The organism is Leptolyngbya sp. FACHB-8 (assembly GCF_014695575.1).
GTDB lineage: Bacteria > Cyanobacteriota > Cyanobacteriia > Elainellales > Elainellaceae > Vacuolonema.
Window position 1 is genome coordinate 1 of sequence record NZ_JACJOO010000084.1, and the last position, 57,671, is coordinate 57,671.

At 51.4% G+C, this 57,671-nt stretch carries 48 protein-coding genes (1 of these 48 running past the window's edge); 27 read left to right on the plus strand and 21 right to left on the minus strand.

The features are described from left to right. Window positions 1-209: 209 nt before the first annotated feature. Window positions 210-1,277: an undecaprenyldiphospho-muramoylpentapeptide beta-N-acetylglucosaminyltransferase gene (gene murG / locus H6F91_RS23430; RefSeq protein ID WP_190770164.1), complete on the minus strand. Its 1,068-nt coding sequence runs from the start codon at window positions 1,275-1,277 to the stop codon at window positions 210-212. A gap of 44 nt (window positions 1,278-1,321) precedes the next feature. Here murG and H6F91_RS23435 point away from each other — a divergent pair, with 44 nt between their 5' ends. From H6F91_RS23435 to trpA, 4 genes are all read left to right on the plus strand, one after another. Continuing rightward, window positions 1,322-2,224 (plus strand): nuclear transport factor 2 family protein, encoded by a 903-nt coding sequence (locus tag H6F91_RS23435; RefSeq protein WP_190770163.1) that lies wholly within the window; start codon window positions 1,322-1,324, stop codon window positions 2,222-2,224. A gap of 415 nt (window positions 2,225-2,639) precedes the next feature. Then, window positions 2,640-2,873: an NAD(P)H-quinone oxidoreductase subunit L gene (gene ndhL, locus H6F91_RS23440; RefSeq protein ID WP_190770162.1), complete on the plus strand. Its 234-nt coding sequence runs from the start codon at window positions 2,640-2,642 to the stop codon at window positions 2,871-2,873. A 15-nt stretch (window positions 2,874-2,888) separates the two neighbouring features. After that, window positions 2,889-3,218 carry a DUF3007 family protein gene (locus H6F91_RS23445; RefSeq protein ID WP_190770161.1) on the plus strand — a complete coding sequence of 110 codons (330 nt, stop codon included), beginning with the start codon at window positions 2,889-2,891 and terminating at the stop codon, window positions 3,216-3,218. A gap of 2 nt (window positions 3,219-3,220) precedes the next feature. Further along, window positions 3,221-4,018, plus strand: coding sequence for a tryptophan synthase subunit alpha (gene trpA, locus H6F91_RS23450; protein ID WP_190770160.1), 798 nt, complete (start codon window positions 3,221-3,223; stop codon window positions 4,016-4,018). 137 nt (window positions 4,019-4,155) lie between these two features. Here the strand turns inward: trpA and mraY are convergent, their stop codons facing one another. Together mraY and H6F91_RS23460 are read right to left on the minus strand one after the other, a co-directional pair. After that, complete coding sequence (gene mraY, locus H6F91_RS23455) at window positions 4,156-5,214, minus strand: phospho-N-acetylmuramoyl-pentapeptide-transferase (RefSeq protein ID WP_347280082.1); 1,059 nt, start codon at window positions 5,212-5,214, stop codon at window positions 4,156-4,158. A gap of 302 nt (window positions 5,215-5,516) precedes the next feature. Next, window positions 5,517-5,747: a DUF3134 domain-containing protein gene (locus H6F91_RS23460; RefSeq protein ID WP_190770158.1), complete on the minus strand. Its 231-nt coding sequence runs from the start codon at window positions 5,745-5,747 to the stop codon at window positions 5,517-5,519. Between the two features lie 356 nt (window positions 5,748-6,103). On the opposite strand from H6F91_RS23460, the gene H6F91_RS23465 reads away from it, so the two are divergent. Then, window positions 6,104-6,700 carry a PAP/fibrillin family protein gene (locus H6F91_RS23465; RefSeq protein ID WP_190770157.1) on the plus strand — a complete coding sequence of 199 codons (597 nt, stop codon included), beginning with the start codon at window positions 6,104-6,106 and terminating at the stop codon, window positions 6,698-6,700. Window positions 6,701-6,783: 83 nt separating this feature from the next. Here the strand turns inward: H6F91_RS23465 and H6F91_RS23470 are convergent, their stop codons facing one another. The 4 genes from H6F91_RS23470 to H6F91_RS23485 all read right to left on the minus strand — a co-directional run bounded on the left by H6F91_RS23470 (window position 6,784) and on the right by H6F91_RS23485 (window position 14,970). Next, window positions 6,784-10,434, minus strand: a complete 3,651-nt coding sequence (locus H6F91_RS23470; RefSeq protein WP_190770156.1) for a PAS domain S-box protein — start codon at window positions 10,432-10,434, stop codon at window positions 6,784-6,786. Window positions 10,435-11,371: 937 nt separating this feature from the next. Then, a complete protein-coding gene (locus H6F91_RS23475) occupies window positions 11,372-12,064 on the minus strand; it encodes a PHP domain-containing protein (RefSeq protein ID WP_190770155.1) in 693 nt (230 codons plus the stop codon). Window positions 12,065-12,225: 161 nt separating this feature from the next. Next, on the minus strand, window positions 12,226-13,443 hold the full coding sequence (locus tag H6F91_RS23480; protein ID WP_190770154.1) for an acetate kinase: 1,218 nt from the start codon (window positions 13,441-13,443) through the stop codon (window positions 12,226-12,228). 126 nt (window positions 13,444-13,569) lie between these two features. Further along, on the minus strand, window positions 13,570-14,970 hold the full coding sequence (locus H6F91_RS23485) for a cytochrome c biogenesis protein (protein ID WP_190770153.1): 1,401 nt from the start codon (window positions 14,968-14,970) through the stop codon (window positions 13,570-13,572). 783 nt (window positions 14,971-15,753) lie between these two features. Here H6F91_RS23485 and H6F91_RS23490 point away from each other — a divergent pair. The 6 genes from H6F91_RS23490 to H6F91_RS23515 all read left to right on the plus strand — a co-directional run bounded on the left by H6F91_RS23490 (window position 15,754) and on the right by H6F91_RS23515 (window position 20,746). Continuing rightward, entirely contained in the window at window positions 15,754-16,311 is a 558-nt protein-coding gene (locus H6F91_RS23490; RefSeq protein ID WP_190770152.1) for a peptidase C15, read from the plus strand. 4 nt (window positions 16,312-16,315) lie between these two features. Continuing rightward, complete coding sequence (locus H6F91_RS23495) at window positions 16,316-17,683, plus strand: DUF3370 domain-containing protein (protein ID WP_190770151.1); 1,368 nt, start codon at window positions 16,316-16,318, stop codon at window positions 17,681-17,683. Between the two features lie 413 nt (window positions 17,684-18,096). Further along, window positions 18,097-19,152 (plus strand): potassium channel family protein, encoded by a 1,056-nt coding sequence (locus H6F91_RS23500; protein WP_190770150.1) that lies wholly within the window; start codon window positions 18,097-18,099, stop codon window positions 19,150-19,152. Window positions 19,153-19,251: 99 nt separating this feature from the next. Next, on the plus strand, window positions 19,252-19,836 hold the full coding sequence (locus H6F91_RS23505) for a hypothetical protein (RefSeq protein WP_190770149.1): 585 nt from the start codon (window positions 19,252-19,254) through the stop codon (window positions 19,834-19,836). A gap of 11 nt (window positions 19,837-19,847) precedes the next feature. Beyond that, a complete protein-coding gene (locus H6F91_RS23510; RefSeq protein ID WP_190770148.1) occupies window positions 19,848-20,261 on the plus strand; it encodes a hypothetical protein in 414 nt (137 codons plus the stop codon). Window positions 20,262-20,293: 32 nt separating this feature from the next. Continuing rightward, window positions 20,294-20,746, plus strand: coding sequence for an HNH endonuclease (locus tag H6F91_RS23515; protein WP_190770147.1), 453 nt, complete (start codon window positions 20,294-20,296; stop codon window positions 20,744-20,746). Between the two features lie 31 nt (window positions 20,747-20,777). Here H6F91_RS23515 and pgmB read toward each other — a convergent pair whose 3' ends face one another. Next, entirely contained in the window at window positions 20,778-21,470 is a 693-nt protein-coding gene (gene pgmB, locus H6F91_RS23520; RefSeq protein WP_190770146.1) for a beta-phosphoglucomutase, read from the minus strand. Between the two features lie 579 nt (window positions 21,471-22,049). Next, window positions 22,050-22,529, minus strand: a complete 480-nt coding sequence (locus tag H6F91_RS23525; protein WP_190770145.1) for a rhodanese-like domain-containing protein — start codon at window positions 22,527-22,529, stop codon at window positions 22,050-22,052. Window positions 22,530-22,564: 35 nt separating this feature from the next. On the opposite strand from H6F91_RS23525, the gene H6F91_RS23530 reads away from it, so the two are divergent. Beyond that, window positions 22,565-23,263 (plus strand): DUF547 domain-containing protein, encoded by a 699-nt coding sequence (locus H6F91_RS23530; RefSeq protein WP_190770144.1) that lies wholly within the window; start codon window positions 22,565-22,567, stop codon window positions 23,261-23,263. Here H6F91_RS23530 and H6F91_RS23535 read toward each other — a convergent pair. After that, on the minus strand, window positions 23,245-23,976 hold the full coding sequence (locus tag H6F91_RS23535) for a TIGR04283 family arsenosugar biosynthesis glycosyltransferase (protein ID WP_190770143.1): 732 nt from the start codon (window positions 23,974-23,976) through the stop codon (window positions 23,245-23,247). The genes H6F91_RS23530 and H6F91_RS23535 overlap by 19 nt on opposite strands. A 23-nt stretch (window positions 23,977-23,999) precedes the next feature. Here H6F91_RS23535 and ubiG point away from each other — a divergent pair, with 23 nt between their 5' ends. The 8 genes from ubiG (at window position 24,000) to H6F91_RS23575 (ending at window position 38,879) form a co-directional block, all read left to right on the plus strand. Next, on the plus strand, window positions 24,000-24,746 hold the full coding sequence (ubiG, locus tag H6F91_RS23540; protein WP_199308019.1) for a bifunctional 2-polyprenyl-6-hydroxyphenol methylase/3-demethylubiquinol 3-O-methyltransferase UbiG: 747 nt from the start codon (window positions 24,000-24,002) through the stop codon (window positions 24,744-24,746). Between the two features lie 380 nt (window positions 24,747-25,126). After that, window positions 25,127-25,960, plus strand: a complete 834-nt coding sequence (locus tag H6F91_RS23545) for an aldo/keto reductase (RefSeq protein ID WP_190770142.1) — start codon at window positions 25,127-25,129, stop codon at window positions 25,958-25,960. A gap of 471 nt (window positions 25,961-26,431) precedes the next feature. Further along, window positions 26,432-28,327 (plus strand): chloride channel protein, encoded by a 1,896-nt coding sequence (locus H6F91_RS23550; RefSeq protein ID WP_190770166.1) that lies wholly within the window; start codon window positions 26,432-26,434, stop codon window positions 28,325-28,327. A 1,252-nt stretch (window positions 28,328-29,579) separates the two neighbouring features. After that, window positions 29,580-31,112 carry an SGNH/GDSL hydrolase family protein gene (locus tag H6F91_RS23555; protein WP_190770141.1) on the plus strand — a complete coding sequence of 511 codons (1,533 nt, stop codon included), beginning with the start codon at window positions 29,580-29,582 and terminating at the stop codon, window positions 31,110-31,112. A gap of 329 nt (window positions 31,113-31,441) precedes the next feature. Beyond that, complete coding sequence (gene chlG / locus H6F91_RS23560) at window positions 31,442-32,446, plus strand: chlorophyll synthase ChlG (RefSeq protein ID WP_190770140.1); 1,005 nt, start codon at window positions 31,442-31,444, stop codon at window positions 32,444-32,446. 823 nt (window positions 32,447-33,269) lie between these two features. Continuing rightward, complete coding sequence (locus tag H6F91_RS23565; protein WP_190770139.1) at window positions 33,270-34,064, plus strand: peptidylprolyl isomerase; 795 nt, start codon at window positions 33,270-33,272, stop codon at window positions 34,062-34,064. Next, window positions 34,061-37,060, plus strand: a complete 3,000-nt coding sequence (locus H6F91_RS23570) for a peptidase domain-containing ABC transporter (protein ID WP_190770138.1) — start codon at window positions 34,061-34,063, stop codon at window positions 37,058-37,060. The genes H6F91_RS23565 and H6F91_RS23570 overlap by 4 nt, the downstream gene beginning before the upstream one ends. A 229-nt stretch (window positions 37,061-37,289) precedes the next feature. After that, the gene (locus tag H6F91_RS23575; RefSeq protein ID WP_190770137.1) at window positions 37,290-38,879 is read left to right on the plus strand and encodes an HlyD family efflux transporter periplasmic adaptor subunit; all 1,590 of its coding nucleotides are present in this window, start codon (window positions 37,290-37,292) and stop codon (window positions 38,877-38,879) included. A 129-nt stretch (window positions 38,880-39,008) separates the two neighbouring features. On the opposite strand, the gene H6F91_RS23580 is transcribed toward H6F91_RS23575, so the two are convergent. From H6F91_RS23580 to psbB, 6 genes are all read right to left on the minus strand, one after another. Next, window positions 39,009-39,548, minus strand: a complete 540-nt coding sequence (locus tag H6F91_RS23580) for a CIA30 family protein (RefSeq protein WP_242035949.1) — start codon at window positions 39,546-39,548, stop codon at window positions 39,009-39,011. Then, on the minus strand, window positions 39,530-39,715 hold the full coding sequence (locus H6F91_RS23585; RefSeq protein ID WP_190770135.1) for a hypothetical protein: 186 nt from the start codon (window positions 39,713-39,715) through the stop codon (window positions 39,530-39,532). The genes H6F91_RS23580 and H6F91_RS23585 overlap by 19 nt, the downstream gene beginning before the upstream one ends. Before the next feature lie 116 nt (window positions 39,716-39,831). Then, window positions 39,832-40,806 (minus strand): 30S ribosomal protein S1, encoded by a 975-nt coding sequence (locus H6F91_RS23590; protein ID WP_190770134.1) that lies wholly within the window; start codon window positions 40,804-40,806, stop codon window positions 39,832-39,834. A gap of 441 nt (window positions 40,807-41,247) precedes the next feature. Then, on the minus strand, window positions 41,248-41,802 hold the full coding sequence (gene nrdR / locus H6F91_RS23595) for a transcriptional regulator NrdR (protein ID WP_190770133.1): 555 nt from the start codon (window positions 41,800-41,802) through the stop codon (window positions 41,248-41,250). A 186-nt stretch (window positions 41,803-41,988) separates the two neighbouring features. After that, entirely contained in the window at window positions 41,989-42,087 is a 99-nt protein-coding gene (locus tag H6F91_RS23600) for a photosystem II reaction center protein T (RefSeq protein ID WP_190770132.1), read from the minus strand. A gap of 89 nt (window positions 42,088-42,176) precedes the next feature. Beyond that, window positions 42,177-43,709, minus strand: a complete 1,533-nt coding sequence (gene psbB / locus H6F91_RS23605) for a photosystem II chlorophyll-binding protein CP47 (protein ID WP_190770131.1) — start codon at window positions 43,707-43,709, stop codon at window positions 42,177-42,179. Between the two features lie 340 nt (window positions 43,710-44,049). Between psbB and H6F91_RS23610 the strand changes: the two genes are divergently transcribed. After that, window positions 44,050-44,376, plus strand: coding sequence for a 2Fe-2S iron-sulfur cluster-binding protein (locus tag H6F91_RS23610; protein WP_190770165.1), 327 nt, complete (start codon window positions 44,050-44,052; stop codon window positions 44,374-44,376). A gap of 142 nt (window positions 44,377-44,518) precedes the next feature. After that, on the plus strand, window positions 44,519-44,629 hold the full coding sequence (gene psbM, locus H6F91_RS23615; protein ID WP_190770130.1) for a photosystem II reaction center protein PsbM: 111 nt from the start codon (window positions 44,519-44,521) through the stop codon (window positions 44,627-44,629). 267 nt (window positions 44,630-44,896) lie between these two features. On the opposite strand, the gene H6F91_RS23620 is transcribed toward psbM, so the two are convergent. From H6F91_RS23620 to H6F91_RS28385, 4 genes are all read right to left on the minus strand, one after another. Beyond that, the gene (locus H6F91_RS23620) at window positions 44,897-45,859 is read right to left on the minus strand and encodes a site-specific DNA-methyltransferase (protein WP_190772756.1); all 963 of its coding nucleotides are present in this window, start codon (window positions 45,857-45,859) and stop codon (window positions 44,897-44,899) included. 119 nt (window positions 45,860-45,978) lie between these two features. Further along, the gene (locus H6F91_RS23625; protein ID WP_190772755.1) at window positions 45,979-48,510 is read right to left on the minus strand and encodes a hypothetical protein; all 2,532 of its coding nucleotides are present in this window, start codon (window positions 48,508-48,510) and stop codon (window positions 45,979-45,981) included. Between the two features lie 243 nt (window positions 48,511-48,753). Next, window positions 48,754-49,833, minus strand: coding sequence for a Gfo/Idh/MocA family oxidoreductase (locus H6F91_RS23630; RefSeq protein ID WP_347280078.1), 1,080 nt, complete (start codon window positions 49,831-49,833; stop codon window positions 48,754-48,756). Window positions 49,834-50,032: 199 nt separating this feature from the next. Beyond that, window positions 50,033-50,164 (minus strand): hypothetical protein, encoded by a 132-nt coding sequence (locus H6F91_RS28385; protein ID WP_277874452.1) that lies wholly within the window; start codon window positions 50,162-50,164, stop codon window positions 50,033-50,035. A 120-nt stretch (window positions 50,165-50,284) separates the two neighbouring features. Here H6F91_RS28385 and H6F91_RS23635 point away from each other — a divergent pair, with 120 nt between their 5' ends. Further along, window positions 50,285-50,974 (plus strand): response regulator transcription factor, encoded by a 690-nt coding sequence (locus H6F91_RS23635; protein WP_190772754.1) that lies wholly within the window; start codon window positions 50,285-50,287, stop codon window positions 50,972-50,974. A gap of 310 nt (window positions 50,975-51,284) precedes the next feature. On the opposite strand, the gene H6F91_RS23640 is transcribed toward H6F91_RS23635, so the two are convergent. Then, on the minus strand, window positions 51,285-51,779 hold the full coding sequence (locus tag H6F91_RS23640) for a low molecular weight protein-tyrosine-phosphatase (protein ID WP_190772753.1): 495 nt from the start codon (window positions 51,777-51,779) through the stop codon (window positions 51,285-51,287). Between the two features lie 394 nt (window positions 51,780-52,173). Here H6F91_RS23640 and H6F91_RS23650 point away from each other — a divergent pair, with 394 nt between their 5' ends. The 4 genes from H6F91_RS23650 to H6F91_RS23665 form a co-directional block, all read left to right on the plus strand. Beyond that, window positions 52,174-52,920 (plus strand): hypothetical protein, encoded by a 747-nt coding sequence (locus H6F91_RS23650; protein ID WP_190772751.1) that lies wholly within the window; start codon window positions 52,174-52,176, stop codon window positions 52,918-52,920. 753 nt (window positions 52,921-53,673) lie between these two features. Continuing rightward, entirely contained in the window at window positions 53,674-55,038 is a 1,365-nt protein-coding gene (locus H6F91_RS23655; RefSeq protein WP_190772750.1) for a CmpA/NrtA family ABC transporter substrate-binding protein, read from the plus strand. Window positions 55,039-55,250: 212 nt separating this feature from the next. Further along, window positions 55,251-56,099: a nitrate ABC transporter permease gene (ntrB, locus tag H6F91_RS23660; protein WP_190772749.1), complete on the plus strand. Its 849-nt coding sequence runs from the start codon at window positions 55,251-55,253 to the stop codon at window positions 56,097-56,099. 305 nt (window positions 56,100-56,404) lie between these two features. Then, a protein-coding gene (locus H6F91_RS23665; RefSeq protein WP_190772748.1) for a nitrate ABC transporter ATP-binding protein crosses the window boundary here: on the plus strand, window positions 56,405-57,671 show its 5' portion. It continues 752 nt past the right edge of the window; only the first 1,267 of its 2,019 coding nucleotides appear in the window; its start codon is at window positions 56,405-56,407; its stop codon lies beyond the right edge, outside the window.

Sequence of the window (57,671 nt, forward strand, 5' to 3'; positions counted from 1 at the left end):
GAGGTTTCTGCATAAGAATTTACCCAGAATGTTGGTGCTTTGCCCGCGAAGCGGGCAAAGCACCAACATTCTGGGTAAATTCATTACTGGAAATCTCCTTAGTTTTTGGAATTACCATGCTCCTTTCCAACCGCGTAGGGTACGAGAGATAAATGCGGGATTCTGTCCTCCATCTATCTCTCGTACCTCATCCGATTAGAAATACTGTATCAGCTCTTTAGGGTCACTTGTATTTGGGTTGCTAACTGTTGGGCGCTATCAACAACGGCGAGCTTTGCCGTTTCAGCTTTCATAGCAGCCAATGCAGGCGTTCCAATCAGGTTCAAAACCAACTGCTGAAGCTGAGCCGCTGTTAAGTCCGATTGTTGAATAAGCTGAGCAGCGCCTGCCTGAGCAAAGACCCGAGCATTGTAAGTCTGATGGTCTTCAGCAGCGAAGGGATAGGGAATCAGGATGGAGGGGAGGTGGGCGATCGCCAACTCCGTCAATGTCCCTGCCCCCGACCGACTAATCGCTAAATCCGCCCGACGGAACAGAGCCGCCATATTATCGAAGAATGGCAAGGCTAAATATTGGGGATGGCTGTAGCTCTTTGCGTCGGGGTCGCTGTCTCCTGTCAGATGTACAATCCACAACCCTGCTTCGACCCAGACAGGTGCACACTCACGCACCAGGCGATTCACGGCAACTGCACCCTGGCTACCTCCCACAACGACTAGCAGGGGAACCTCAGGCGGAATGGGCAGCGTGAGGGGCGGCATTTCCTCAGGTGGGAGGAGAAAGGGCGATCGCACTGGCGTGCCCACCGTTACGGTTCGAGCGCGGGGCAGATAGGTTGCCGCATCCGCAAATCCCAAAGCCACCAATGAACATAGAGGGCTAAGTAGCCGCGTTACCTTTCCAGGCAGTGCGTTGGATTCATGCAGTATGGCAGGGAGGCCGAGCGATCGCGCCGCTAAAATCGCCGGAGCCGCAATATATCCTCCCGTCGTGAAGACCCCATTAAACTGCCCCTGCTGTAAGAGCCGTCGCACTTTCCAAACAGCACTCACCAGGCGAGCCACAGTCTTTAGCGTGCCCAGTCCAGGTTTTCCCTGAAACCCCTCCACTCGAATCGTATGAAGAGGATACTGCTCCGGTACCAGGCGAGTTTCTAAGCGATCGGGTACCCCGAGCCATTCAATATCGACCTTGGGAAGTTGCTCGGCGGTGGCGATCGCCGGGAACAAATGTCCTCCTGTACCACTAGCCGCAATTAAGAGTTTTGGAGATGCCATCGTTGTGCCAATTCCTTTTCGACGCCCCCGCCTGCCTAAAATCTATGGCAGTTTTCCGGTTCCGCGAGTACTCTAGTAGAGTTCAAATCATCATCGGCTCTCAGCCTACCATTGCCATGGTTCGATTGTTGCCTACTCCCCAGTCATTTCCCCGCTCCTCCGCAAAATTGTCGCGTGTTGGCTGGCAGAGAGGAATGTTGGCAGCGATCGCCCTATTTGGCAGCATTTTGGCAACGGATACAGCCACTCAGGCGCAGACAGAACCCGTTCCCGCAGAAATTCAAACCCTGATTACCAATATGGATCAGGCCGCCAGCCAGGAAGACCTGGATGGGGTGATGGATTACGTTAGCCGCGACTTTACCCATGCAGATGGGTTTACCTACGACACCCTTGAACAGGCCCTAACCACCTTCTGGGAGCGCTACGACAATCTTTCGTATACGACAACAGTTAATTCATGGGAGCGAGATGGAGATGCGGTGGTCGTTGAAACGACGACTCATATTACCGGGACGCAAACCCTTGGGCCTCGAAGTATGGCGCTAGATTCTACCCTAACCTCCCGTCAGCATTTCCAGAATGACAAGCTGGTGCAGCAGGAAACCCTCACCGAGGCAAACCGGGTCTCCTCCGGGCAAAATCCACCTGAGCTGACGGTAAACTTACCCCAACAGGTTGCCATTGGGCGCTCTTTTAACTTTGATGCAGTAGTTATGGAGCCCCTGGGCAATCGCCAGCTGCTGGGTGCAGCTTTGGAAGAACCCGTCAACGTCACCGCTTATCAAACCACCCCTGGCATCGATTTAGAACTTCTGACAGCGGGGGGGTTGTTCAAGGTAGGCCGGGCTCCTGCTCTGCCTGAGCAGCGGTGGGTTTCGGGGTTAATTATTCGGGAAGACGGGATTACGATGGAGACCCGCCGTGTGCAGTTTGGAGCGGATTAATTCACTCGCGTCCCGTAGAACGGTTGTGTTTTATAGGGGTGGTATGTTGTGAGGGTGCATAGCTTCCTCTAGCAACAAAAACAGCATCCCAAAAACTATTAACAAACGTCGGTTCGGGATAAGCCGACCCGCCCATTATTGCGTGCGCGACGCGCACGCAATAATGGGCTTTTTCGAGTGCCGCGCTTCGCGCGGCACTCGAAAAAGCCCTTAACCCGAATTGAGGTTAACAAGGTTGGCTTTTCATTGGCATCACGAGTGAAAAGCCAACCTCTTCAGCGTTTACTCGTAAAATTCTTGCAAAACCTAATCCGATCCCTCAGGAACTTAAATGATTGAATCGCCCAGCGTCCTTCCCTGAAGGCGATACAATTTGAGGGACGGCAACTCGTCGTGTCCTAACCGGTTTGGTGCTATGAATCTTCCCTTGAATCTTCCCCTTATTCCCCTTCTGCTATACGTTGGCTTGGGCGGAGCCTACCTGGTTGTGATTCCGGCCCTCATTTTCGCGTATCTCAATACTCGCTTTCACACGGCCGGTTCCTTTGAGCGGCTTATTGCCTACTTCTTCGTGTTCCTCTTCTTCCCTGGGTTGCTGCTGTTAGGCCCCCTGCTCAATAGCCGCCCTCAGAAGCGAACGCTCGCGTAGGGTTACCATTACAACATGCGACGGATTGATGTCATTGGCATCGGCTTTGGAATTTTTGTAGCAGGGGGTGTGTTGTACCTCCTGCTACAAGCTGTTGGGCTCGATAGCCTGAATGCCGGAATTTGGAGCCAGGTTTTACTGGTGATGGGGCTCGTGGGTTGGACGGCCACCTATTTATTTCGCGTGGTGACCCACAAGATGACCTATCATCAACAACTGAAGGATTACGAAGACGCGGTTCTGCAAAAGCGGCTGGATGAAATGACGCCCGAACAGTGGGCGCAGCTTCAGGCCGAGCTAGAGCAGGAAAAATTAGCCGCTGGGGATGGGAACGATAAGGATTAAACATGGTTGCGGTATCTGAACAAATGGCTGCCCTGCGGGATCGCGGGCAATGTGCGCTGATTCCCTTTATTACAGCGGGGGACCCGGATTTAGAAACGACTGCAAAGGCTCTGGAACTCCTCGATCGCAACGGAGCCGACATTATCGAGCTAGGAGTTCCTTATTCCGACCCTCTGGCAGATGGCCCTGTGATTCAGGCTGCAGCCACTCGCGCCCTCCAGAAGGGCACCCGGCTAGATGATGTACTGGCAATGGTAAAGACCGTCAGCCCAAATCTAAAAGCCCCAATTGTGCTGTTCATTTACTACAACCCCATTCTTAACCGTGGTATTGAGACCTTTTTGAAGGATGTAGTTGATGCTGGGGTGCGGGGTTTAGTGGTGCCCGACCTGCCCCTCGAAGAAATGGACGCCCTGCTGGTGCCGGCTTCAAAGATGGGCGTTGAGGTGGTTCTGCTGGTAGCACCGACGACACCTAAGGAGCGGTTAGAAGCGATCGCCCAGCGTTCCCAGGGCTTCATCTACCTGGTTAGCGTCACGGGCGTCACGGGCATTCGTACCAAGATCGAGTCTCGTGTTCAGGATTTGCTGCTAGATCTTCAAAAAGTTACGGATAAACCCATTGGTATTGGCTTTGGCATCTCTGAAGCTAGCCAGGCTCGACAAGTCGCTGATTGGGGAGCTGATGCAGTAATCGTCGGTAGTGCCTTCGTCAAGCGTTTAGCGGAAGGAGAACCTCATCAGGGCTTAGAAGCACTGGAAGGGTTTTGTCGGAGCTTGAAGGCGGCGATCGTAGACTAATTCTTTTGGGTTAAGGGCGTTTTCGAGTGCTGCGTTGCGTAACTCGAAAACGCCCTTAATTGTAGGCGCTTTACAGATACCCTAAAAAGCTGTGCCGCCCGCGTCGCGGACGGCACAGCTTTTGTTTATGGGAAAGCTTAGAAGCTTACCAGGCAAAGTAGAGCAAGAATCAAGCCAATACTGTAGAACCAGCCAACAACATTGATTTCAGACCAACCGCTGAGCTCAAGGTGGTGGTGTAGAGGGGCCATCTTGAAGAGACGCTTGCCGATCCCATTCTCATCCTTAGTGGCCTTGTAGTAACCAACCTGAAGGATAACCGAGAGGGTTTCTGCCAGGAAAATGGCACTCAGAATCAGCAGGACAAACAGGGATTGGGTCAGGATTGCAACTCCGGCTAAAGCACCGCCAAGGGCAAGGGAACCCAGATTTCCCATGAAAACTCGGGCGGGGTTGCGATTATGGGACACAAAGCCCAGATAAGCTCCGCCTAACCCAGCACAAAACACCATCAGGTCAGGATGATAAGGAGCAACGAGGGCCCCTAGGGCAAGGAGGGCGATCGCCCCCGTTCCACCCGCTAGACCATCCAGGCCATCGGTCAGGTTAGCAGCATTGCTCTCGGCTACCAGCGCAAACCAGGCAACTGGCCAGAACAAGAAACCCAGGGGCAGGATAAAGCCGAAAGGAAGCAGCACGTGGGTGACGTTGATGGGTTGCTGCCAGAACACCCAGAGGCAGAACAGCGCTCCAAACCCGATCTGGAGAAGCAGCTTTTGGCGAGGGGTAATACCCTTGTTAGAGCGACGGTTGAGAATCTGCCAGTCATCGATCCAGCCAATGAAGGCGTAGGCCAGGGTAACGAGGGATACGGCCAGAACATTTGTGTTGAAACCGGACAGGAGAAGGGCGATCGCCACGCCAACCGGAACAACGAAGACACCGCCCATGGTCGGAGTTCCCGCCTTTTGGAGGTGAGCTTGTGGCCCATCTTCTCGAATGATCTGCCCAGCTTTGAGAGCCCGAAGCACAGGAACAGCCCAACAGCCGGCTAACCAGGTTCCAACAGCCGCTAATAGAAACGGCAACGTTAAACTCTGGGGCTGCCAGGACACTCGACCCGCAAACCAGTCCAGACTGGACGCAAGGAGCGTCAGAATACCTGCAAGGCTCCAGAACAGGAACTTACCACTGATTAAGGTTAAACTTCGTGAGGAAAATTTTGCATCCACAACCGCTTACCACACTCCACACCACAATTTGAAACGGTCAAATCTCGTCAGCCACACCACAGTCGTAACCGGGGTTATACCCTTTTACTTCAAGCCAGCCTCACGTCTTCCCAAACATTACGACGAAATTGTTAATTTCGGGCAACATTTCCACACATTCTTTGGCAGAAATACCTATTTGGCAAGAGGGAGTTTCAGAAAAATGAGCATTCGACAATAAAAGATAAGGATGGACAATCTAAGAACTGCCCATCCTTACCCTCTACTTAATCATCGAGATCGAGCATATCGTCGTCGTCATCATCGAAATCACCGTCGTCTGCTCCCATCAAATCAGTAATTTCTTCTTCGTTGTCCATAATCAAGTTGTCGTTGGTGTCACGGGCCAACAATCGACCTGTACCTTCCAGCCAATCCAAGATAGAGGCGTCGTGCTGAAGCGGAATGGGTGAAGCGGCGTCTTTGCGAGACTGACCGCGCAGAGCAGGATTATGCATAGAATTGCTCGTCTGAAAAAGAACGTGAGTTAGGGTGAATTACCCGTGGGCGAGGAGTGAGTCTGAAACCAACTAAGCTTGAGATAGAAGCCGAAGGAATCAGAACGAAACCGTGAGACGAAACTGAGCGCTAAGGGTAGCGTAAATATTTCCAGTCTGTCAATAACTAGTCCCTACATATAGGGTTAGCCCGGTAGACTGTTAGAGCGATGCCCTCATACTTTACAGGTACCCAAGCAAAGGTTAACGTAAAACGTCGTTTTTGCTCACTTCCCATTGAATCAATCCTGACTTGAATCATTAGATTGAATCAACTTTATCTATCCTATAACGAGAGCATCGGGGGGATAATCCGGATGATTGGTAAAACAAGGTTGCTAGAGGCGATCGCCGGGAAAAATCGTGGCATCCTGGCCTCCAAACCAGATCAGCAGGCCATATTGGCGGCGGTCGCTCAATTAGAAGACCACAACCCTACCCCCCGGCCTCTGGAAGCTCCAGAAAAATTGGATGGGAACTGGCAATTACTCTATACCACTAGCCAAGAGTTGTTGGGGATCGATCGCTTTGCTTTGCTCAAGCTGGGGCAGATTTATCAAGTTGTTCGAACGCAGACCCAGGAAATCTTTAACATTGCTGAAGTTTATGGTTTGCCGTACTTAGAGGGGCTCGTCAGTGTGTCAGCAACCTTTGAACCCGTATCGGAGAAGCGAGTCGACGTGAAGTTTCGCCGGGGAATTTTGGGGTTGCAACGGCTGATGGGTTACCACTCTCCTGAGGCGTTAATTGAAAAGATTGATGCGGGCGATCGCTTCCTCCCGCTGGACTTTCCGATCAATAGCGACAACCAGCAGGGATGGCTGGAGGTAACCTACCTGGATGACGACCTGCGCGTCGGGCGTGGCAACGAGGGAAATGTTTTCGTGCTGCGTAAAGCGCCACGTTTGCAGTAACCCCAAGTCATCAGATTGCTGCATGAATTATTGCGCGGCGGAGCTGCGCAATAATTCACACCCTCAAAAAAGGATTCATGCTGTTAGTCGAGCCGCCCATCGACAGGTAAATCGACCCGAAAGCATGTTCTGCCATTGCCACTTGCTAAGCGAATGGTACCGCCCAGGCATTCAGTGAACTTTTTCACCAGAGTGAGACCCAGTCCTGTACCGCGCTTACTCCAGCGATCGCCCTGAATACCTCGGTAAAACGCCTGAAAAATCGTGTCATACTCCTCCGGTGGAATCTCCACGCCGGTATTGCAAATCATAAATCGAACCCAGGTTTCACCGTTCGACATGTCCAGAGAATTGACCTGAAGTGAAATAGTCTCATGAGGAGGCGTGTACTTACAGGCGTTGGTCAACAGTTCCCCCAAAATGCGATGCAGCACTTCAACATCGGTCATGAGGGGGGGAAGCGCTGGCGGCACAACCAACCGAAACTGTTGTGCTTGGGCCTCCATACGTTTTTCTAGAGACTCTAGCAAGGGAGTCAGGGCCGCCGGAAGCGAGATTTCGCTGCGTTCCAGAGAGTAAGCACCAGCATTTAACTGCTGAAGATCCAACAGATCTTTAATGAGATCGCCTTCCTGCTGGCATTGCTCCTCCAGAATGGAGAGATAGCGGAAGATGCGCTCGGTATTGGCTTCGGAGGAAAGGGTGCCGGGTTGCTCTAAAGCAATCCGTACCATACGGCTAGCCATATCAATGCTGGTGAGGGGCGTGCGTAGCTCGTGGGAGATGGTGCTGAGAAAGTCATCTTTAATCTGGTTGAGCCGTTGCAACTCTTTCATGTTGCTGAGCATATCGAGTTCAACCTGTTTGCGATCGCTGATATCCCGAATTTGAACCAGTTGCATCGTGCGATCGGCCACCTGGATCATCTTGATAGAAATTTGGCCCCAGAAGACACGCCCCCCGCAGGTCACATACTCAAACTCACCGCTCCAAAATCGTTTTTCTCGAATTTCCCGCATGAGTACAGCGACCTCTTCCAGCGAGACAGGATATTTGCAGAACCCAATCCCAGGCCGATGCAGGAGTTCGGCTTTCGAGGTCGCTTCGAACAGTTCGACAGCCCGCTGGTTGCAATCAAAAATGTCTGTGGTGTAAGAGTCAGCCAAAAATATGGCATCAGTAGATTCTTCAAAAAAGGCTTCTTTCAGGTCACGGTTACGGCTCAGCTCCAGGTTGACCTGCTCTCGCCAGTTAGTGATGTCCTCCACAGTAGAGACGAAAAACTGAATTTGCCCCTGCTCATCCCGAATGAGGGACGTATTCACGGCCACCCAAATCAAACGTCCATCTTTACGGATGTAGCGTTTTTCCATTTGGTAACCGTCACGAATTCCAGCAAAACACTCATCCAATAAAGGTTGCTGCTGTAGCAGATCCTCGGCAACGGTAATGTCTCGATAACTTAATTGATTCAGTTCGGCGGCAGAATAGCCCAGGATGTGCTGAAATGCCGGGTTTGTCATACCCAGGGTGTAATCTGGCGGAAACTCGATCGCCACCCCAACCAGCACCTTGGCGAAGATGGCACGAAAACGTTTCTCTTCGAGCTGAAGGGCCATTTCAGCGGCCTTGCGATCGCTCACGTCCAACAGCACCCCATCCCAAAACACATCTCCATTGGCTTCTCGTGTCGGTTGAGCTGTGCTTTGCAGCCACCGTTGCTGACCCGAGGGAGTTGTAATGGGCCACTCCCAGCACCAGGGTTGTAAGGTTTGAGCGGAGTCTGCGAGCGATCGCCGGAGAGCCTGCTGGTGCTTCGGCTCAACCATCTGCCATAACACATTCATGTCAGCTAACACCGTGTCCGCGTCCCATTCCCACAGGTTGCGGCAACCAGGGCTGACATAGAGCATGGCATCTGAGCTATCCGACCGTAGCAAGTAACGGAAAACCGCCCCTGGAACGTTATCTGTTAGCGTTTTCAGCCGTTCTTCAGCCTGTTTCAGCGCTGTGATGTTCGTCGTGGTGCCCACTAATCGATAAATGCGCCCAGTTTCATCCCATAGGGGTGCCAGGCTGGTTAGCCACCAAAAATCTCGATCCTGAAACGGCAAAAATTCTTCGTAGGTAATAGGGGTTGCAGCATCAATGCAGCGCTGGTAGTTCGCGCAAACAGCGGCAGCAATGTCTGGAGGAAGCAACTCCTGTGGAGCTTTTCCCCACATATCGGTATCCTTTAGCCCTGTTGTGCGTTCGTGAACTGGATTTAGGCCCAGGGAACGGAATTGGCCATCCGGCAGGATATCCACTACAAAAATGCCAAAACAGGCGTTTTCGTAGATGCTCCGCAAAAATTCCTCTCGTTCGTGGAGGGCAATTTCAACCTGTTTGCGATCGGTAATATCCAGGCTAATGCCGAAAATGCGGTGAGGTCGCCCCAGCCGGTCGGTGAGCATACGCCCCCGAGCGAGCATCCATTGCACGGATTGATCCGGCAACTGCACCCGATACTCTACTTCCAGGTCACTGCGACGATTGATGGCTGTGGCGATCGCCTGTTCAAATTGCGGCTGATCCTCCGGATGAATAGCTTGCGTGTACGTTGCCCACGACTGGCTCATCCAAAGGCCCTGATGGTGGGGTGTAAACAGGCAAACTTCATCGGTTTCCAGGTTGCGTTCCCAACAGGTCAGCTCGGCTGCTTCTACAATCATGCGAAAGCTAGTTTCGCTGCGCTGGAGAGCTTCAGTACGCTCAGCCACTTGCGCTTCTAAGCGGCGATTGTAATGGGCTAACAGTTCCTCGGCCCGACGCATCTCCGTCACATCGACAATGGTGACCCCAACCATCCGTTGCCCATCCGGTCGCTCAATGGGATAGTAGCTGGCCAGTAAAATCGTTTCCAGATGAGGCGTTTCAGGCCGAACCATGCGAACCTCGACGTTCAGCAATGGCTCACCTGTTTCGAGCACCTGATTGTAATAGGGCAACACCTGCTCCGCCAGGTAGGGAATTTGCCCGGCAACGGTTTTATCAACGTAATCGGCGGCAGACGCAAATCCTTGCAGATGGGCGAGAAAATCGTTGACTCGCACGTAACACAGGTGTTGATCCACCAAAGCCAATCCGACTGGTACCGTCTTGTAAAGGTATTCCAGTTCGTCGGCTTGCTGTCGCAGATCAGCCTGAACTTCAGGTCTCGGACTCCAGACTGCACATTGCATAAGAGTAGCGAGCGTTCGGGCCAAGTCCTCAGCAGAGACAGCGGCCGATTCAGACACTTCTTGTGCGGGATTAAGCGCAATCCCTCCCGCCTGACGGATAGCCTGTAAACCTGCCAGCCCATCACTCGTTGGGGAACCGAGTAGGAGCCCAAAGGTGCGATCGCCCCTCCATTGGGCTAGGGCGCTCAACCCAGCATTCAGGGGTTGGGCTTCTGGTTCCTCCAGAGCAATAACCCGTAGCTGTGAACCTTCTGCCTGGATGCGATGGTGTATGGGCACCACATACACCGTATGGGGCAACAAGGATGATTGATTGGTCAGGGGCATAACGCTCCAAGGCACCTGACCTTGCAACGTAGGTGTCAGGTCATCAGGTTGTGATGCCACTACCACCACCGTTGCAGATACTGTTGTGAAATGATTGAGAAAATCAACAAGCGCTGGCAAGCCATCTGAAGAGATACCAATCCCCACCAGTGACAACGGCTCTACGCTCAACGCAAGTGACATAGCTTTAGCAATTAGCAGTAGATAGCGGTGCAGAAGGAACGATCCACTACCAAACGAGAGCTTTCTATCCTAAACACAGCCAATAGTGTGCCCGCATTATATAGCGGTCAACAGCACTTCTCGCACGTGGTCATTGCTGAACTTCTCGTTGATAAAGATAACTATGGCAACAGCAATTATTTACGTAACCTGAGTTCGGGTTAAGTGTGTTTTCGAGTGCCGCGCGTTGCGCGGCACTCGAAAACACTCATTTTGGCGTGCGCTTTGCGCACGCCAAAATGAGCACTTCAGCTTATCCCGAACTGAGGTTACGTAATAGAAGTTGAGCTTTGAGAACCTGTTCGAAAATCATCCCCTTCCATAACTTTTCAAACAGTTTCATAACGAGCTGAAGTTATTGAGTGTTCCTATACAGCGCTTTTTAAGCGCTTAAAATCTAGTTGTTTTTGCGAAAGCCTTGCTCCGCAAGGCTTTCGCAAAAACAACCGTGGCTGATTCAAGCACAAAACGCTGTAGTTGAAACGGCTGTGGGTTATAGATAACGTCAGTTCGGGATAAGCCGAACCGCCCATTATTGCGTGCGCGACGCGCACGCAATAATGGGCTTTTTCGAGTGCCGCGCTTCGCGCGGCACTCGAAAAAGCCCTTAACTCGAACTAAGGTTAGATAGGACAACAGTTCCACAAGGGACTTTGAAGGTGCTGTTTTTAGCGGATAAATTGTGGCAAGAGGAACGCGCAACACTTATCTCACCACAACTAACCACACATTTAAACCAATACCTTCGCTATTTTTCTCAAGCCCTTGATTCTGGTATGCGACGTGTACACAAAGGACTTGAGAAAAATGGCGAACATGTGGTTAAACCACGACCAGAGCTGGGCCTGATTGGGAGAGTTAAACGTCTATCAGATAGGCTGATTAGCCCTAGAATTTCTTACAGACGCTGTAGCAAATTTAACCCGTGGGTATCAGTACCACAGCTATGCAGCAGCCCATAGCACTCAGCCAGGGTAAAGACTTCGCGAGTTTGCCGGGGGCTAGGGCACCAGGGGTTGGGATTGTTGTAGGCGTAATAGGTTTCAACCCCATCAATACCCAACTCTGTTGCAGCGGCGATGAGTTCAGCAGGGGAGTGGCGATAGCGAGCGGGATGGGCCAGGACAGCAAGGCCCCCAGCCGCATGGATGGCGTCGATAACATGACGGGCATCACCGCGATCGCCCCTCAACCCATACCCCTGAAGATAGGGAGCGATTTCCCCATGGTCGGGATCAATGGCATAACCTAAAACGTGGACCTCATCATGTAATAGCTGAGCATTAATCTCAACCCCACTCCACAAATGGGGAGCATTGGGAAGTTGTTGGCCCGACAGCCATGCCTGGGCGCGGCGAAACCCATCAACGGAGTGGTGATCAGTGATAGCCAGCCCTTGCAAACCGATGGACACAGCCTGTTGGATGAGCAGCTCAGGAGTGAGCCTACCATCAGAACAAACCGTGTGCATGTGAAAGTTGTAGACGCGGGGGCAACGTTCTGGGGTCATCGCTTCGAAGACCCGCCTGAGTGCCGCCGTGTCCTGAGACGCGGGAACCGGACTAATTTCTTGAGCGAGAGGAGAACCCATACGGTAGCTCAGTGTTCATTTATATTCCTGCATTCTAGCGAGCCAATTCAGCATTGCCGACTGGCAAATGTACCTGCCGCCTATACCCCTTCCTGAGCTAATGAGGCACCAGAGGGTGCATAGGTGCTTCACAACTACACCCCTCCTCAATGAAGCAAGCTCTAGGATGCGCGGGCTATTGTCCAGGCATCAGAAACAATCATCCAATCTTCCTGGGTATGGATGGCGAGCGCGCGAACCGTGGAGTCATGGGTGGCGATGTCGATGTCCTGAGGCGATCGCACATTTTTCTCCGGATCGATCTTCAAACCCAAGAACTCAAATCCCTGGCAGGCCCCCGCTCGAATGTCAGGCGCATTTTCTCCAATCCCGGCGGTAAATACGATGGCATCCAAACCTCCCAATCCCGGCAATAGGGAACCAATGCTCTGACGCAAGCGATGCAAATAGACGTCCAGGGCGAGTTGAGCCTGGGCGTTTCCCTGGGCGATCGCCTCCGTTACCTGCCGCATGTCGTTGGACACTCCTGACACTCCCAGCACTCCCGATTCTTTATTCAGCAGGCGATCCAACTTGTCAGCGTCGAATCCCTCCTCCCGGAGCAGGTGAATCAAAATGCCGGGATCAATGGAACCAGAGCGGCTCCCCATCATCAACCCTTCCAACGGAGTAAACCCCATAGTGGTGTCAATACACTCACCATCTCGCACGGCTGATAGCGATGCCCCATTACCCAGGTGACAAATGATGAGCCGTAGCGGCATTGGATGCCCCAGCAACTCGGCAGCCCGTGCAGCACAGTACCGATGACTGGTGCCATGAAAGCCATAGCGGCGAATTCCCGCCTCGTACCAGTGATAGGGAATCGGATAGACCGTTGCGAATTGGGGCAATGTGGCATGAAAAGCGGTGTCAAATACAGCGACCTGAGGAATGTTTCCCAGAATTTTTTCGGTGAATTCAATCCCTTCCAAATTGGCCGGATTATGCACTGGGGCGTAATGGGAAAAGCGGGCGATCGCCTCCTTCACCTCGGGCGTAATCCGCACACTGGCCTGATACTCGGCCCCACCGTGAACTACTCGGTGCCCCACTATATCAATATCGTAGGGTTTTTCAATAACCTGGGTTTCACCTGACCATAGGGTTTCCAGGAAGCGAGCCATAACCGCTTCCCGAGGCTGATTCGGCATCGTTTCCTGAACCTGAGTACCTTGATGATTGTCGACCTTGATTTCGGCCTGACCAGCCTGATGCGTCCAATCGATGCTGGCAACCCACAACGGGACGGGGGGAGAACTGGGGAGGCGATCGCCCAGAAGTTCATACAGCGTACTTTTCTGGCTGCTCGATCCAGCATTCATCACCAAAATTTTCATAGCATCTCCGCGAAGGGGCAATAGACACGGAATTGCTTTCAGTGTGACGAAAAGACTGGGAAGAGGCAAAGGGGCGTTACTCACAGCTTTCCACCGAACGCTTCGCGCCACCCAGACGTTCGCCGTCTAATCGACCTTCACCAAAGCAGCAGGTTCAGATACCGAATTAACAGGCGGTTGCAGAGTATCCAGAATTTCCAGGATCTCCCGTTCAAAGGTGACCTGGGCGCGGTTGGTTTTGCCGCCCAGGTAGAGGCGATCGCCCTCCTGCAAAGCCCATACCTGACTATGGGACACATAACTCATGACCACGCTGAGCATCAGCAGACCAAAGCCCAGATATACAACCGGAATACCTGGATCTGCCTTAATCTGTAAGCCCGTGCTGCCAATAACTTCATCAATTCCCAGCTGCACTCCATTAATCTCAGCGGATTGGCCTTCGCGAATCGTAGCCGCCAGGTTGCCTTCCTGGTCGTACACCAACACTGTTCCTTTCAAATCCCGCGCCAGTATGGATACGCCCTGGCTCATATCAGGCTTCGTCGGGATCCAGGCACCCCAGAGGCGACCCTGATTGCCGGAGAGGAGTTGCGCCATGGGCAAGTCGAATACAGGGCTGTTATTGAAGTGAAAGCGAATACCAGCAACACCCCAATCAGCCTGGTACAGGGTAACGCCCTTATGCCGTAGGGGCTCGTTCACGTGAATCGTTTTGCGATCGATTTCGTTGCCGTCGTTATCCAATACAGACAAATCGGAGTAGAACTGGTCGATCGCCCCCTCAGGGGAGTAATCAATCCAAAAGCGGTTCACATGTACAGACCAATCTTTCGGGATTTGACCCGCGGCCCATGGTCCCGCATCGTAAATGTTTTGAATCCGAAAGGTTTGACCGCTGGGCACAATTTCTTGGGCAAAAAATCCGGTCATGGAACCCAGAATCGAGCCTGCCAGCACAATGAGCATACTGGCGTGGACGATGATCGGACCGATGCGCCCGGCAATACCACGACGCGCGTACAGGCTCTGTCCTTCCTGAAACACCTTATAGCGTCGCTTTTGCAGCAATCGTGTCAGGTGGTCCATATCATTAGTGTCAACGTCTGCACTCAAGGCCAGCTTTTCAAACTGCCGGGGCTGTGTGTAGTAGCTCCACTTCCGGGCTGCCTTGAGAGTGGGAATCTGCCGCGAGAAGGTACAGGCGGTAAGGCTGGAGCCAAACAGAATCAGCAAGGCCAGGAACCACCAGGTGCGGTAGACGTGATCTAAGCCCAGGGTGAGCAATACTTTCCAACTGAGAAAACCAAACAGTGCCGGGTCTTCAGGATAGTTGGCCTGGTAGAACTCCAGGGTTTCGCCCTGCTCGATGATGGTGCCGCTGATGCTAAAGATCGCGATCGCCAACAGGAGCGCGATCGCCAACCGAAGATCCGCCAGCAAGGGCAGCAACTCCTGCCGAAAATACCGACGAAGGGTTGCAACAAACCCCAGATCCTGAGACGACACTGTTTCTTTTGCAGACATAAAATTTAGGACCAAGCCATGGGAGAGGACGAAATACCCCTTATCTACTCTACTACCAGGGCATTGCTCCCAACAACGCGTTGTCTCCGTTCATTTTGAGCCAAGAATATTATGGGCATCAGCATACTTTTCCAAAATCAACTATGTATTGATAAGCAGGCAGGCATAGTTGAATATAAAGCCCAAAACGTTGTGCGACTCACTTCGTGAATGGAATAATATTTTGAATTTTATATTGAATTGAGTTGAGCTGCTTTTCTTGCTTTTCTGATACGACAGACCCATTCAATTTCTATTTCACAAAATCATAGAAATCGCCCTGGACGCATCGCTCATCAGCGATCGCCAAGTTGGAAATTGCATTCAGGTTGAAGAAACACGATGCAATTGGAAGTTGGGCAGTGATCGCCGTAACAGAAATGGTATGCAATTATTACCCAATTACACCTTGATTCATCTTGCTAGTACGCTGCGGCGGAAATCCATCACCTATGTTTTTGTGTAGGGTGCTTCGCACCCTACACAAAAACATAGGTTGCGAACTTAGGCTGCAGCCTACTAGCTCCACATACAGCGCTTTTTAAGCACTTAAAATCTGGTTGTTTTTGTGAGAGCCACGCTCCACACGGCTCTCACAAAAACAACCGTGGCTAATTCAAGTACAAAGTGCTGTCAGTCTTGGCCTGAGTTTAGCCAGTTCTTTGAATAAATTAACTCCTTCAAATAGTTTCTGAGGAAAGCCATAATGGATTGCGTGAGCAAATGTATAGGATGCATTCATTTATGGCTAAACGGTTAATGATGACCTCGTTTACAACATGGAAACCGGAACAAACATCTAACTCTTCTGATGATTTGATGTTGGCAATGTTGGACAAGGGGATGGTATCACCAACCCAAGTGGTGCGGTTGTTACCTGTACATTTCGAGGAGGCTCCTCGACGGGCGATCGACTACTTCAATACCTTTCAACCGGATGGTGTGGTGTGCTTTGGGATGGCAGAAAAGCGCGATCGCCTCAATTTAGAGCGGCAGGCCGTTCGAGAAGACCATACCCGGCAAACTCGCTTGCCTCTGGAATCATGGTTGGAGGAACTCAGTTTTACCGATATTAGCGACGATGCTGGGAAGTTTGTCTGCAACCACCTTTATTACGAACTTTTGGATTATGTACAGCAGCACCATCCTGAGAAGTTCGTTTTGTTTATCCATGTGCCCGTGCTAACGGCAGAAAACAAGGCTGCAATTTTGCAAGACATTCAGGTGATAATGGGCCGATTACACGCAATTCCCGCTGGATCACCCCAGCCAATTGCGCCTGTTACTCCCCTTCTCCGATAAGCTCATGCTCTCTCTCCTTGCTGCCTTTATGGTCGCTCAGGCTGCTCCCTCGCCCCCTGAAATTGTGCAACCTCAAGATGTACGTCCCCTACCAGGGGCTCTGGACACAGTCCCTGTGTTCAATAGCAACAGCCCCGAGAAAATTGGTGGCGAAGGCATTTTGCTTTCAACCTTTCCACCCGAAGGTAAAGCCAATCCAGCGGCCCATCTCAATGTACCGTTCACAGGACGATTCGATGTGTTCGCCCATCACGTCTATGGAGCGTCGACACCTGAGGATTTGAGGAGCATGTACCTGGGCATCCTGGTCCACAATCCTGGGACGCAATCTGTACGGCTGAGTGTGTTGGAGGGGGCGAGTTATCTAAGCCAGCCTGATGCCCCGTTTATCACAACATTGCCTCCCCTTGTGGAAGACCCAACCGGGGATGTCTATGCTGGGCCAGGTAGCCGGGTGATGAGCGATATTCTCCGAGGGCGGCAACGGCTCGGCCTGCCTCCCGTGGTCGAAATTCCCCCAGGCGGTTACACACTGTTATTAAATGCCCCCATTCCCGTAGCAGGGTTAGAACCGCCACTGAATGGCCGTTCGACCTATATGCGATTACGGAACCCGGGAGAACCCGTTTATGTGGCAAGTCTAGCCATGTTTGCCCAACGCAACGCCGATGGTAGCGAACGAGCCCCAACCCTGGATGAGTGGCGATCGCTCCTCCAATCTGGCAATTTATCAGAACCGCGCGATCTCCCCCCTTCAGCCCTCGATGCTACCAGCAACTTCCGCTATGGTCGGGTGGCCGGAGTTTCCGTTGGTTCTCGCTGGCAGACAACCGTAACCGATACTTCAAACCAACAGTCCCTGACCATTCCAGCACGAGGTACAGTCTATTCCTATGGCCTCAGCACATTAGTTCGGGGCCGCCAGGGAACAGGACAGGTGCAAACCGCAGCCATGCGGGTGCGTTATCCTGACACGGCATATCAGGCTCACGGAAATTATGGCGTGGAGTATGATCTGACTCTGCCATTGCAGAACTCCACAAATGCAACCCAACGCGTTGCCGTCAGCTTGCAAACTCCCATTAAGGAGGATGTCTTGAGTCAGAATGGGCTGCGTTTTTTTGAAACGTTGCCGACCCAAACCTTCTTCCGGGGCAGTGTGCAAGTTAATTACCGAGATGAGCAGGGAGCCTTTCAGGAGCGCTACTTCCATTTAGTGCAGCGGCGAGGCGATCGCAGTGAACCGTTGGCTGTGCTGACAATTCCTCCCAACAACCGCCGTCCATTTCGCATCCGCTTCCTCTATCCACCGGATGCAACTCCCCCCCAAGTTCTAACGATCCAAACTTTAGAGGGAACGACTGCAGAATAGCCACTTGCAGCACTTTGAGGGATTGATGCGGTACGCTGCATGCTGCATCTGCATGAATTGTGGCGCGACTTCGCCCCACCACAATTCATGCAAGAAGTCTTTTACATGCACGACTACAGCAGCGTACAACCGCGTTCAGTAGGTAGTGTAGGGCGCGAAGTGTCCTACACTACCTACCGAATCAATGAGCAAAGTTCTATAGATTTAACCTCAGTTCGGGTTATGGGCTTTTTCGAGTGCCGCGCTTCGCGCGGCACTCGAAAAAGCCCATTATTGCGTGCGTGTCGAGCACGCAATAATGGGCGGTTCGGCTTATCCCGAACTGACGTTAGATTTAGATTAACCCTGGGATACAGGTTCCCTTTAGGGGCTTTGTCCTATGGTGATTCGGGAACCTTGCTTAATATTTATTCATGCTGCTGTTCCTGGGCGCTCTGATTCTGCTAATTGTTTTCGTTGATGTTCTGGTCACCACGTTAATTCTGGGGGGCGGTGGTCCTTTGACCAATCGCATTTTGGGTAAAATCTGGAGGTTTGTGCTCCGGATCCATCACTGGCATCCGAATCATCATCTGCTTTTTCTGATTAGTTGGCTGTTGCTCATTTTCACAGCCTGGCTCTGGTTTTCCCTGGCATTTCTGGGATGGTGCCTCATTTTTAGCTCCTCCGATCAGGCACTGGTGAAAGCCTCTACGGGGGAATATGCCAACCTCTGGGAACGCATCTATTTCGTCCTCTACACCCTTTCAACCCTGGGCCTGGGGGACTTTGAGCCGAGCAATACCTTCTGGCAATTTGCAACAGCGATCGCCTCCATCAGTGGTTTCGCCTTACTCTCGCTGATCATCACCTACCTGTTGCCGGTTGTTTCTGCTGCAACCAATAAGCGGCAACTGGCCCTCTACATTTCATCTCTGGGCGGCACTCCCGAAGAAATTCTCACTCGTGCCTGGAATGGGAAAGATTTTGGACAGCTCAACCAGCACTTCATTAGTCTTACGTCACAAATTACCTTGCTGGGTGAGCAGCATGTGACCTACCCCATTCTGTATTACTTCCATAGTGCGGAGCGATCGCGCTCCTTCGCTCTCAGTCTGGTAGCTCTAGATGAGGCCCTGACACTGCTGAGCTATGGGGTTAGCACCAGCGTTCGCCCTGACCCTGCCAGCATTGGCCCCCTCCGCCGTGCCAATGCCTCCTTCCTTAAAACTCTCACCTCTGCTTATCTCAAGCCATCCAGGCATTGCCTTCCACCTCCTTCCCTGGAGGAGTTGCGGGCCTACGGCATCCCAACCGTCAGCCACCATAAATTTGAAGAAGCCCTCGAAATGCTAGAGCTACGGCGACGAGCCCTTCTCACACTGATCTGGGAGGACGGCTGGCCCTCGAATGCGGCGAAGCCTTTACACACCCTTAGCCGAGCCAACGATTTAGATGACGACTTCTCTATTAAAGAGGTGTTGCCGTAGAAACCTTCACGCTTAAAGCTGTGCTAGCTCAATCTTTATTTGCCTTCCCAATATTCTCTGGGTTAGGCTGAGACGAGAGACAGCTGAAGGGTATGGTCAATGCCATCAAAGAGTGAACTCCAGGATCTGCTCAAAGAAAAATACGGCATCAATAAGAATATTAGCCAGTCTCTAACAATAGAAGACTGTGAGCAAATTTTAGGCATTCTACAAAACCAGCCTAGCGCCACAAGACTGGTCGAATCGTTTATCTCTAAAAACTCAGATTTGAGCCAAAAGAATCGGAACTTTGGCGCATTACGAAGCCAAGCCGAGAAAAAGCTGGAAAAGCTTCAATTAGAGTATCAGGAACTAGAGAAGAATATTGCAGACTTAGAGCTAGCGAAGGAATCTTTAGGCGATCGCCGACAGCAACTTTTGCAAGACCATCAGTCTCTCGAATCTGAAATTAATGGCCTGATGGCCCAGAATCAGGAGCTTTCCTCAAAAGTCACATTTTTAAGCACTCAAAATAATGAGCTGGTAGAGGCAAATCTACAGCTCAAAAAAGATAATAAAGACTTGAAAAATGTAGTTGACCAAATTCGTCTGAAACTCGCCCAGGATATTAATCTGCTATTGCAATATGAGGACAGCGAGATTCGTAAGGCGATGATTCGGCTGTTCCGATGGACTTTGGGTTAGAAGCTGGCCCTATGAAACCTAAGCAAAGCAAAAAACGATCGTTTAGCGGCATGAGTTATCGCGATGTACAGCGATCTAACTCGAATCGCAAGAGTAAGCTGCCTAAACAACAGCAAAAATGGTTAAAGGAAAGTGGTTATCGAAATGTAGGCTGGGACAACATCATTCAGCTTTACCAGAAGATTAATGAGCTACTAGCAGAACCCGACTCTGATGAGCCGACCCTGGAGGAGCTGTTCCTAAAAGCTGATCAGATTGGCAATAAATATCAGACTCCTGAGGAAATTGAAGCATTTCAACAGCAGCTGTCTACAGAGGTTGAAGCGATCGCTGACACTATCGATCGCCAATTTCCTGACACCGAAATTGAGTCCATCGATTACGGCAAACAGGCCAAGCCCACTACAAGGCGAAAGCGTTCTTAATTGTCTTCCAATTACAGCCTCTCAGCAAAGCTATGGATTTGAACGACAAAAAGCTGGAAGATCTATTCAAGATAGCTGACAAAGTTGGCAAGCGACGCTATCACAAATTGACCCAACAAGACTTTGAGGATTATCGCCAATTTGACCGTTGGCGTTATGTAAATGGCGATAGCGAATGCGGCACAACACCTGAAAGCAAGCAATGGGTTAAGGACAACTCTGAGCGGCTGTGCCCCATCTGTGGTTATCGTTTTAGCGATCGCGATGGCCGCACCATTGACCACAAGTTGCCCCGTGCCCAATACCCCTGGCTCTCCCTAGAATTCAAAAACTTCTGGGTCATTTGCCGCATTTGCAACCAGGAAAAAGGCGAGATGCACTGGTACGAATATGAGCACTATATTTTTGTTCATCATCGCGATCGCTACGATGAAGTGCGATTTGCTCGTCCAACACAGTTGTTGCGATCGCTGAAGCAGGGCTGAGTTTGCCATCGAGCATGGAAGTAACCGTGGGTTACGTAGCGGCGATCGCTCTCCGCTGGTAGGTCAGCTTATGAACCACATCTACCCAATGCACCCCCTCCAGGTTAGGAAACACTAGATGGGCTGCTCCAACCCGTTCTTCAGGGCCAAGACCAACCACCCACATACCTGCTCGTAGAGCTGCTTCGACACCTGAGGCAGCATCTTCTACCACCAAGCAGTTAGCCGGATCAAGGCCAAGCTGAGTGGCTGCATACAGGAAAATATCGGGAGTGGGTTTAGACTGGGTAACGCAGGAACCATCGCCGATTACATCTAGAAATTCAGCAATGCCCAGTCGTTGGACCACGGCCCGCGCATTCCGACTAGCTGACCCAAGTGCCATCCGAACCCCTGCTGCTCGTAGTTCTGTTAGCAAGGGCAGTACCCCCGGCAACACATGATCCAGCGTCATGTTCTGGCTTAACTCCAGGTAATAGCGATTCTTTCGCTCCATCATGGATTGGAAGGTTTCGTCCCCCACCTCTCGACCCTGTAGCACCAGGCGCAATGACTCGCCCCGCGTCAGCCCTCGCAGGGCTTCGTTGGCTTCCCGATCGAAGGGGATGCCCTCTTCGTCGGCTAGTTGCTTCCATGACAGGTAGTGAAATTCCAACGTATCCGTCAACACACCGTCGAGGTCAAAAATAACCGCCTGGATAGGGAAAGAAGGGGACTTAGTCATAGGGTTCGAGGTTTCCTTGAAGTGTCCCTAGTGTATATATCGAACTCGAGGATTTGCCCACGCCAATGGAGTCTGAAGAAGGTGCAACCCATGATTAGGTCACATGGGGCGGACGATAGGCTTTGCTCCAAGCGAATGCCCGCCAGCCTCCCAGATCTACCAGGGTCGTATACATGAAATGTTCGTAGGCTTGATCAATCTTATTCACGGTACAGATCAGAATAGCGCTAACGGATGAACTGAAAGATGATCCGTAAGGATGATCCGTGCGTGATTCATAGTCGTTCTAGTTAGTTTTCAGGATTTGCGAGCCGTATCCTTTAGTTTGATCAATAAAGGTGGCTTGATGTAATAGATACATTCACAATACTCTGGACAGTTTTTCTAAAGCCTTTGATTTTGCGTACGCTAAGGATACGCAAAATCAAAGGCTTTAGAAAAACTGTATCGGTCTGTTCCAAAACCTGATACCAAGCAAATATAAAGCGGCACAGGATGGGAGGTGTGGGACGCCGCACCATACTTCTCATTCTGTACCGCTTCATATAAAAACGGGATGACGTCGATTGCCAAGAGCGGTTAACTCGAACGCCCTCTGATATCTCCGTTCAGTAGCAATCCCCAAAGCCAGTTGTAAGGATGGACGAATTTTGCGGGTTGACCTGCCTGGACGATCGCCCGCCCTTCATTGGCCCACTGAAATATCGATCCCTCCAAGTTCACAGCTTGAGTAAATCCCGCCGCCCGCAACTGTTCCACCAGGCGGGCTGAGCGGTAACCGACAGAGCAGTAGACGACCAGAGGTGTATCCAGGGATAAATCCATAGCACGCACCGAATCCAGATTGGGTGTGTAATAGGCATGGGGCAGATGGCTGACGGCAAACTCCTCAGGACGACGAACATCCAGCAGAATAGGAGCAGGTTGTGTACCCGACTGGAGCCACGCTGCCAGGGATGTTGTCGAAATGGCAGGGGCGTTAGGAAATTTATTGTGGATCATCCGTTTCACGGATTTCCAGGCCTGGTGTCGGAGGAAGTGGAGGGGCGATCGCACCATACACGGTTTAATGCAGGTAGATTAGAACACTCATCATGGTTAATTTTGCCCTCCTGGATGCATTACTCAAAGCCTACGTAGACGGAGAAGGCCGCGTCAATTATGGCCGCTGGCAGCGAGAAGCTCAGACCGATTTACGGCAATGGTTAGCGTCAGTACAGCCCATTTCCCTATCTGACCTTTCTGCCGATACCCAACTGGCTTTGCTGATCAACCTTTACAACGCGCTGGTGATTGAACAAGTGTTGATGCGCTATCCAACTAATTCAATCCTGCCCAAGTTCCTGGGAGTACCGAATTGGTTAGCATTTTTGCGATTTTTTGAGCGATCGCGCTTCTCCCTCAACAACCAATCGTTGAGCCTCAACAAGATTGAACATGGCATTCTGCGGCAACACTTTACCGAACCGCGCATCCACTTTGCCCTGGTATGCGCGGCGGTCGGCTGCCCGCTCTTGCGTAGCGGCGCATACTGGGCTGACCGGGTGCAAGAGCAACTGGAGGAGGATGCTCAGCGGTTCATCCACAATCCTGCCAAAGTGCGCTACGATGCCGATTCTCGAACGCTCTATTGCAGCAAAATTCTCAAGTGGTATGGCAAGGATTTCCTGAAGGTGGCTCCGTCTATCCCGGCTTATATTCAGCGCTATCTTTCGGGTGTAGAGATTCCTGAAACGGCGACAGTGCGCTATTTGCCGTACGATTGGAGCCTGAATCAGCGAACCTCATCGTAGAATCGCTTCAAGGTTTTAGCCGGCACTCCAAATCCCCACAAGAAGCCAATCATGGCATAGATGAAATTCGCCTTAAGTGGCCCCCAATAGGCAACCCGGCGATCGCTCGACTGCACCACTCGATTCAACTGCTGTATGGGTCCCAGACGGCACAATTTGAGGCATAAATCGGCCTCTTCCAGAATGGGCATTTCTGTATCAAACCCACCACAGGCCAGAAAATCCTCTCGCCGACAAAACATTACCTGATCGCCAAATAAAAGCCGCAGACCGTTGCGAAAGAACAGATGGGGACGAAATAACAGAGGAGCGTAGTAGGTTTTTAAGCTGTTATGCAGCGTGATACCCCAACGCGTGACATGGGTACCCGCCATGATGGAGATGAAACCTCCGCAGGCGATCGCCCCCTCCGCCAGAGCCTTATCCACCAGCACCACCAAATCATCTGGCACCAGGGTATCGGCATGGACAAAGCAGAGAAAATCTCCGGTGGCGTGGGTTGCCCCCAAGTTCATCTGAGTGGAGCGTTGGGCTCGATTCGAGTGCAGAACTGTAGCGGAGAATTGGGCGGCGATCGCTACGGTTTCATCATCACTCCCCCCATCCACTACCAGGATTTCCTGCGGCGGTGGTTGCAGAATGCTCAAGCACCGCAGCGTCCGTTCCAGGCAGCGCGCCTCATTCAATGTGGGGATAATGATTGAAACACCCATCGTTTCTCCTCGTCCCATTTACAATGCCGCGAACTCAAATTACCCGTAACGATCTAAGCTTCTACGATACGCAGGCTGCCCATTGGTGGGATGAAACCGCCAAAATTTACCCTCTCCGTCGTCTCAACCCCCTGAGATTCCAATATTTTGATCGCTTCGTCCCCAACTGGAATGGCTTGCACGTGCTGGACGTAGGCTGCGGAGGCGGTTATACCTGCGAGTTTTTAGCTCATCGGGGCGCTAAGGTTTGGGGCATTGATCAATCCGCCGCATGTATTCAGGCAGCCCAGGCCCACGCAGATCAGGAGCGTTTGCCGATTGCCTATCAGCATGGTGTTGGGGAACAACTGCCGTGGGGCGATCGCACCTTCGACATCGTCACCTGTGTCGATGTGCTGGAACATGTAGACAGCCCCACCAGCACACTGGCAGAGATCCGTCGTGTCCTTAAACCGGGCGGACTGTTCTGTTTTGACACCCTCAATCGTACCTGGCAGTCTCGCCTGGTGATGATCTGGCTTTTGGAGGATTTATTGAAAGAAATTCCTCAAGGAATTCATGATTGGAAGAAGTTCATCACCCCAGAAGAACTGACCCAGTTGTTGCAACAACAAGCTTTTTCAAGCATCTCTTTCAACGGTTTTAACCTGTTTGGCAGTAATCCCCTGGAATACTTCACCACCCTCCGTCACTACTGGAAAACTGGCAATTTTCGCATTCGCTTTGATGACGATACGTCAGTTATGTATATCGGCACCGCAAAGGTTTAACCCCTTAGGGGTTTCTGCATAAGAATTTACCCAGGATGTTGTGCGTTGCCCGCTAAGCGGGCAACGCACAACATCCTGGGAGGTAATTTCATTGCTGGAAATCTCCTAAAGTTTGCTCACGTTTGAAGGCGGGGGATGCTTCACACCCTACCTTCAATACAGGTGAAGTGCTGCCGTGCAGCACTAGAGATATGAAGTCAGCACTAATCCTCCAACCACACACCATCCTCAATCCAAATATTTGCTATGCCTTCAGCCTAAAGAGGCACTTCACCCCTCTTAGAAAAGCCAAGATAATCAACAGTAAGAGGATTGCAGAAATCATAAATCCGATGGAATTTAGATGGCATCCTCCGCTATCTAACCTGGGTTAAACTGCTATGAAAACACTGCGCCTATCATCTGGACAAGACATCCCCGTGCTAGGCATGGGAACCTGGCGCATGGGTGAAAACCAGAAACAGCGATCATCCGAAGCCGATGCCCTTCGCTATGGCCTAGATCACGGCCTTACCCTGATCGACACCGCAGAAATGTATGGGGAAGGGGGAGCCGAAGAAGTGATCGCAGAGGCGATCGCCCATCGCCGCTCCGAGGTCTTCCTGGTGAGCAAGGTTTATCCCCATAATGCTTCGCGCAAGGGAGCGATCGCCGCCTGCGAGCGTAGTCTCAAACGCCTCAAAACTGACTATCTAGATCTCTACCTTCTCCACTGGCGTGGCTCCGTACCCCTGATCGAGACCCTCGCGGCCTTTCAAGAACTTCAGCAAGCTGGCAAAATTCGCAGCTACGGGGTGAGTAACTTTGACACCGAGGATATGCAGGAAGCCTGGCGGTTATCAGGAGGGCAGGCGATCGCCACCAACCAGGTTCTCTATAATCTGATGCGCCGGGGCGGAGAATGGGATTTACTGCCCTGGTGTCGGCAGCACGGGGTTCCTATCATGGCCTACTCGCCCATTGAACAGGGGCGATTGCTACAGAAGCCCGCGTTGAAGGTGATCGCCGAGCAACGAGGAGTGAGTACGGCACAGGTAGCGATCGCCTGGCTCCTCCATCAACCTGATGTTATTGTCATTCCCAAAGCCAGCCGCATCAACCACATTGACGAGAACCTCGCCGCCCTTAACCTGACCCTCACCTCCGCAGAGCTAGAGTCATTGGAGGCAGCCTTTCCATCTCCAAAAGGCCCCACCCCCCTGGCTATGCTTTAAGCCTGGTGATGTGAGAGCAAAATACCGCACATCATCTCGCTATAGCCATTGAGGCTCTCATCACAGGATTTTCTTCCACCCTGAAAGCACAGGGAGAAAATTCCACTAGACGTGTTCTAAAACTAGTACGCTGAGGCGTAAATATATAGCCTATTTTTCTGTGGGGGTGCTTCGCACCCCCACAGAAAAATAGGTTACGGGCTTAGGCCGTAGCTTACTAGTTGAAAGGGTCATTTTTCGTGCGCTTCACACACAAAAATGGCCCATTTAACAGGCCCTAGGAAAGCAGATAGGTATGGGGGCAGTTCTTGCGAGACAAGGTTAACGTTGTGTACCCAAGAACATGCAAAATCAACCTTCTATGCAAGCTCTAAGGCGAGGAGAGAATTTCCCTAAAATCATTCCCCTTCAGACGTTTCATCCAGCACAATGGTGAGTGAGACAACCACTGCTGCCCTGCAACCCACCCCAATGAGCCTGACCCCCGAATCTGAGGGAACATCCGAAACAATTCATACGGCCGGCACTAGTCACACATCAACGATTACCCATCTATTTAACCGCCTGCAACCCGCCCCAGAGACGGTCGTGTTGCTGCTGGCTATTTTGATTGGCTCAGGGGCAGGAGCTGGGGTGGTATTGTTTCGTTTCCTCACCCAGGTTCTCCACTTTGTGATGTTGGGGGATATTTACGGCTACCTGTCGGCGTGGGGACACTGGACATTAGCCCTGATTCCCCTGTTGGGCGGCCTGATTGTAGGGCTGATGCGGTGGCGTTTACAGGATTTTGGCCCGGGCTTAACGGCCCTAATGGAAACCGTCAAAGAGGGACGGGAACTCGGCCCCCTTAAACCCATTAGCAAAATGTTGGCCGCTGCCATTTCTTTAGGAAGTGGCGCATCCCTTGGCCCAGAAGGCCCCAGCGTGGAAATTGGAGCGAATTTTAGCCTACTGATGGGCCAGGTTTTACAGGTATCCCGTGAACGTTTGCAGTTGCTTTTGGGGGCAGGAGCTGCCGCAGGCCTGGCTGCTGGCTTTAACGCCCCCATCGCTGGGGTGTTCTTTGCCCTGGAAGTCGTTTTAGGAACCACCTTCGCCACCTCAGCAGTGAGCGTTGTGTTACTGGCAGCCGTGGTGGCCGCGTGGATTGCGCAAATTGGTCTGGGATTTCAGCCAGCCTTTTCACTTCCGGCCTATGAAGTGCGGAGTTTGTTGGAACTTCCGCTATATCTGGGCCTGGGTCTTTCAGCCAGCCTTGTCTCCGTGATTTACAAGAAGTTGATGGGGTTCTCCCAACAATCCTTCCATGGACAAGTGGCGGGGCTGCAATGGTTGGCACGGATTCCTCAATCCTTACACCCAGTGATTGGAGGAATTGGGGTTGGGCTAGTTTCCCTGAATTTTCCTGAAATTCTAGGCCCGGGCTATGAAACGGTGGAGTCTATGTTGCAGGATGTGCAATTTTCCTTGCAACTGGTGCTGGCTTTGCTGGTAGTGAAGTTGTTCATGACAGCGCTTAGCTTTGGCAGTGGCTTTGTTGGTGGGGTATTTGCTCCAGCTCTGTTTCTGGGCGCATCCCTTGGTTCGGCCTACGCCAAGATGCTGGCGATCGCCTTCCCCGCGCTTCATCCCTATATGGCTTCCCCTCCTGCCTATGCCATGGTAGGCATGGCCGCTGTGCTGGCTGGCAGTGTCCGGGCACCGCTCACCTCCATCCTGCTCCTGTTTGAACTCACCCACGACTACCGTATTGTGTTGCCCTTAATGGCCGCGGTCGGCCTTAGCGTATGGCTGGTGGAACGGCTGCAACCCGCAGTCGTAATGGACTCGGACGGAGAACAACAGGGTACCTCATTGGACGTGCCCGCTGTCGATCATTCTCCCTCCCTGCGAGTTACCGAGGCCATGTACGAAATGCCTCTGATCTTGCCAGGGGATATATCTCTTCTAGAAGCCGGGCGATCGCTCCTCCATCACAGGAGCCGCTGTGCCCTGGTACTCGGCAACGAGCAACAACTGTCAGGCATCATTACCCTGCATGACATCAACCGTCTAGTTACTCGGCCAGCTGAAGAATTAGCAGAAACTGTTCTTCAGCAACCGCTTGAGCATCTCTGCACGACCGAGGTTGTTTACGCTTATAGTGATGAGTTATTGTCAGAGGCGATCGCCCGCATGGCGACCCGGGGTCTTCACCAACTCCCCGTTGTCAAACGAGAACACCCCGATGTGGTTGTGGGTCTACTGACTCAGGATGACATTAACCTGGCCCAAACCCTGGCTCGCACCCAGGAAGTTCTCCAACCCCACCTGAATTCACAACCTGAACTTGAAAAAGATTTGGCGCTGATCGCAGAATCCGATTAATTCTTTTTAGATTTGTGGCACAAGTTATAGCTATTTTCCCGGCAACGGTAGTGGCAGGACTTATGTATTTTTGCCAGGTGTGGGGCCTTTCACACATCCAACAAAAGTACATCAATCTTGAAAGGGTTGAAATGGCCATTTATTCGATTGACAACATTCTCTATCCATCTCTATGGAGATAGAGCATTACGCAGTGTAGTTAGGATAGTTTATTTTTGAAAAGCTTCGCGACTGAGGCTTCTCAAAAATAAACTTCCTGGTTGTGACTGCATAGTGCTATAAGAGAACATCGACATTGGATTAAATGGTTTATCGAGGATTACTTGGTATATATCAAACGAATGAATTACAACGATAAACCTCTGCCTTGAGACTGTTTTTCTATAGAGTTAGATGCAGTAGAAGCAAAATACTTAACAACAGGAAAAATACAACATAAAATCGAATTCTTGAATGAAAGAATTTCCTGTTGTGAGTCGTTGGGTTGTAACTGTAGCGTTTGCTGTAGTGGCGATCGCCCTCATCTAATAAACCACTCTCTCTAATACTGTTTCTATGGCTGAGTTCACCACACATTAATCGTGGTATTAAACAGTTAGATCCAGCAACCAAAGAAGAACACCAGGCTAAGCCTGGCGCTCTTCTTTGATACCAGCTAGTGCGAAACTGAAGATCCACACTTAAATATGATGATTATTGACTTACCCCACCTATATACAGCATTCAAGCCTATGAGGTACAAGTTATTTTTGTGAGAGCCTCGCTCCGCGAGGCTCTCACAAAAATAGCTGCATTTTATTCAAGCGCAAAGCGCTGTAGAAACTAAACCTTGACATTTTTATTAATAGAAATAAAAATAATAAGGTGTTTCCAGGAATAAGTTTTAAGGAAACTTTTTCTGCCGATTAGATGCAGCTACCCACTCTCTCAATTTTGAGAAATTTGAGGAACAAGATTATTCAAATTTCTGTCTTACCCTTACAAAGAAACTGAAAGGTTATTTTTGAATTCAAAAATCCCCACTTTTCAGAAATTTCTATAAACCCATCAGGAAAGTTTTCATCTTTTTAGCCAGTTTTCCTACAGTCCAGGAATTGATTACTTAACGGCCTAAAGGCTGATTCATTAACGCTTAGATAAGGGCAATCAGGAAACTTCACGCTTACCTCAAGAGGCAAGTTAAGTGAACTGAATGCCTTCGTAAACCGATGCTTTTGGTACCTTTTCATATAACAAAGAGGAGTAAAGAAACATGGCAGACCTGTATGTCTTTGGGGATAGTCTTTCGGATAATGGAAACTTGTTTGATGCGACCGGTAATCTTTTTCCCCCACCTCCTTATTTTGATGGTCGCCTTTCAAATGGCCTCCTTGCGGTTGAATACTTAGACACTCAACTACCAAATTACGAAATTACAGATAACAGCAATCTAGCTTTTTCAGGGGCAACAACCGGAAACTCTAATTCCCTGGATGATGACCTGAATGCAGACCTACCAGGCTTACGAGATCAAATTGATGCCTTTACAGCCTCCGTTGGTACGGGTGACGCAGATCCAACTGATCTGTATCTGGTGTGGGCGGGGCCAAATAATTTTTTAGATCCGCTCAGGGATGAAGCAGCCATCGATCCCGTTGCGCTCATTCGTCAGGGTGCTCTTGATCTCCGGGAGGCAGCAACCCGGTTGTACGACTTGGGAGCTCGGAATTTAGTATTACCCAACATGGTGAATCTGGGGCGTTTACCAGGCACCCGCCAAGTGAGTGCTGATGCCACTGCTGTTAGCCGAGCCTTTAATGCAGCTCTTGCCCTGGAACTTGACAACCTGAGCTTTGATGTTACGCAAGTCGATGTGTTTGCGACAGGAGAGGCGGTCGCCGCCAATCCCAGCAGCTATGGCTTCACCAACATTACGGATCCAGCCTTTCAGCCTCCAAGCCTGCCGGTTTCTAATGCCGATGAGTACTTTTTCTGGGATACCTTCCATCCTACAACCCGAGGCCATGAAGTCCTGGGAAATGCTATCTATCAAACTATCACCGGGGAAATTCCTCCCCTGTCCTTTAACCAAGTACGGGGTACGAATCGTGGAGAAACACTAAGAGGTACTGGTCGTAGAGATAACGTCGATGGCTTTGGTGGAAACGATATTTTGCGGGGACGCGGTCAGGGCGATCGCCTGGAAGGCTGGAATGGAAGCGACCAGATTTTCGGGGACCAGGGGAATGACATTCTTAGCGGGGGTGCTGGAATTGATTTCGTATTCGGCGGCGAGAACAACGACATTGCCTTCGGCGGCAATGATAACGACCGGATTTTAGGCCAGGCCGGTGCCGATATTTTAATTGGCGATCGCGGCAATGATTACATTCGCGGCGGTCTGGGCAATGATTACTTGCTGGGAGGGGAAGGAGACGATACGCTCCTGGGTGAAGATAATAATGACATCCTCAATGGTGGGGTGGGGAATGACTCACTCTCAGGTGGAGCAGGAGGCGATCGCCTGGATGGAGGGGCCGGAGCGGATGTTCTCAGAGGCGGCCTCGGCGCTGATCGATTTGTTGCCCGCCCGGATGGTGGCAAAGATATTATCCGAGACTTCATTCAGGGGCAAGATCGGCTGGATGTATCTAACTTTGGGTTCGACACCTTTGATGAATTGATCGATGAAGTTACCCTGGTTGGCACTACCATCGCCTTCAATACAACCGACTCGGTACGTTTGCTCGGTGTTAGTGCAACAAGCTTGACGGCCGCAGATTTTATCTTCGCTCCCACGGGCTGAGCCAACCATGCCAAAGTCGCCATTTTTTGCGTACAAAGCGGATGAAAGAACGTCTCTAGTGAGCAATTTGCAAGGATGTCAGAGTCAGTTCAAGCTCATCTTCTAAATGCTAGAGCACGCTTTAAAACTGTCTGAAGGGCTAGGTTTGTGTGTGCTTGACGGACGCAAATCTAATCTTTAAAACGGACTCTAGAACCCCGGTGGCCTTGAAAGTGCCGGGGTTCTGAGTTTTTTTAACTCAGCAACTGCGCAAGGTCCCAATTCACGGTAAAACAGAAAAGGACTGTCTTCAAATTTGTTTCACATTTAGGGATAACCCAATCGTCATCATGACTGAGTCCTCTCCCCCTGTGACCGAACAAACCGCTGTAAACTCTGAAGCCGACCGTAGCGCGAAAGCCCGGCAACTGTTGGGGATGAAGGGAGCCACCTCTGGCGATACCAACATCTGGAAAATTCGCCTGCAACTGATGAAGCCCATCACCTGGATTCCTCTCATCTGGGGTGTCCTTTGTGGGGCAGCTTCGTCTGGCCATTACACCTGGAACCTGGAAAACGTTCTTGTTGCAGCAGCCTGCATGCTCATGTCAGGCCCCTTGCTGGCTGGGTATACCCAAACCATCAACGATTTCTACGATCGCCACATCGACGCCATCAACGAACCCTATCGTCCCATTCCATCAGGCGCGATCAGCATTCCCCAGGTAGCCGTGCAAATCCTGGTCCTCCTTTTCGCCGGGATTGGCGTTGCCTATGCTCTGGATCAGTGGGCCGGTCACGAATTTCCTATTTTGACGGCTCTGGCTGTGGGCGGGTCGTTCCTTTCTTACATCTACTCCGCACCCCCTTTGAAGCTGAAGCAAAATGGTTGGTTGGGCAACTATGCCTTGGGAGCCAGCTACATTGCACTCCCCTGGTGGGCAGGCCATGCGCTCTTTGGGGAACTCAACTGGAAGATTGTCGTGCTCACCCTTTTCTACAGCTTGTCGGGGTTGGGGATTGCTGTCGTAAATGACTTCAAGAGTGTAGAGGGCGATCGCCAACTTGGTCTCAAGTCTCTACCCGTGATGTTTGGTATTGAGAAAGCAGCCTGGATTTGTGTGTTGATGATCGACATTTTCCAGGCTGGGGTAGCGGCCTATTTAATGAGCGTCGGGCAAAACCTGTACGCCACGATTCTGCTGCTGTTCATCGTGCCGCAAATCACCTTTCAGGATATGTATTTCCTGCGAAACCCGCTGGAAAATGACGTGAAATATCAAGCCAGTGCTCAGCCATTCCTCGTATTTGGCATGCTAGTAACCGGAATCGCGCTGGGACATGTCGGGGGTTAAAGCCAATCACTCGTTGAGAAGAGAGGGCGGGTACGTTGTACCTGCCCTCTCTTCTTTATCCTGAAGAACACGGGTTCGGAATACGCTGAAATGCCCATTTTGGCGAACACGAAGCCTAGTACGCTGTCGAGAAGTTTTTGAGGGGTCTAAGACCCCTCAAAAACTTCTCAAATTTCATGTTCAAGTCCGGGTTAACCCCACACTTGAACATTGACAGACCACTAGGCCAAACTAGACGTTTTCGAGGGGCACGCGTTGCGCAGCACTCAAAAACGCCCTTAACCTGTCAAAACCTGTAGCAACAGGGAATCAGGACGTTGCCATGATTCCCTGTTGCTACAGTCTACCTAGCAATAGCTATAACTGTGTTTGAGAAGGAATGTTATGCCTAAAATTCCTCTCTTATGTTTTATTTTATACTGGCATATATAGCGTTTACCTAAAATTTAGAAACAAAAGGAGCGAGCCGAAGTAAAATCGCTAGCCTCTCCTTTTATCTCAGCAGCAGGGATCGCCACAACAGACCCAAGCACAGATAGACATTAACTTTCGTAATCTATTCCTATCAGGAAACTTGCCTGTTTCGTCTTGTATCAGACTGGGTACTCTACCAAAAGAAGTGGAAGAGTTCTCTGCCTTAGTGGGCTTACCTTTGATGCAGATGAGTCCAAAACTTTATTTTTCTGGTGTAAAAACTTTTGCAATAATTTATGGTTTTTCCTGAAATGAATCCCCTAAGGTAAGGGTCGTAGCTTAATAACAGCGATTTCGTTAGTCCAATCGTGCCCCTTCACCTGCCCCTGTTTGTCCATAGGCCCAAATCATGACGGTTGTTTTACAGGTTGGAAATCGACAGGTTACTACCGAAGACATTATGCCCCTGCTGGCGGGTTATCGGATGCTGCCGCAACTCCTTCAGGAAGTGCTGGTAGACGAGGCGATCGCCCAGTGGGAGCAAGCTTTAGAAGAGCCTGCGTTTACCCAGGAAGAGGCTGGTGCCGCCCGCAACCAATTCCTGGCCCAGAATCAAATTAATAATGATGAAACTTATCAGGTGTGGCTGACGCGCCACAGCATGACTCCCCAGCAGCTAGAAGCACTGGCGATTCGCAATTTACGTATAGAAAAGTTTAAAGAAGCGACCTGGGGACCGAAACTGGAGTCCTATTTCCTAAATCGAAAAGCTAGCCTGGATCGAGTCATCTACTCACTCATCCGCACTCAAGACGTGGGGATCGCTCAGGAGCTTTATTTTCGGATTCAGGAAGGCGAACAGACTTTTGCAGAGCTGGCTCGCACCTATTCCCAGGGACCAGAAGCTCAAACCGACGGCCTGATTGGCCCGGTTGAACTGAGCGTGCCTCACCCGACCCTGGCCCAGATGCTCTCTGTGAGTCAACCTGGGCAGCTCTGGCCTCCTACCCGGATTGGGGAATGGATGGTTATTGTGCGGCTAGAGCGCTTTATTCCAGCACAGATGGATGACAACATGCGCCATCGCTTGCTGAACGAACTCTTTAGTACCTGGTTAGAGGAACAACTCGGCCATCTAACCGCTGCCCTGTCGGCAAATTCTGCCCGTCCTCAAGAAGCCCCTTCTGCCTTAACTGACGCATGACTTATACCCGAGATACCATCCAAGAATTCCTAACGACGGTCGCGCCATTTAACCAGCTTTCCGAAGCAGCGATCGCCCAATGCTCCCAGCAGTTCCGGATGCTGCGCTATCGGATGGGGCAAGCGATTGTGGTGCGCGATCGCTTACCCGGCCAGGTTACCATCCTCTACGAAGGCACCGCCCGCAGCCTGGGATATGACCCGCGGACCAAGCGCCCCGTTACCCTGAAGCTGATGCAGCCAGGGGATGTGTTGGGTTGGTTGGGCTTGATCCGGGGTATCCCTTGTGAGACGGCGATCGCCTCCGATGAAACCCTGTGCCTGGTGATTTCAGCCCAGGACTTTCTCAATCTTCTGAAGCAGCATCCAACCCTGGATCAAAACTTCCGTGGCCAGTGCGCTCAGCTTGAGCTGTTTGACTTGCTAGGCGAAGAGTTGAACCGTCAGGCCGATGGGACTGCCAACCTGAAGGAAATCACGGATGCCGCTCTGCCTCTAGCCACGGTGCAGACCCTTCCTCCCGGGCTGGTCGATGTCACACGGGTAGATCGGCGATACCTCTGGCTCGTCAGTAGCGGTACGATTGAGAACTTCCCCGTGGGCAGCCGCCTTTACATTAGCGATGCCCTGACATCGGTACAGGTCTCCGGAAACGAGCCGGCCCGACTAATCGGCGTCCCCCAATCCTTTCTGAACCCCTCTGCACCTAACCGTCCAACAGAGCCCATCTCCATTGCCGATGCCGAGGAGGATCTGGCCATTCCCGTAGATGCGACCGTGGAAGTGCCCTACGCTCCCGATCGCCCCGCTGAGTATGAGCCCGTTGGCTTCATTGAAGCCGACAAACTGCCCAAATACCCCTTTGTGCGGGGCCGAGGTGAACTGGATGGCGGCATGGCCTGCTTCCAGATGCTATGTGAGCACATGAACTTGCCCTTCCGGCGAGATGTCGTGCGTCGGGTATTGGCCGCTCAGCTCGACCGCTCCGAAATCCTATCGTTGGATGTGTGCGGAGCCGTTTCTGAGCTGATGGGACTGACGGCGCAGTTAATTATGATTCCGGCGCAGGCGATCGCCCGTGTCGAAGCCCCTGCGATGGTGCGCTGGCAAGATCAACTGGTGCTCCTTTACAGCGTTACCGAGAAGGAAATGGTGGTTGCCGTTCCCGATCGTGGCATCCGCAAGATGAAGCCGGCCGACTTCACCGACTCCTGGGGCGAACAGGGGGAAGTGCTCCTGCTAAAGACCACCAAGCAGTCTCCCCAAAAGCGGTTCAACCTGAAATGGTTCTTACCCTCCATTCAGAAACATAAGAAGGTGTTGGTCGAGGTATTGATCGCCTCCTTCTTTGTCCAACTGTTTGCTCTGGCTAACCCGTTGATGATTCAGGTGATCATCGACAAGGTAATCGTCCAAAACAGCATCGACACCCTGAACGTTTTAGGGATCTTCTTGCTGATACTGGCACTCTTCGAAGCCGTTCTCACAAGCCTGCGAACGTACCTATTTGTCGATACCACCAACCGCATCGACATGGCTCTGGGCTCGGAGATTATTGATCACCTGTTGCGTCTACCCCTGCGCTACTACGAGAAGCGCCCTGTGGGTGAACTGTCTACGCGTATCAACGAGCTGGAAAATATTCGGAGCTTTTTAACGGGGACAGCGCTTACCGTGGTGCTGGATGCCGTGTTCTCGGTCATCTATATTGCGGTCATGTTTGTCTATAGCTGGCTGCTGACACTGGTAGCGTTGGCAACTGTGCCGCTGTTCATTGGCTTAGCGGTAATTGCATCCCCCATCATTCGGAACCAGTTGCGGGTGAAAGCCGAGCGCAACGCTGAAACCCAGTCCTACCTGGTCGAGGTGGTCGGGGGTATTCAAACGGTAAAAGCCCAGAATATGGAACTACGGGCTCGCTGGCAGTGGCAACAGCGCTACGCTCGCTATGTCAGTGCAGGCTTTAAGACGGTGTTAACGTCTACCACCGCTGGATCGGCCAGTAACTTCCTGAACCAACTATCGGGTTTGCTGGTGCTTTGGGTGGGGGCCTACTTGGTGTTGAAGCAGGAACTCTCCCTGGGTCAGTTAATCGCCTTCCGAATCATTGCCGGTTATGTGACCAGCCCGCTGTTGCGTCTGGCTCAACTTTGGCAAAACTTCCAGGAAGTCGGCCTCTCCATTGAGCGTTTGAGCGACATCGTTGATTCTTCCCCTGAAGCGGATGAGAAGGATCGCCTGAACATTCCCATGCCTCCGATCAAAGGGACGGTTACTTACGAGAACCTATCCTTCCGCTTTAACCCCAGTGGGCCGCTGCAACTCAACAACATTAACCTGGAGTTTCCTCGGGGCGCGTTCGTCGGGATTGTGGGCCAGAGTGGTTCCGGTAAGAGTACCTTGATGAAGTTGTTGCCTCGACTCTACGACCCAGAAATGGGACGTATCCTGATCGATGGCTACGACATCAGTAAAGTAGAACTTTACTCCCTGCGTCAGCAAATCGGGATTGTCCCCCAGGACACCCTCTTGTTCGACGGCACCATTCAGGAAAACATTGCCCTGAACGCTCCAGATGCCTCCGCTGAAGAAATTATTGAGGCGGCGCAAGTGGCTGTAGCCCACGACTTCATCATGGGTCTACCCAATGGTTACAACACCCGGGTTGGGGAACGGGGTGCTTCCCTTTCGGGGGGACAGCGGCAACGGATCGCGATCGCCCGCACCGTTATGCAAAATCCCCGACTGCTGATCATGGACGAGGCCACTAGCGCCCTCGACTATGACTCCGAACGACGAGTGTGCCTTAACCTGGCTGATGCATTTAAAGGGCGTACGGTGTTCTTCATCACCCACCGACTCAGCACCATCCGCAACGCCGATCTGATTCTGATGATGGATAAAGGCTCCGTGGTCGAGATGGGTACCCACGACGAGCTTATGAAGATCAAAGGGCGTTACTACTGTCTGTTCCAGCAGCAGGAGTTGACCAGCTAGAATACACTGCCCCCATGTACTTATCAACATTGCCAGCTCAAGCGCGGTGGGACGGATAGCCGTACTGGAAAGCGGGAAAGGCGATCGCAATCCTCACTCCTCCACCGGGAACGCTGACTACACAATGCTAAGGAAAGATGAAGAGATAGCCAGTTGTCATGAGTCTAGTGAACCTACACGCTAGACTAATGACGACTGGGACGATGAACTTTAGCTCCTCCCCAGAACCATGAAGCAACTTCAAACCCAAAACGGAAACGGTGCCCCCAACGGAAATTCCCAAAATGGGGGTTCGAATGGAACTACCGCACGGCCCCTGGTCATGCCGGTTAATGGGGATGCCCCCATGGGCGATGAGGGAGCACGCACTCCCCATAAACCCAAGCCTGCTCCCTATGACCAGGCAGTAATACTTCAACAGCCCTCGGTATGGTCACGTTCGATCGTGTGGGCCATCGTGGGCGTCAGTAGCTTTGCTGTGCTGTGGGCAGGGTTAGCCAAGATTGAGCAAGCTGTGCCCGCCCAAGGGCAGCTTGAACCCCAGGCCTCTGTACAAGCCATTCAGGCTCCCGTTGGTGGAGTTGTGAAAGAAATTTTGGTTGAGGAAGGCGACCAGGTGAAAAAAGGCCAGGTGCTGATTCGCTTTGATCCCACCGCAGCGGCCGCGCAATTACGTTCCCTGGAACAAATCCGCGATTCCCTCCTTCAGGAAAATGCCTTCTATCGCAGTCAGATGAGCGGTGTAGCAGCGCCTACATCCGTTGCGGCAACTATTCCTCCCCAGGTTTTAGCTCTCACCACTAATCGGGCCGGCCTGCTAGAAGAAAACCGGATGTACCGCGCTCAATTAGGTTTAGCTCCGGGTGAAAACTTAAGCCCAGAACAGGTTGCCCGTTTGCAAGCGGGGCAACAGGAAGCCACCTCCCGCACGGCCGCAGCTCAACTCGAAGTTGCTCAGCTCCGGCAGCAGCTAGTCCAGGCCGAAAGCCAACTCGCGGTGGCTCGTGAGACAGCCGCTATCGATGAGAACATTCTGGGGGACATTGCGCCTCTGGTAGAAGAAGGTGCGTTAGCCCGAATTCAGGTGTTGCGGCAGCAGCAGGAAGCCATGAAGGGCCAGGCTGAGGTAACACGTTTGGAGCAAGAGGCAGGCCGCTTGCGCGTACAAATTGCCCAGGCTCAAGAAAAGCTTTCAAATACGGTCGCCCTCACCAGTACGGATCTGCTCTCGAAGATCGCAGAAAACGAAAAGCAAATTGCTAACATCGATAGCCAGATCAACAAGGTTATCGTTGAAAACGATAAGCGGGCTGCTGAAATTGATAGCCAGCTCAGTCAGACCAAGCTGACTCTGGAGTACCAGGAGTTACGGGCTCCCGTAGATGGCACAGTGTTTGATCTGAAGGCAAAGGGTATTGGATTTGTCGCCAACAATCAGGAACCTATCCTGAAGGTTGTACCTGCCAATGGTCTGGAAGCTGAAGTTTATATCACAAACCAGGACATTGGTTTTGTGAGGGAAGGCATGGAAGTCGATGTTCGGGTTGACTCCTTCCCCTTCAGCGAATTTGGAGACATTAAAGGGGTCGTTACCCAAATTGGTGATGATGCTCTGCCTCCTGATCAGCTTCATCAGTTCTACCGCTTCCCTGCAAAGGTTGAACTGAATAGCCAAACCCTGGAGGTTGACGGCAAAGAATTGCAGTTGCAATCTGGTATGTCGGTTTCGGCTAACATCAAAATTCGTAAGCGTTCAGTGCTTAGTATCTTCACTGACATGTTTACCCGTAGTCTGGATCCAATTCAGAATGTTCGGTAAATCCAAATGAAAAGAGGGGGTGGATTGCATATCCACCCCCTCTTTTTTAATACTTATCTAACCTGATTCATCAAATGGATGCAATGTCTCATGCTGTATCCATCACATTAATCCTGTTTCATTCGGGCTTTAGCGGTAAACCGCCAGCGATCGCATCTCCAATCGAAATGCCCCTGGCGTGAATCGTGGATTAAGTTCCCCATCATATTCAAACTTGCTAAGCATGAGCTGAAATGCATAGATTTGAGAGGTATCGAGGGGGCGATCGCTTACCGTTTTTGCTCGGAAAACCGCGACGAACTCTCGGAATGGTAGCCGAATCGTTTGCCATTCCCCAGCAGTCGTATCGAAGGAATGAGCGTGGGCAACACCATCCCACCGTTCCTCTCCTCGGATGAAAAGCTTATAGCGATTGCCATCTCCCCGGACTTGTAGTTCTACTCCATTCCAACCTGACAAATCCAATGGACGCTCAAAGTTTCGAGTGCGAATTGATGAGAATCCTCCCGAGTTAGCGGTGGAAACATCCCCAGTAAAAAGTAGAGCACTATCGCCTACCTGCGCCCGACTCTGGCTGACGCCACCCATCACCACATCATCTAGAGCTCCCCACATACCTACCTGCGTAAAGACATCCTGGGAAAAGTCTATTAATGTCTGGGCTGCCATTGTTTCTGAAGGGGATTGGGGCTTTGCACGGTAGAAGAGGGGCGATCGCCATACCCTAACCATTGCTGCAGCAAGGGGCAGCCTTTGAGAAAGGGAATGGCATCAAAGAACCAGAGAGTTTTGATAAATCGACCTGGGTCCCACCGTTGAGAATTAGGTTGTGTCATGATCTGGGGCCATCCTATACTGCAACTTTTTTATTGATTTTGAATGTGCTTTGCACATTCAAAATCAATAAAAAAAGAGGGGAGAAGCTCCCCTCTTTTCAGCTTAACAAGTTCGCTTATTCCGCTGCGCCGACGGGTTCTTCTTCCGCCACCGCATCGATTTCTACGTCTTCTTCAACAACCAGGTCAGCGGGTTGTTGAGCCTGGAGCATCTTCTCACGGTAACGAGTGGCCATCTCTTCAGCCTTGTCGTATACCAGTTGAGGATTCTTCACCATATCACCGGGCTCGGGTTCCAACTGCTTGGTAGACAGCGAGATCCGACCGCGATCGGCATCCAGATCGATGATCATGACCTTAACTTCATCATTCACATTGAACACACTGTGGGGCGTATCGATGTGATCATGGGAGATTTCGGAAATGTGCAGCAGGCCGCTGACACCGCCGATATCAATGAAGGCACCATAAGGCTTCAGACCCCGAACCGTACCCACTACCACCTCATAAAGTTCGAGGCGGTTCATCTTACGCTCAACCAGCGCACGACGATGGCTGAGTACTAAGCGGTTGCGATCTTCGTCCACTTCCAGGAACTTGAGGGGCAGTTCTTCGCCCACCAGGTCTTCCTTCGGTTTCCGGGTGCTAATGTGGGAACCAGGGATGAAGCCGCGCAGCCCTTCGATCCGTACCAGTGCACCACCTCGGTTGGTAGCGAACACGCTGGAACGAACGGTTGCATCTTCAGCCTTCAGTTGCCGTACCCGTTCCCAAGCGCGCATATATTCGATGCGGCGGATGGAAAGGGTCAACTGGCCTTCTTCGTTCTCGTCGGACAGGATATAAAACTCGCGAGTCTCATTGGACTGGAGTACCTCTTCCGGAGCTTCGATCCGATTAATCGACATTTCCTGGATCGGGATGTAGGCGGCAGTTTTAGCACCAATGTCAATCAGTGCCCCTCTGGGTTCGAGGCTAAATACTGTCCCTGCAACGATATCGCCAGGGGAGAAATGATAATCGTATTTGTCGAGAAGGGCAGCAAAATCCTCGTGAGTAAAACCAATATCTGCTTTTTGCTGATTGACCATGCTAACGTTTCCTAGACTTTGTCTCCGTAGGGATTTTCTCCTGTCTATGCGTGGCTAGACATCGCGGGCAAACCTCAGCAGCACCTACCTTTACCCTTGATCAAGGCACAGGCAGAATGCGTCTAATGTAATGATTAACCCTGGAAGATATATCATACCCCAATTAAATGCATCCGGAATACCCCCTTAACGGGGTAAGTTTTTCAAGAAATTTGAGGTTATGCTGAAAAATTTCTTTTTAGAGCTCTATATCCCGATTCCATACGAAGAAGGGGAGCTTTGCTCCCCTTCTTCGTAACCTGAGTTCGGGTTAAGAGCGTTTTTGAGTGCCACGCGTTGCGCGGCACTCAAAAACGCCCATTTTGGCGTGTGCTTTGCGCACGCCAAAATGAGCACTTCAGCTTATCCCGAACTGAGGTTTTGTATGGAATCAAGATATTACTACCAGGCCGCGGGGGAAGAGGGGACTTCGCGATCGCCCACCCCATTCTGGCTTTTGGACGAAACCTCCGACGAATCTAAATCTCGCTCAGGCCTTTGCTGGCTTGTACTTTCGAGGTGATTCAGGGTTTCTACAAAATCTCGAATCCCCTTGAATTGACGATAGACCGAAGCAAACCGAATATAGGCTACTTCATTAACATGTTGCAGGCGGTCTAATACCAGTTCACCGATTTCGTTACTGGGAACTTCTCGCACAGCCCGTTGCTGAAGTTCAGCTTCGATTTCATCTACGAGCGGTTCTATATCAAGCGTAGAGACGCCTGTTTTTTCGCAAGCATGCATAATACCTCGGAGCAGTTTGGAGCGATCGAAGGATTCGCGATCGCCGTTCCGTTTGATCACCGTAACGGGGACAAACTCGATCCGCTCATAGGTCGTAAACCGACGATTACAACTTAGACACTCTCGCCGTCGCCGCACACTCTGCCCCGACTCCGCAGAGCGAGATTCAAGTACTCGGTTATCTGGAAATTGACAGAACGGACAGCGCATTTGTAATAACCCCTGGAAGAAGCCAAGTTGAGCGATTCTAATAAAGCAATGGGGAAGGGCTCGAACGAATCACCGAAATTATATAGATCAAAGAGCCAAAGTGTTAACCTTTGGCTCTGTCATAGTACTGCAATTTATTGAAATGGATACTCAATTTTAACGAATGAGTACCGTCGAAAAAAAATCCTATTTTTTGGTAATCCGGGGGGGTTCACGGAAGGCGATCGCAAAGAACAGGGTGGCGATCGCAGCCGTCAACAACAGAACGTAGATAATGCTTTCCATGTCAGACTCTCCTGTGCTGCTGAATAGAAATCTGCAAAAAGGGTTGATCTTTCGTGTGCATTGCACACGAAAGATCAAATGAGACTGTCTTAGACAGCTTCCTTACGGCGGGTGGACTTGTCACCCACTTTCTGGAAGTAACCCCATTCCACTTGCTCTTCTGCAAGGTCGGGGTCTACACCAGCGAACACGTCGCGGAACAGGGTACGAGCCCCATGCCAGATGTGACCGAAGAAGAACAGCAGAGCAAAGACAGCATGACCGAAGGTAAACCATCCACGAGGGCTGGTACGGAATACACCATCAGACTCATAGGTTTCCCGGTCAAATTCGAACACTTCACCCAACTGTGCTTTACGGGCAAACTGCTTAACCTCAGCGGGGTCGTTGAAGGTTTGACCATTCAGCGCACCACCATAAAGGGTTGCACTGACACCAACCTGCTCAAAGCTGTACTTCGATTCCGCACGACGGAAAGGAATATCAGCCCGAATCACACCGTCAGAATCCGTCAGGATAACGGGGAAGTTTTCAAAGAAGTTAGGAATACGACGAACGGTCAGCTCGCGGCCTTCCTTATCTTTGAACACGGGGTGACCCAACCAGGCTACGGGCAGACCGTCACCTTTAATCATGGGGCCAGTGCGGAACAGACCACCCTTCGCAGGGTTATTGCCCACATAGTCATAGAAGGCAAGCTTCTCAGGAATCGCAGCGTAAGCATCTTCTAAAGAAGAGCCATCCGCCAGATCCGCTTTCACACGGCGATCGATTTCTTGCTGGAAGTAGCCGCTATCCCACTGATAACGGGTAGGACCAAACAGTTCGATCGGGGTGGTAGCACTGCCATACCACATGGTTCCAGCTACCACGAAGGCAGCAAAGAACACAGCGGCAATACTGCTAGACAGCACCGTCTCGATGTTACCCATCCGCAGAGCCTTATAGAGACGCTCCGGTGGACGCACCGTCAGGTGGAACAGACCCGCAATAATTCCGACGACCCCAGCGGCGATGTGGTGGGCCACAACACCCCCTGGGTTGAAGGGGTTAAACCCTTCTGGCCCCCAGGCCGGAGCAACCGGTTGAACGGAGCCTGTTAATCCGTATGGATCTGACACCCACATCCCAGGCCCAAATAGACCGGTCAGGTGGAACGCTCCAAAGCCGAAGCAGAGAAGCCCAGACAGAAACAGGTGGATACCAAACATCTTAGGCAGGTCCAGAGCAGGTTCCCCGGTACGGGGGTCTCTGAACAGTTCCAGATCCCAATAAACCCAGTGCCAGCAGGCAGCCAGGAACAGGAGACCGGACAAGACAATGTGAGCAGCGGCAACACCTTCGAATGACCAGAAGCCAGGGTTCACACCAGTTTCACCCGTAATGCTCCAGCCACCCCAGGAGCCCGTCACACCCAGACGAGACATAAAGGGTAAAACAAACATCCCCTGACGCCACATGGGATTCAGCACAGGGTCGCTGGGGTCGAAGATCGCCAGCTCATAAAGAGCCATAGATCCTGCCCAACCGGCGACCAGAGCGGTGTGCATCAGGTGTACAGCAATCAATCGCCCGGGGTCATTCAGAACGACTGTGTGTACGCGATACCAGGGTAGTCCCATCGACTACGCTCCTCCTAAATTCAATGATTTCAACGCCTTCTTGAGCCTTTATTTATGTAAGCTGCCAGATACTAGTAAGACTACCAGAATCAGGCATTCCTAAAGTTGCCCGTCTGTACATAAAGTTCTTTACCTCTCTGTAGAGGCTCTAAACCTTCGACAGCTTGACGGTACGTTGTAAAAATGAAAGTGTATGAAAAAGTGTAACTAGCGTTCATACTTGAATGCAAGTGCGCCGTTGAAGTAGAGGATGGTATTTTTTCCCATGTCGAATCTTCAAAGTTCCGAAACCGAGTCGCTGCCTACGGAAGGGACGGCAGTGGAGGAAACACCCGTAATTATGGAAAAACCTCAGACCAAGCCCGCAGGAAGTCCTTCAATTAAGTTTCTTAAAGAAGATAAGGAAGTCGTAGCGGCCAGTGGGGCCAATCTTCGCTTGCGAGCGTTGGAGAATGGCATCGACCTCTATACTTTCATGGGCAAGATGATGAACTGCGGTGGTTACGGCCAATGTGGCACTTGCGTCATTGAAGTGGTAGAAGGGATGGAAAACCTATCTCCCCGCACGGATGTTGAGAATCGTAAACTCAAGAAAAAGCCAGACAATTATCGACTGGCCTGCCAAACCCTGGTAAATGGCCCAGTGACCGTGAATACCAAGCCCTAAACAACCTTTTTCAGAAGTCAGAATATCTCTGGCTTCTGAAAAAGATTCAGATAAAAACTCTCAGTTGCCAGTGACGGCGCACTCGGTGATATTCTGGAACGTAGTTTTGATTCACAAGATTTAGGTTGGGAGGCTGGGTTCAATGCCTGTTAATGATTTGGGTTTTGTAGCAAGTCTTTTGTTTGTACTTGTTCCGACCGTTTTCTTGCTAATTCTTTACATTCAAACTGCTAGCAAGCAAAGTGACAGCTGATCAATATTGGGGGCACTGTTGAGAAGTGCCTGCTTCGGAATTTATTTGCAATTTTGCTGAATATGGGTTTAGTAGGGTTGGTCTTGAGCTAACCCTTTTTTGTGCCAAAAAGAGGGAATGCGAAAGTTGCTCTCACTCTACTCTTTTTGGGCTGGGCTTCGCTTTAAGGAGATTTCCAACAATGAAATTATCCCCAGGATGTTGGTGCTTTGCCCGCTTCGCGGGCAAAGCACCAACATCCTGGATAAATTCTTATGCAGAAACCTCCTAAGAACATTGAGAACCATCCGAACAAGTGTAGGGTTGGCTGTTACGTTCCCAGAAAACGCGATCGCGATATCCCTGAATTCCTCGATTCTGATTTGCCAGGTGCAGGCGTTTCTCCGCTAAGCAGGAATAATATTCGTCAATTTCGATGCCGATGAAGTGACGATCGAGTTTCTTGGCAACAACAGAGGTGGTGCCCGAGCCAAGGAATGGATCGAGCACTACAGCCCCAGAAGGTGTGCTAGCAAGAACCAGTTTGGCGATCAGTTTTTCAGGTTTTTGGGTGGGATGGTCGGTGTTTTCGGGCATTGACCAGAAGGGTACTGTGATGTCCGTCCACAAATTAGAGGCCGCAGTCAGGCGAAAATTACCGTGTGATGTGCGTTTCCAGTCCTTTGGGTTGCCGCTTGCGTCGGTGTAAGGCGCGATCACGCGTCGCTGCAACCTCACAGCCTCCGGATCGAAATAATAGTTAGACGACACCGTACAGAACCAGATATCTTCAGCGTTATTTTTCCAGTTAGACCGGGCAGCGCGGCCCTTTTCCCGCTCCCAGGTAATGCGATTGCGAATCACTAAATAATGGGACGCGACTTCATAAATGGCTAAGGAAGATTGCCAATCTCCACAGATATAAACCGATGCCGTTGGTTTTAGTACTCGCATGAGAGGCGTAAACCAGGTTTCGATCCACTCCCGGTAATCAGTCAGGGGTTTACGGCGGGTAGCCTGTTGGCGAAAGCGCTTCGTGAGGTTATAAGGCGGATCAATCACCAACAAATCGACAAATTGATTGGGAAGCCAGGGCAACACATCCAATAAATCCTGGCAAATTGTACGGTTGAGAATTTCATCAGCAGAGGCGGGCTGATGCAACGTTAGGAGCCGTTGACGATAGTGCGATCGCTCCTCATCCGTCAGTTTCAATGTGCGGTTACGTGGCGCGGGAGATTTAGCAGTCAAGGTGAATGCAGCGGGTTGGGTCTAACAAACGATAGAGCAAAAAATCTGAAGCGAACAATTTTCTTTAATGTGTTGAATTTTGCGTGCCCGGAGCACACGCAAAATTCAACAGGAAAGGGTTATTCAAACCTCTGACGCTGAGATGACCATTGGCGCAGAGAGTAGGTGTTGTTTTGACGCGTAATCAGAAGAGGAAGCGGGTTGTCTGGGGTGTTCGCGATCGCCAACATCTGCTGGCCCGCATTACGGCTCAGTTCGCTATAGACCAACTTACCCTCGGGAGAAAAGACAAGGGTTCGGGGAGAGGTCGGAGAAGTCGTTGAATTCTCTTGCTGCAAATTCAAAATGGTCTCCATCTGACCATCCCCGGTTAAGTCGATAGAGTTCACCAGCCAGGAACCCTGTTCAAAAAAGGGAGCGTCTCCTTCCCGCACTTCATTATCTGTGGATAGGTTGGAATGAGCCTGAAGTTCCGTGCGCAATTCCTGAGCCAGCGTTTCGGCCGCCGCCGGATTTTGGAGAGCCAGATCTTGCAGGCGAGTGCTGCCTCGCGGATTTTGCCAGGTGAAGGCGGCACTGGTGTAGGCCAGTAATGGGCTAGAGGGAGCATCCGTGACGGGTTCTCCGGAAGCCAGCAGCTCAATTACACCGTTACTCCAGCGCAGAGCCCGAACAACCACCGAACGGTTTTGAGGTTCTCCGGCTAAATCCCAAGCGACCAGTTGCAGGTTCGATTCCTGAAGGAAACCCAACTGATTCCACAGGTAGCGAGGGGTAACGGTGGGTCCGAGGAGAGAAGGAAAGGGCGATCGCTCCCATCCCTGACCCTGATAGACCCCCACAAGCTGGATCCGATACCACTGGGTCGCCGCCTCTGGGTCAGGTGGTGTGCCATTGGGCTGTTGCCAGTTGCGTGGATCAGGAGAAGAAATGGGAGTAGCGGTACCGTAAAACCGATTGGCTACCGCAGGCTGTTCGGTCTGATTCAGCAGGGTTTCATCAAGCTGTTGGAGAATGCGACGGTTTTGAGAATCGAGGGATCGGTTGACCAGGGTAGTCCCAGACTGCCCTTGGAGCCAGGCGATCGCCGCCCCTCGCCCCTGCCGCATATATTGCATGAGACTGGCCCACTGCCGTACTGCTGTGCGATCGCGGCTGAGCCGTGCTGCCGTGTTGACCCGTTGCCACAATTGGCGAGACTCCGGGCTCAATAGCCGGGTTACCTCATCCCCATCTTTGAGCCCTTTCATCAAAGCATCCCAGGCCAGTTCCCAACGACCATCAATCACTTGAGCCATCAGCTTTTCACTCGGATTAGCCCAGTCGCGGTCCGCATTTTTCTGGGTGACATCGGCGTGCAGCTTCACCACATCTAGTTGAGCTTGAGCATAGGCGGGCCAACGCTTACCCCACCGCTCTTTCATCGAGCTGAGCACTTCCTGGGCTGGAGACCAGAGGCCCTGGCGGGCCAGCAATAATGCATTGTCGTAGCCAGAACTATCAATGGGAGTCTGCTGAAGAGAAATCTCATTCAGCCGAATAGGTTGTTCGCGGGTAGCTGTGGCTAACTGATAAACCCGAAAGCTTGGCTCTAGACCAATGGTCTGATCAATTAATAACTCCGGACTACCCCCGCCTGTAATGGGCTTCCATTGAGGCATTTGACCAGCAGGGCTGGTCCAAGGCAGGACCAGTCGCAATTGCCGCCAGCGGGGATCGTACCAGCCGACATACCCGAATCGGATGCGATCGCGCCCCGGTTGATATACCCCACTCAGAGTAAACCAAACACCTCCGTTAGAAGGGGCATTCGAGAACGGTTCCAGGGCGTCCATCGGCAGTGCACGGTCAGAGCCCGGTCCTGCTGCGGTGACCTGTACCAGAGGAGCCGTTACGAAAAATTCGTCCGGGCCGTCAATGGGAAGGCGATCGCCTAAACGGTATCGAGCATCTCGGCCCGGCTCCCGATGATAAACTCGCAATTCTTGAATACGGTTACAGGAAGCAGCCTCCTGGCAACCTGAAGGTCGCCCCAAAACTGGAATCAGCAAATCTCCATCTCTAGCACCGTTGGCATCCCCAGCCAAGTTCAAAGGTTGGCCTAGCATCAAACCATCTTCTTCAGCCAACGTTTTAAGTTCTGTTAGCGTTTTGGGTGCATCCCGTTGGTAACGTTCGGCCTCACGGCTCCATTCGGGAAACATCCAACTCAACCATCCTACAGAACCCGGGTTCACGACCAGCTGAAGGGCAACCCATCCTCCACCAAACACCAGGGCTCCAGCCCCTGTCCACAGCAAGCTGACAAGTATGGCCGAAATTAGCGCATTCCGCTTACTGTAATCCTTAGGAATCACCATCATGCGAATGCGAGAGGTGGTATCCGTAGGCTCGGGTTCTAGATCCGGCTTGCCTTCAAAAAATTCTGAGGTGGAAGGTTGATGATGCTGAGAAACCAGTACCTGCACCCGAGGGCGAGGAGGACTGATCTCAGGGTTAGGTCCCTCAGGTGGGGATGTTGCGCGTCCACGGCGCGACTGCACCCACAGCTTCACCCGAGGTGAACCGGGGGATGCAGGGGCAGGAGAAGGCGTTGTTTTAGACGTTCGGCTTTGCCGTTTAGAAGCATTTCGCCGACCAGGGCTCCACATGGGTAGCAGTAACGAAAGAACGAATTCTAGAAAAACACCCTCAGTGAGAACACCGAAAGGCCATAATTCCTAGCCCATTCTACGCGGAGATTTTGGAATGGCGGGATGTTTTTGTTGAGAACGCCGGAATTCTTACTTCTGGAATATTTCAGCTCCTTCAGGACTTACGCTCCGCTATCCGTAGTGTATTTGTGTTATGGGTGGGGGGCGAAGCACCCCACCCATAACACAAATGCGTAAGTCCTATCCCGCCATCACCGTCGAGAGATCCGATTGAAGGGTAGAGGGTTCTTGGAACTCCCAGACCTGGCCGTCTAGCGCTATTTGCTCAATTAAGCTAGCCAATCGCAGCGCCTTCAGCGCTTGCTCACCGCCAACAGAAGGTTGGTCTCCCCCCCGAACACAATGAACAAAATGTTCTAACTCCGCGTGGAGGGGTTCGATGTTGCTGGTGTGAACCTTTTCAATCAAACCATCCTGGCGATAAAGCACTTGACCATAATCTGTGCGGTAATTGGCGGTGGTTTGGCGATGGATTAGAATTTCGTTGTTGAGGAAATCTGCCTCGGTCAAGGAATTACGACAGTGAGCCGTAATCTGACGAATTTTACGGTGGGTTACCTTGCTGGCGGTCACCGTTGCAACGATGCCGTTCGCAAACGCCAGGTGAGCAGTTACGTAATCGAGGTGGCCCGAGTCAGAGGCACGGCTTCCGGCGGCGGTGAGTTTTACCACCGGGGCAGCAGCCAGCTCCAACAGCAGGTCAATATCGTGAATCATTAAGTCAAGTACCACCGATACATCATTCGCCCGGTTAGAATAAGGGCTCATGCGGTGAGCTTCTAAAGCCAAAATTTGCTCGGTCTTGAGCACCTTGCTCAATTCTTGAAAGGCCGGGTTGAAGCGCTCGATGTGGCCCACTTGAAGGATGCAGTTCGAGGCAGCAGCAGCATTGACAAGGGATTCAGCTTCAGCAATGCTGGCAGCGATGGGTTTTTCAATAAGCACATGTACCCCAGCTTGTAAGCAGGTCATTCCAACACTGTGGTGGAGGCGCGTGGGAACTGCAATACAGACGGCATCTACGTGGTCTAAAAGGTCAAGATAATCCTCAAAAAACCTGACACGGTACTTACTGGCGGTATCGAGCCCCCGCTCAACGTTGACATCGGATACACCGACCAGTTCGACGTCTTTCAGCAAGCTGAGAACGCGAGTATGGTGCTGCCCCATATTCCCCACACCAATAACCCCCACGCGAATTGGCTCTAGCGGGGGGCGATGGGGAGAACTGGTACCCGTGCTATTCTCTCTGTTTTGCACGCCTGTTACACTCCTACACCAGAATTGAGGATGAGTCTCATTGGAGCCGCCCAACAGCTAAGAAGACGGTCTTTGCTGTTACTTTCTGCAAAGCTGCTTGCTAAAAAAGGTGCCGGTTCGTCACACAACGTAAACAATCGCTCACGATTATCATATCAATCGATCTGATGATCGGATTGGATTATGGGCTGAGGAAAGTTTATTTACCATGACCATCGTCTTTAACTTCCTTATTGGAAGCCGGAAGCCGAATCCACTGACAGGGACGTGTGGCAGTTTCTTGCCCGTCCTGACAGGGCGCATCCTCGACGCCCAGACACGGCATACCCATTTTTGTAGTGTGACCTAGAGGAAGGCCAGCTTACCTCTACCTAAAACTGGATCTTTTCCCTTAGTTTTACGGGAATTCTTGCGATAATAAATTTAGACTTGGAGGCTGAATCCAGATGCCATGCCCTTAACAGTCTTAGTGGTAGATGATGACTTGGGAACCCGGCTCTCGATTAGCGATTATCTTGAACTAACGGGCTACCTGACATTGATGGCGGAGAACGGCGAGCGAGCCCTGAAGCTAGTCGAGGAATATCGCCCCCATCTTTTGGTGACTGATATTGCCATGCCCCGCATGGATGGGTTTGAGCTAGTTCGGCAGATTCGCCAGAAGCCGGAGTTTCGCCTGCTTCCAGTGGTGTTTTTGACGGCTCATCACGAAACCGAATCACGGATTCGGGGATATCAACTCGGCTGTGATGTGTACTTGCCGAAACCCTTTGATCTGAAAGAATTAGGAGCTGTAGTCCGCAATCTGTTGGAGCGATCGCAATTGATCGAGGCCGAATGGCGCATGCGATCGCTCTCCACCCCTACTGAAATTGCTCCCCTGTCCCCTGACAACTACACTGCATCCTCCCCTAACGCCGCTCGGGATATGGCGGTGGCGATCGCCCTTGGCTTAACTACTCGTGAGAAGGGGGTCTTGCGCTTGCTGTCCGATGGGCTTTCCAATGCTCAGATTGGCGATCGCCTGCATCTGAGCCCTCGCACCATTGAGAAGTATGTGAGCAACCTTTTCCGCAAGACCGAGACGAACAATCGTGCTGAGTTAGTACGGTTTGCGATGGATCATCACCTGGTCGAGTAGGGCCTTATTTATTTCCCATGAAGGTGTATGGTGGTTCGTGCCGTACACTTTGTTGTTTTACAGCGCTTTTCAAGCGCTTAAAATCTGGTTTTTGTGAGAGTCGCGCGGAGCGCGACTCTCACAAAAACAGCCGTGACTGATTCAAGCGCAAAGCGCTGTGAGAATTTTTCTGCCAGTCCCATGGTGCACTGTCATCAGAAAAGCCTACTTTGGTATGCACAAAGCACATACCAAAGTAGGCGGTCCAGCTTATTCCAAATGGACGTTTTCTAAGGGCTTTAGTTGCGATCGCACGGCAACCTCCCCTCCGCTATCCGCCATGCTTCGCGAATTGCGTTTTGCAAATTTCGTCTAGCAAGCCTGTGCAGGCATCCATTAATAGATCAATGACGTAATTAAAGCCTTCGGGACCACCATAGTAAGGATCGGGAACCTCCTCGTCGGTGTGGGTGCGACAGTATTCGCACATCAGCTTCACCCTATCGCTGTACTGATTCTCTAGATCCCAGCGTAGGATCTCACGGTAGTTATCCCGATCCATCGCCAGGACAAGGTCAAAGGCGTGGAGATCCGATTGGGCAAATTGACGGGCAGAACCGATCATTTCCAGGCCGAGGCGTTGTCGAGCAGCGGCCATCATGCGGCGGTCGGGAGGATGACCAACATGCCATCCGCCTGTACCAGCAGAATCACAGACAATTTCCTGCTCCAGTCCCCGTTCCCGGATAAGCATATTCATAATATTTTCTGCGGAAGGAGAGCGACAGATGTTGCCAAGGCAGACAAATAGAATTTTGTAGGGCATAAACCAGGAAACTGGAATTGAAATTCTTTTTCAGCATACCCCGGACGTGGGGAAGAAAAATTGATACCCCTTTTCAATCAGCAATTCTCGTTGTGAGCTGCAAAACCGAGAGCCGGGCTCGCAGGGCACGAACTCTCGGTTTTGAATCCGAAGGCTCTCACGTTGGATGGGCGATCGCGTCCTGTAAGACCCATCCAAGCATCTATCCTGAGGGCAAATTGCCAGAACTGTATAGAGGAGATGTCACCGTCTCCAGAGAAATGGTAGATTCCGACCCTCTGTCACCATCCATTCTTTAATCGCCTTGTAATACTAGATCTAGAGCCCAGAAAGCCCCCCCTCCTGGACGGAGACATCTACCCTATCGTCTTGAGCCCGATACCGGGCTACTGCTATGAAAAATTGTTCCGTTACGCCTTGGATGGTCGTGGCCCTACTATCCCTTGCGGGATGTAATACGGCTCCTTCGTCTACATCCAGCCCCACGACAACAGTTGCCCCTGCTGTCCGTACGGCACCCACAGCAGACCAGACTCCAGCCTCTGTCGCTTCACCTCCTGATGTATCGGTTGAGCCGTCTGTTGACGATACTTCTCGCATTGCCATTAACACTGTAATTATTCCTGGAGAACGAGTTGGGGATATTACAGCAACAACGTCGCGTGCCGAATTAGCGGAGCTTTTTGGTGAAGCCGCCCTGACCGATGAAGATGTGAATGTGGGGGAAGGCTTTGTTGAGCCAGGAACCCGTGTGGATCTGGGTAATGGGCGATCGCTCAGCATCATTTGGTCAGATACCACCCGCACCCAACCCGTTCAAGTACGCAACTTTGGTTCCGGCTGGCACGTGCCTGAAGGAATTCGCATTGGCACCTCGTTCCCAGAGTTGCATCAAATCCTGGGGCCATTTGAACTGTCAGGATTTGGTTGGGATTACGGTGGTACGCTTTCGTTGAAAGGAACAAAACTGGCAAACTACGAAGACTTGTTAGTGGTTCGGGTCCAACCGGAAGCCGAATTGCAAACGTCTGGGGATTATCAGGCTGTCATGGGTGAGGAGTTGTATCCGGATAGTGACCCGCATTTGCGATCGCTCAATCTCCGCGTCAACGAGATGATCGTTTACTTAAAACCACAGTGAGCACCATAAACTCTCAGTCACCGATCGGCAAGCATCACTCAATAGACACCTCAAAACAATCTAAAACAAACTAAACTGCTGCGCCTAGCAGGCGGCGTAGCAGTTTAGTTTGTATCGTTAACGACAATCACTACAGCTTACGGCTAGCGAACCTCTGGAAGCATTCATTAGGCTTTAATCAAACACCCTCAGCCCACTCAATACATTCCATCAGAATATCTAGCACTTTACTAATTAGCAGATGCAACTATAGAAGACTTTGATAGCAACAATTATTTTTCATCGACCTATCAATTCCGGAAAGCTCCTAGAAACACTGTGAAGTTCCTTAAGAACGATAGATAAATCTAATCCTTGTTCATCGAAGCACCCAATAGTTAAGGCATTTGTACGATTTTGCCTAATCCGTTCTATAGAAAACCACACTAAAAAAGAACGATTTTATTGGGATTCAGAAACTAAAACTTTAGCTTATCAATTCGATTGGATAGTCGTTGTCTTCCGATGGTTTAGGAAGCGAAAATTTTCCTTAAAAAGGCGCTATTCTCATACATAAGCACAACGCAGTGCTTAGAAATACAGTTGCCAATTCGAGAAGGGTTACGGCCAACACTCATTTCAGAACCTCAAAGGTTTCGGTTTGAGAGTTCTGGGTTTCTAACGTGAGAGTGGTTCCGGACCCGCAAGGTCTCGTTCATCAATTTCTATTGTCGATAATTCTTTTTGCTGTGGGGATGCCACGGAGGAGATTCTATGTCCGATTTTTCCCGCGTGACGCGACGTAAGTTCTTATTTACCGCTGGTGCGTCCGCTGCCGGTGCTGTATTCCTCAAGGGTTGCGTTGGCAATCCTCCCGGAAGCACTCCTGTTGCAACAACCGGTAATACTACTACTGCTCCAGCAACAACCGCAGGTACCGCTGATACGCCAGAAACGACCACGATTAAGTTGGGCTATGTTCCTATCGTAGAATCAGCACCCCTGGTCGTTGCTTTAGAAAAGGGATTCTTCGCCAAGTACGGCATGACTGGCGCGGAAGTATTGAAGCAAGCCAACTGGGGTTCTGCTCGGGATAACGTGGAAATTGGCGCTGCTGCGGGTGGAATTGATGGGGGCCAATGGCAAATGCCCATGCCACACCTGATTTCCGAAGGGATTATTACCAAGGGTAATCAGAAAATCCCCATGTATGTATTGTCGCAGCTGAATACTCAGGGGAATGGTATTGCGATCGCCAAAAAGCACCTGGGCAAAGGCATTGGCTTGGATCTCAGCAAAGCCAAGGATTATATCCTCAGCTTGAAATCTGCTGGAACTCCCTTCAAAGCGGCTTACACGTTCCCCAAAGCCAATCAAGACTTCTGGATTCGCTACTGGTTCGCCGCAGGTGGCATTAACCCCGACACCGACATCAGTCTGTTGGCCGTTCCTTCAGCACAAACCGTTGCCAATATGAAGACGGGCACAATGGACGCTTTCAGCACTGGCGACCCCTGGCCTTACCGGATTGTGGCCGACGACATCGGTTTTATGTCAGCGTTAACCGCTCAAATCTGGCCCGATCACCCCGAGGAATATCTGGCAATTCGCGCCGATTGGGTCGACGCTAATCCCAAAGCCACCAAAGCCGTTCTCATGGCCGTGATGGAAGCGCAGCAGTGGTGTGATGACCCTGCAAACCGGGAAGAGCTGTCCACCATTCTGGCAGGCCGCAACTACTTCAACCTGCCGAAGGAAATCCTGTCTGAGCCTTACAAAGGTATGTACAAGATGGGCGACGGCCAACCAGACATCAATGACACCAAGATGGCCACCCTCTACTGGAAGGACAGCAAGGGCAGCGTCTCCTATCCCTACAAGAGCCATGACCTGTGGTTCCTGACCGAGAGTGTGCGTTGGGGCTTCCTGCCTGCATCCACGATGGACAACGCTCAAAAGATTGTCGACAGCGTCAACCGGGAAGACCTGTGGAAAGAGGCAGCCCAGGCCCTCGGTATAGCGTCCAGCGACATCCCCAGCAACACCTCCCGTGGGGTTGAAACCTTCTTCGACGGTAAGACTTTTGATCCGAGCAATCCCAAGGCATATCTCGAAAGCCTGGAGATCAAGAAGGTCTAGTCGTCCGAAACCCCCAATCTCCTGAGAGAAAAGGGCTTGGGGGGTTCCGAAAAGCTTGAAACGTGTTGATAGGCCAGCACGATTCAAATTCAAAACAAACTCCCAATCAATGCCGGGATAGGTTCTGTGTCGGCATAGGGAATGCGTTTACCCAATTTCCTGTGTTCCCCTTGTGATTTCACCTGTTTAGTTGTTTCATTACGAGCAGAATTATGACCACCACCACCACGCGACGCAGTTCAGGTTTCAATGCCGGAGGAGCATTAGGCAAGTTCTGGAAGAAGAACGCTAAGAATATTTGGCCCCCTCTGGCTGCTATCTTGGTGCTCGGTACTATCTGGCAGTTGGCTTATGCACTCAAATTAACGCTGTTGCCAGGACCCCTTAGCATCTTCACGGATGAGCGGACTCGTACCCTATTGCTCTATCCTTTTTACGATTTGGGTGGGCTAGATAAAGGTTTGTTCTGGCAAACCCTGGCCAGTCTGCAACGAGTTATGATTGGCTACTCTCTGGCCGCTATTGTAGGAATCGCCCTGGGAATTGTCGTTGGTCTCAGCCCGGTTATGTATCGTGCTCTCGACCCCATCTTCCAGTTTCTGCGAACAGTACCGCCTCTTGCCTGGGTACCCATCTCTCTGGCAGCATTGCAGCAAAACGAGCCCGCTGCCCTGTTCGTAATTTTCATTACCGCGATTTGGCCGATTCTGATTAACACCACAGTTGGTGTGCAGCAAATTCCGCAAGATTACATCAACGTACGTCGGGTATTGCGTCTGTCGAACCAGAAGTTCTTCTTTAAGATTCTGCTTCCGTCTGCACTGCCTTACATCTTTACGGGTCTGCGGATTGCAATTGGTCTGGCCTGGTTGGCGATTATCGCGGCTGAGATTGTAATGTCTGGAATTGTGGGAATTGGTTTCTTTATCTGGGACTCGTACCAGAACAACTATGTCAGCGAAATCATTCTGGCCCTGTTTTACATTGGTGCCGTTGGCTTGTTGCTCGACCGTGCGATGGCCTTTATCCAAAACCTGATCGTGCCCGTGGACCGTCGATAGGTTTTGGTCAAGCTTAACTGCTGATTGGTGGTGGTTAAGGGTGTCTGTGGGGCGATGGCCTCTCATCGTCCCCACAGTTCACAACACCGATTTATGCCATCAGCAGCGATCGCCTAGCGATCCAAAGCGATATCACTCAGGCGATGGAATGGAGACGAGTGTGAGTTGAATTCATCCGTGTTCCGTTTAGTCTCAACGGAATGTTTCATAAACGGAAATTCAAATAGTTCTATCTATCCTCACCTCATTCACAAATACATCCATCGCCTATTCCCCCACAGTCCTCCATTCTTTCCAGAAAGCTTATGTCAGTATTTGTTGGTGTTGATCAAATCGAAAAGGTCTTCCCGCTCTCTGGCGGTGGCGAGTACATTGCCCTTAAGGGAATTGACCTACAAATTAAAAAAGGTGAGTTTATTTCGTTAATCGGTCACTCCGGTTGTGGTAAGTCTACTCTGCTGAATATGATCGCAGGTCTGGATCTTCCTAGCGATGGTCTTGTAACCCTGGAGGGTAAGCGGGTCGATAGCCCAGGCCCTGATCGCATGGTCGTGTTCCAGAACTACTCTCTGCTGCCCTGGTTAACGGTCAAAGAAAACATCGCGCTGGCAGTCGATGAAGTGTTGGGCGACCTGCCTAAGGCCGAGCGGGAAAAGATTGTAGATGACCACATTCGGATGGTGGGTCTGCAACATGCAGTCGATAAGCCCCCCGCACAGTTGTCTGGAGGCATGAAACAGCGGGTAGCGATCGCCCGCGCTCTAGCTATCCGTCCCAAGCTGCTGTTGCTGGATGAGCCCTTCGGTGCACTAGACGCACTGACTCGCGGAAACCTGCAAGAGCAGTTGATGAAAATCTGCGAAGAAAACCAGGTTACCGCTGTAATGGTGACTCACGATGTAGATGAAGCGGTACTGTTGAGCGATCGCATCGTTATGCTCACCAACGGCCCCGCTTCCAAGATCGGCGGCATTTTGGAAGTTGACATCCCCCGTCCCCGCAAGCGGATGGAAGTGGTCAACCACCCCAGCTACTACAGCTTGCGTTCTGAGCTGATTTACTTCCTCAACCAACAGAAGCGGATCAAGAAACTGCGGGCTCGCAAGACCGAGGCGATCGCTCGTCATGGTTTAGAAAAAGTCAACCTCGAAATCGGCTTCGTACCCCTCACTGCTTGCGCTCCTCTGGTCGTTGCTCAGGAGAAAGGCTTCTTCACCAAGCATGGCCTGGACGAAGTGAACCTGGTACGGGAAACTAGCTGGCGTGGCATCGTGGATGGCATCGTCGGTGGTTACCTTGATGGCGCACAAATGCCCGCCGGGATGCCCGTCTGGTTCTGCGCTGGCGGTCACCAGGACACTCCTCTGCCTGTGGTCAGCGCTCTCACCATGACCCGCAACGGCAACGCCATCACCCTGGACAAAAAGTTCTACGAGTTAGGGGTGCAAACCGCTGCAGATTTCAAGCGGATGTTGCTGGAAACCACCGATCAGCGGCACACCCTGGGGATGGTACATCCTTCCTCCATGCACAACCTGCTGCTGCGCTACTGGCTCGCCTCTGGTGGCATCG

What these genes read in the sequence shown, in the direction of transcription:
- murG (WP_190770164.1), bottom strand. Translation starts at nt 1,277, where the DNA reads ATGGCATCTCCAAAACTCTTAATTGCGGCTAGTGGTACAGGAGGACAT.
- H6F91_RS23435 (WP_190770163.1), top strand. Translation starts at nt 1,322, where the DNA reads ATGGCAGTTTTCCGGTTCCGCGAGTACTCTAGTAGAGTTCAAATCATC.
- ndhL (WP_190770162.1), top strand. Translation starts at nt 2,640, where the DNA reads ATGAATCTTCCCTTGAATCTTCCCCTTATTCCCCTTCTGCTATACGTT.
- H6F91_RS23445 (WP_190770161.1), top strand. Translation starts at nt 2,889, where the DNA reads ATGCGACGGATTGATGTCATTGGCATCGGCTTTGGAATTTTTGTAGCA.
- trpA (WP_190770160.1), top strand. Translation starts at nt 3,221, where the DNA reads ATGGTTGCGGTATCTGAACAAATGGCTGCCCTGCGGGATCGCGGGCAA.
- H6F91_RS23460 (WP_190770158.1), bottom strand. Translation starts at nt 5,747, where the DNA reads ATGCATAATCCTGCTCTGCGCGGTCAGTCTCGCAAAGACGCCGCTTCA.
- H6F91_RS23465 (WP_190770157.1), top strand. Translation starts at nt 6,104, where the DNA reads ATGATTGGTAAAACAAGGTTGCTAGAGGCGATCGCCGGGAAAAATCGT.
- H6F91_RS23470 (WP_190770156.1), bottom strand. Translation starts at nt 10,434, where the DNA reads ATGTCACTTGCGTTGAGCGTAGAGCCGTTGTCACTGGTGGGGATTGGT.
- H6F91_RS23475 (WP_190770155.1), bottom strand. Translation starts at nt 12,064, where the DNA reads ATGGGTTCTCCTCTCGCTCAAGAAATTAGTCCGGTTCCCGCGTCTCAG.
- H6F91_RS23480 (WP_190770154.1), bottom strand. Translation starts at nt 13,443, where the DNA reads ATGAAAATTTTGGTGATGAATGCTGGATCGAGCAGCCAGAAAAGTACG.
- H6F91_RS23485 (WP_190770153.1), bottom strand. Translation starts at nt 14,970, where the DNA reads ATGTCTGCAAAAGAAACAGTGTCGTCTCAGGATCTGGGGTTTGTTGCA.
- H6F91_RS23490 (WP_190770152.1), top strand. Translation starts at nt 15,754, where the DNA reads ATGGCTAAACGGTTAATGATGACCTCGTTTACAACATGGAAACCGGAA.
- H6F91_RS23495 (WP_190770151.1), top strand. Translation starts at nt 16,316, where the DNA reads ATGCTCTCTCTCCTTGCTGCCTTTATGGTCGCTCAGGCTGCTCCCTCG.
- H6F91_RS23500 (WP_190770150.1), top strand. Translation starts at nt 18,097, where the DNA reads ATGCTGCTGTTCCTGGGCGCTCTGATTCTGCTAATTGTTTTCGTTGAT.
- H6F91_RS23505 (WP_190770149.1), top strand. Translation starts at nt 19,252, where the DNA reads ATGCCATCAAAGAGTGAACTCCAGGATCTGCTCAAAGAAAAATACGGC.
- H6F91_RS23510 (WP_190770148.1), top strand. Translation starts at nt 19,848, where the DNA reads ATGAAACCTAAGCAAAGCAAAAAACGATCGTTTAGCGGCATGAGTTAT.
- H6F91_RS23515 (WP_190770147.1), top strand. Translation starts at nt 20,294, where the DNA reads ATGGATTTGAACGACAAAAAGCTGGAAGATCTATTCAAGATAGCTGAC.
- pgmB (WP_190770146.1), bottom strand. Translation starts at nt 21,470, where the DNA reads ATGACTAAGTCCCCTTCTTTCCCTATCCAGGCGGTTATTTTTGACCTC.
- H6F91_RS23525 (WP_190770145.1), bottom strand. Translation starts at nt 22,529, where the DNA reads ATGGTGCGATCGCCCCTCCACTTCCTCCGACACCAGGCCTGGAAATCC.
- H6F91_RS23530 (WP_190770144.1), top strand. Translation starts at nt 22,565, where the DNA reads ATGGTTAATTTTGCCCTCCTGGATGCATTACTCAAAGCCTACGTAGAC.
- H6F91_RS23535 (WP_190770143.1), bottom strand. Translation starts at nt 23,976, where the DNA reads ATGGGTGTTTCAATCATTATCCCCACATTGAATGAGGCGCGCTGCCTG.
- ubiG (WP_199308019.1), top strand. Translation starts at nt 24,000, where the DNA reads ATGCCGCGAACTCAAATTACCCGTAACGATCTAAGCTTCTACGATACG.
- H6F91_RS23545 (WP_190770142.1), top strand. Translation starts at nt 25,127, where the DNA reads ATGAAAACACTGCGCCTATCATCTGGACAAGACATCCCCGTGCTAGGC.
- H6F91_RS23550 (WP_190770166.1), top strand. Translation starts at nt 26,432, where the DNA reads ATGAGCCTGACCCCCGAATCTGAGGGAACATCCGAAACAATTCATACG.
- H6F91_RS23555 (WP_190770141.1), top strand. Translation starts at nt 29,580, where the DNA reads ATGGCAGACCTGTATGTCTTTGGGGATAGTCTTTCGGATAATGGAAAC.
- chlG (WP_190770140.1), top strand. Translation starts at nt 31,442, where the DNA reads ATGACTGAGTCCTCTCCCCCTGTGACCGAACAAACCGCTGTAAACTCT.
- H6F91_RS23565 (WP_190770139.1), top strand. Translation starts at nt 33,270, where the DNA reads ATGACGGTTGTTTTACAGGTTGGAAATCGACAGGTTACTACCGAAGAC.
- H6F91_RS23570 (WP_190770138.1), top strand. Translation starts at nt 34,061, where the DNA reads ATGACTTATACCCGAGATACCATCCAAGAATTCCTAACGACGGTCGCG.
- H6F91_RS23575 (WP_190770137.1), top strand. Translation starts at nt 37,290, where the DNA reads ATGAAGCAACTTCAAACCCAAAACGGAAACGGTGCCCCCAACGGAAAT.
- H6F91_RS23580 (WP_242035949.1), bottom strand. Translation starts at nt 39,548, where the DNA reads ATGGCAGCCCAGACATTAATAGACTTTTCCCAGGATGTCTTTACGCAG.
- H6F91_RS23585 (WP_190770135.1), bottom strand. Translation starts at nt 39,715, where the DNA reads ATGACACAACCTAATTCTCAACGGTGGGACCCAGGTCGATTTATCAAA.
- H6F91_RS23590 (WP_190770134.1), bottom strand. Translation starts at nt 40,806, where the DNA reads ATGGTCAATCAGCAAAAAGCAGATATTGGTTTTACTCACGAGGATTTT.
- nrdR (WP_190770133.1), bottom strand. Translation starts at nt 41,802, where the DNA reads ATGCGCTGTCCGTTCTGTCAATTTCCAGATAACCGAGTACTTGAATCT.
- H6F91_RS23600 (WP_190770132.1), bottom strand. Translation starts at nt 42,087, where the DNA reads ATGGAAAGCATTATCTACGTTCTGTTGTTGACGGCTGCGATCGCCACC.
- psbB (WP_190770131.1), bottom strand. Translation starts at nt 43,709, where the DNA reads ATGGGACTACCCTGGTATCGCGTACACACAGTCGTTCTGAATGACCCC.
- H6F91_RS23610 (WP_190770165.1), top strand. Translation starts at nt 44,050, where the DNA reads ATGGAAAAACCTCAGACCAAGCCCGCAGGAAGTCCTTCAATTAAGTTT.
- psbM (WP_190770130.1), top strand. Translation starts at nt 44,519, where the DNA reads ATGCCTGTTAATGATTTGGGTTTTGTAGCAAGTCTTTTGTTTGTACTT.
- H6F91_RS23625 (WP_190772755.1), bottom strand. Translation starts at nt 48,510, where the DNA reads ATGTGGAGCCCTGGTCGGCGAAATGCTTCTAAACGGCAAAGCCGAACG.
- H6F91_RS28385 (WP_277874452.1), bottom strand. Translation starts at nt 50,164, where the DNA reads ATGGGTATGCCGTGTCTGGGCGTCGAGGATGCGCCCTGTCAGGACGGG.
- H6F91_RS23635 (WP_190772754.1), top strand. Translation starts at nt 50,285, where the DNA reads ATGCCCTTAACAGTCTTAGTGGTAGATGATGACTTGGGAACCCGGCTC.
- H6F91_RS23640 (WP_190772753.1), bottom strand. Translation starts at nt 51,779, where the DNA reads ATGCCCTACAAAATTCTATTTGTCTGCCTTGGCAACATCTGTCGCTCT.
- H6F91_RS23650 (WP_190772751.1), top strand. Translation starts at nt 52,174, where the DNA reads ATGAAAAATTGTTCCGTTACGCCTTGGATGGTCGTGGCCCTACTATCC.
- H6F91_RS23655 (WP_190772750.1), top strand. Translation starts at nt 53,674, where the DNA reads ATGTCCGATTTTTCCCGCGTGACGCGACGTAAGTTCTTATTTACCGCT.
- ntrB (WP_190772749.1), top strand. Translation starts at nt 55,251, where the DNA reads ATGACCACCACCACCACGCGACGCAGTTCAGGTTTCAATGCCGGAGGA.